Source organism: Brevirhabdus pacifica (genome assembly GCF_002797755.1).
In the GTDB taxonomy this organism is placed as follows: Bacteria; Pseudomonadota; Alphaproteobacteria; order Rhodobacterales; family Rhodobacteraceae; genus Brevirhabdus; species Brevirhabdus pacifica.
Map to the genome: position 1 here is coordinate 1 of NZ_PGFI01000012.1, position 57,018 is coordinate 57,018.

The window sequence follows — 57,018 nt, forward strand, 5'->3', positions numbered from 1 at the left end:
GAGGCATAGCCGCTGTCGTAGGAGTAGGTGTAGTCGGCCGACCCGGTCTCGCCGTCGTAATAGTAGTAGGACCAGGTCTCGCCCGAACTGCCCGACGAGCCGGCGTCATAGGCATCGTAGATGTAGTAGGTCCAGGTCCCGCCCGTCTCCGAGCCGACCGACGCCGACCAGCCGTTGTAATAGCCGTAGCTGCCGTCGTCATAGACCCAGCCGTAGTAGTAGTCACCCGACGTGCTCTCCACCGCGTAGTAGTAGTAGATCGTGTCGTTGGTGCTGGTCGCCGACACGTCGGCCTCGTAATAGCCGTAGCCGAAATAGTCGTAGTTGGAGCCGTCGTAGATATAGTCGAACTCGGTACCTAGCCCCGAGCTGCCCGAGGCGTAGCCGGCGTCATAGTAATAGGGCGTGTAGTTCGTACCGGTCTCACCGTCGTAGTAATAATAGACGTAGTTCTGACCGACGAGGCCGGTTGAATAGCCGTAATCGTAGCTGTCGTAGACGTAATAATCCCAGGTCCCGCCGGTCTCGGACGACGAGGACATGGTGTATCCGTTGTAATATCCGTAGGTGCCGTCGTCGTAGACATACCCGTAGTAGTAATCTCCGCTCACGGTATCTATGGCGTAATAATAATAGATTGAATCACTCATTTTCTCTCTCCAGTAATTGAAGAACGCGCTGTTTCAGAAAAGCGGCGGAAGCCCCGGGTACGGACCGGGGCCCCCGGAAATGTCAGTTTGCGATTTCGGGCACCGGCTGTCGGCCGGGTGCCGTCGCTTTCTTGAGCACGCCCTGTTTCTCGAGATCCGCAAAGGCACCGCCCAGTTTCTGCAGAAACTCGCTGGCCGCGTTCATCGGGATCACCAGCCGGGCAACGGGGTGCACGGTGCTCTGACGGCTGCCGCCCTCGCCGCTCATGCGGCCGACGGCAAGCTCGATGCGAAAGTTGGCGCCATCGAAGCCGACCGAGGTCACACTGTCTGTGAAGGTTTCGCCCAAGCCGGTGTCGGCGATGTAGGTGGCTTTCTGGTTGCGGTTGTCGTTGTTCACGGAAGTTTCTCCTTGTTGAAAAGTCTTGGCTTATTTTTCCCGCAGGCTGCGGCGGAAGCCGAGCCAGAGGGGTTCGAACAGATATTGCGCGAATGTGCGGGAGCCGGTCTCGATGAAGGCTTCGACCTGCATGCCCGGATAGATGCGGCTGTCGTCCACGTCGTCGGGCAGGGCCACGTCCGAGATCCGCACGATGTAATATTCCTTGTCCTTGGCCTCATCGATGGTGCGGTCGGCCGAGACATATTCGACCGTGCCCGGCATCATCGGGGCATAGGGAATGTCGAGCGCGGCGACCTGGACGGCGGCCTTCTGGCCGGGGTGAACCCGGTCGATGTCTGCCGGCATGACCTCGACCTCGATCACCAAGTCGGCCGGTTGGGGCAGAAGCTCCACCACCTCGCCACCCGGCGCCAGCACCGACCCCAGCGTGTTGACGTGGCGCGTGACCACGATGCCGTCCGTGGGGGCCGTCACCTCGCTACGGCGGATGATGTCCTGGGCGGTCTCGATCTCAGCTGCGGTCTTGCCCAGTTGCAGGCGCAGGTCCACGACCTCGATCGCCGCCTCCTCGACCCCTTCCTTGTGAAGCTTGGCGATCTGGCCCCGGTTTTCCTGGATCGTCAGCTCGGTGGTGCCGATCACGGCCGCGATCTGGCCCTGCCGTCCGTGGTTCTCGACCAGCTCGCGGCGGGTGCGGAAGATGCGTTCACTGCCCATCAACCCCTTGCCTTGGAGGGTGTCGAGCGCCGCCATCTCCTCGTCCAGAAGGGCCTGGCTTTCCTGGAGCGATCGGGCCTGGGCGCGGTAGCCTTCGATCTCGGCCTCGGCGGCCTTGATCTTCTGTTCGAGGATACTGATCTGAGTGGCGCGGGATTCCTGCCTTGCGGCGAATTCCATGTCCTGGTCCGCCATCAGCAGGGCGATCCCCCGGTCCCGGCGCGCCCGCTCCAGCAGCCAGTCGGGATAGGCGATCCGCGCCTTGCGCTCACGCTCGGCCAGAAGCCGGGCGAGCCTTGCCGAGCCGCTGTTGAACTCGTTCGTCAGCCGCCGCAACTCGGCCTGGGCCTGGGTGATGTCCAGACGGATCAGCACGTCATCCCGGCGCACGAGGTCGCCCTCGTTGACCAGGATCTCGGCGACGATCCCCCCTTCGAGGTGCTGGATCTTCTGGTTCTGCCCGCGGGCCACGAAATTGCCCGCCGCCACCGCCGCCCCCTCGATCGGCGCGTAGGCCGCGCCGCCCCCGAAGACGAGGCCGAAGGCGATGAGCAGCACGCCGCCCGCCATGATCGGGCGGGTGTAGCTGGTCACGTCGAGCAGCTTGCGCCTGAGTGCGGGGATGTCGCGGTCGCTCATGTCCTTCTCCTATTCGCCGATCAGGCGCATGCCTCCGGCCGGGGCCGTGGGTTGCGGGTTGGCCGCCGCCGGTGCGGGGTGCACCATGGTCGGGCGGGCCGCCTGTCGGGGGTTCTGGGCCGGTTCGTTCAGGTCGCGGATCGGCTCCATCATGCCGCCATGCAGGACAAGCAGCCGGTCGGCCTGGGGCAGCAGGCTTTGCCGCGGCGAGATCAGGATGACCGTGCAACCGGCGGCCTTCAGTTCGCCGACCAACTCGCAAAGCATCGCGTCGCCCGCCTGGTCCAGGTAGACGCAGGGATCGTCCAGCACGATCAGCTTGGGCGCGCCGTAGATCGCGCGCGCCAGCAGCAGCCGGCGGTAGACCCCGGGCGAGAAGCTCTGGCTGGCCAGCCGCATCGGGCTGTCCATGCCCTTGGGCAGGGTCCCGATCTCGGCCTCGAGGCCGACGCGGCGCACGGCGGCCCACAGCTGTTCGGGGTCGATATGGCCATAGCGGGCGATGTTCTCGGCGATGGTGCCCGGCAGCACGTCCGAGATCTGCGGCAGGTAGCCGATGGCGTCGGCCAGGCTTTCGCGATGACAGTTCTTCAGGTCGATCCCGGCCAGGCGCACGGTTCCGGTCGTCGGCTCGATCGCGCCGGTCAGAAGCTGGCCCAGCACCGACTTGCCGCCGCCTGCGGGTCCGGCCACGGCCAGCACCTCGCCCGGGCTGACCCGGAAGGTGGCCCCGCGCAGCACCGGCTGGCGCACGTGGGAAAGGGGCGGGATGTAGACCAGCGCCGTCGCCTCCAGCGCGCCGCTTTCGGGAAGATGCTCCAGCCGGGGACTGGAGGATGCGGCGCCCAGAAGCCGCTTGAGCCGGGCGTAGCTTTCGCGAGCGAGGCCCATGCGGCGGAACCCGCCCGCCAGCCCCTCGACCGGGGTCAGCGCCCGCACCGACAGGATCGAGCAGGCAAAGATCATCCCCGGGTTGATGACGCCCAGCACCGCGTAATAGGCCGCGGTGCCCATCACGATGATCTGGGTGGTCATCCGCAGGATCTGGGTGAAGCCGCCGAGCATGGTCGTCGCGGTGTTGGCACGGCGCAGCTCCTCGGCGAAGGCCAGCTGACCCTCGAGCCAGTTGATCGCGACCGAGCGGGACATGCCCATGCTGCGGATCGTGGTGCCGTTCTCGGAGAAGGCGGCGAAACGCTCGCCAGCCTCGCGCATCTGGTCGCTGGTCCGCCGGGAGGCGTTCGACGACAGCATGTTGCTGGAGATCGTCAGCATCAGCATCAGCAGGATCATCGTCAGCGCGACCGCCCCCACCATCGGGTGGATCATGAACAGGATCAGCACGAAAAGCGGCACGAAAGGCAGGTCCATCAGGCTCAGCAGCTCGCGGCTGGCGAAGAACTGCCGCAGGCCGTCCACGTCGCGCATGGGCCGGGCCCGGTCCGGCAGGTCGACCGCGCTGTCGAGAGTGGCCGAGACCACCCGTTCGCCGATATCGGAATAGACGTGATGGCTGAGCCGCTGCATCACCGTGCGCCGCACCGTGTCGAAGCCGACAGCGAAGGCCAGCGCCAGGATCGCCGCGGCGGTGATGACCGCCAGGGTCGCCGTGCTTTGGCTGGTCAGCACGCGCTGGTAGATCTGGATGATGTAAAGCGGCGTCGTCAGCAACAGCAGGTTGAAAAGCGTCGAGAAGACGAAAACCGGAAGTGCCGCCCGCAGCATGGGGCGGCGCAGGGCCGATGTCAGATTGCGGTTGAGACGCTGGTGCGGATCATCGAAGGCCGCACTTGGGACAGCCTTCTCGCCAGACAATGGGAGTCGCGAAACACTGGTGGATACACCCGCCATGAACAACAAACCAAACTTTTGCCGACGCCAGAAAACGGCGTCTGAATAAAATGTTGGACCTCACCGGAAAATCGGCGCCGGTCCTCGAAAGGAATGCTCAAATGCCTCAAGGCAATCGTCAGGACGCCATCCTTGCAAATTGGATGGTCCCCCACTGAATACATCAGAAGGCCCAAGATTCCCAGTTTTTTTGTGGTCAGATTATGTCCCAGCGCGCAGTATCCGGGGGCCGGAAAGGAGGGGCGATGTCGGGATCCAACCTTGTTTCAAAGGCCATCCTCGCGACCTTGGCGGTTTGGCGCCTTTCGTCGAATGATGGCAAATGCATGAAATTTGTGCGAAAGCGCGCCGCGCCATCCGGTCCCGCCCGCGATTTTCCGCGCCAATTCAAGGCACAGGCGGGACTGTTGCGATTTGCAGCGGCGATTGCGATCTGCACGGTTCTCCCGCTTCAGCCCGCCCGCGCCACGGGCCCCGCGATGCCCCCGCCAGAGGCCTTCCGGGCGCTGATGGACGAGGTGCTGGCGCTCTCGGCTAGGGTCTGTGCGCGGGGCCCAGGCGCGCCCCCCGTCGCGGGGGCGCGGACGGCGGGCGCGCTGCGCTACTCGGCCGGCGGCGCCGATGAGGCGGTGCAGGACTGGCGCCTGCCTGACGGCAGCTTGCTGAGGCTGCGCCGGACCGCCCGCCCGGGCCGCCCGGTGCTTCTTTTCACCTCCGCCTATGGCGGCCCTGACGGGGAGCTGCCCATCCTGCGCCTTGTGCGCGACGGCGGCTGCACCCTGCGGGGGGGCGAGCATGTGCTCTACGATGCCGACTGGCGTCCGCTGGCGCTTCTGCCGCTGGGCCGCGACCTGCGCCCGCGCGCCGCCGCCACCCCCTTCAACCCGCCCCTGCCCGGGGGGCTGGAGGCGGGGTCTGACGCGGCCCCCCCGCGCCCCACTCCGCCCGCCGCCGTGACCGATGCCAAAGGCGCCTGCGTCCCGGTCGCGATCATGGATAACGGTCTGAACTACCTTGTGCCGGGCTTCGCCGAGCGGCTGGCGCGCCGGGAGGACGGGACGCTGCTGGGCGCCGATTTCTGGGAAGACGACGCCCTGCCCTTCGACTTCGGCGTGCCGCCGGGGGATCTGGACATGCGCATCAGCGCCTTCGCCCCGCCCCGCCACGGCACCGCCGTTGCCAGCGTCCTGATGGCCGATGCGGCGCCGGGCACCTGCATCGCGCCCTATCGCTACAGCCCCCGCGACCCCGGCAACGAGGTGGGCCGCTGGATCGACCGGATCGTCGCGGACGGGGTGCGGGTAGTGGTGCTGTCCTCGGGGCGGGAGCGCCCCTGGCCGGCCTTTCGCGACGCGATGAGGCGGCATCCCGGCGTGCTGTTCATCACCGCCGCCGGAAACGAGGGGCGCGACCTGGCGCGCGCGCCGGTCTACCCGATGGCCTATGCCCTGCCCAACCATCTGGTGGTCGCGGCCGCCACGCGCGACGGGGCCGTCTGGCCCCGCTCGAACCGGGGCGCGGGGCTGGTCGAGCTGGCGGTGCCGGCAGTCGAGATCTCGGGACGCGGCTTTGAAGGAACGGCGCGCAGGCTGACGGGAACCTCCTTCGCCTCGCCTCGGGTGGGGGCGCTGGCGGGGCTGTTGCTGTCACGACAGGACGCGGGGCAGAAGGCCGACGGTGCCGCGCTGAAGCGACGAATACTGGAGATTCTGGCGGAGGCGTCGGGCAAGGACGCAGGCACCGGCCCCGTCACCGTGTCCGAGCAGCAGCTGCGCCGGGTGCTGGCACGGCTTAGCGGCTGATCTCGCCCTGCCAGCCGGCCGCTTTCAGCGCGGGCACGAAGCGCTGTTCGAAATCCGATCCGATCAGCGCGCCCCGGAAGGCCGCCGCGACCCGTCCCTCGGCGTCGATGATGAAGCTTTGCGGCGGTGCCGTCACGCCCCAGCCCGCCGCGACCCGCAGCTTGGGGTCGAAGACGATGGCGGCAAAGGGATTGCCCGCCCCGTCGATATAGTCGCGGGCGGCGCCCGGCTCATCATCGATGTTGACGCCGATCACCCGCACACCGGATTCCGCAAGGCGCAGCAGGGTCGGATGCTCTGCCCGGCAGGGCGGGCACCAGCTGGCCCAGAAATTGACTACCGTGACGCCCTGGGCGCCAGCCAGCTCGATCATCGGGTTGCCGAAGGGGCTGGCGGCGGTGGCGTCCGTGTCGGGCATCAGGGGGGGCGCGACCTGCCCCAGAAGCGGCGACGGCGCGATGGCGGTGCCCGGTGCCGGCGGCACCCCGGGCTCGGGGCGCATCAGCACCATCAACAGCAGCAACCCCGAGATCGCCAGCGCCACGATCGGCACCAGGGTCCGCATGATCGGGCGGCGCGGTCTAGACACGGCTGGCGGTGCCTTTGGCGGCGGGCGCTGTATCCGCGGGGGTGGCAGGGGCCTGGGCCGCGCTCCGGGCCTGGGCGCGGCGCGCCTCGGCGGCCTCCAACCGGCGGCGCACCACGGCCGATCGGCGCAGGGACAGCAGCACAAGAAGGACGATCAGCACGATCGAGGCGGCATAGGCCGACAGCACCGTGTCGGCGTATTTTCCAAGGTCGGGCATCATGCCAGCCGCTCCCGTGCCTCAAGCGCGTCAAGCCGGCGCTGGCGGATCTCGGTCCGCGTTCTCAGGAACACCAGCGTCACGAACAGCAACACGAACCCCGCGATACAGACCAGCAGCGGGAAGAAGAACACGTCCGAGACATTCTCCTCCTTGTCCAGCGACAGCGAGGCGCCCTGATGCAGGCCCTGGTTCCAGAAGTTGACGGCATAGCGGCTGAGCACCGCGAAGACCGAACCCACGATGCACAGAACGCTGGTCAGATCGGCGGCGGTATCGGGCGTCTCGATCGCCTCCCACAGGGCGATATAGCCCAGGTAGAAGAGGAAGAGGATCAGGAACGAGGTCAGGCGCGGATCCCAGGCCCACCAGGTGCCCCACATGGGCTGGCCCCAGATGGCACCGGTGGCCAGCGCGATCAGCGTCATGGTCAGGCCGATGGGGGCCGCGGCGCGGGCGGCCAGGGCCGATACATGGTGCCGCCGCACCAGCCAGATCAGCGAGGCGGCCAGCATCATCATCCAGGCGTTGATCGCCATCAGCGCCGCCGGCACGTGCAGGTAGATGATCTTGACGGTGGAGCCCTGGCGGTAATCGTCGCCGGTAAAGAAGAAGCCCCAGACCAGCCCGACGATGAGCGTGAGCAGAGTCAGCCCGACAAGCCAGGGGAGCAACGCGCCCGAGACCTGCATGAAACGTTTCGGATTCGCATATTCCCAAATCGACATATGTTCTCTCTACGCTGCAATGGAGGGTCGCTCAAGCCCGCAGCGACCCGGGCGGCAACGGGGGACTGCGCCGCTTATGGCCGCGAATTCATGGGGTTGCAGGCGAATGCGGGCGTGGTGCGTCACCCGGGCGCGGGCCCGGGGCGTCGCTCTCACCTCAAGTTGATGCGCAGGGCGGCCGCCGCCGCGAAGGGCAGAAGCGCCACGACCGCCAGCGATATGCCCGCCAGCATCGCAAGCGGGGTGCCCACCGGCAGCCCCTCGGCCCCGCGCCGGACCGTCTCGGCGCCGAAGATCAGCGTCGGCACGTAGAGCGGCAGCACCAGCAGCGACAGCAGCAGGCCGCCCCGCTTCAGCCCCACGGTCAGCGCCGCGCCGAAGGCCCCGATGAAGCTGAGCGCGGGCGTGCCGATCGCCAGCGACAGGATCATGTAGGAATAGGCCGGCCCCGGCAGGTTCAGCAGAACCCCCAGCAGCGGCGCGATCAGCACCAGCGGCAGGCCCGTCGTCACCCAGTGCGCCAGCGCCTTGGCGGCGGTCACCCCTTCCAGCGGCACCGGCGCCACCGCCAGCAGGTCCAGCGATCCGTCCTCGAAATCCAGCTGGAAGATGCGGTCGAGCGACAGCAGGCAGGCCAGCAGCGCCCCCACCCACAGGATGCCGGGCGCGATGCGCGACAGAAACTGCGGCTCGGGGCCGACGCCGAAGGGAACCAGCACTACCAGGATCAGGAAGAAGGCCAGCCCCAGGCCAAAGCCGCCGCCGGCGCGCACGCCCAGGGCCAGGTCGCGCAGGAACAGCCGGATCACAGGAAAGCCTCGTCGTCGAAGGGATCGGTGGGGGCGTCGGCGCGGGGGCGCGGCGACGCCTCGCCCGGGGCACCCTCGGCCCGGAAGGGGGTCAGGTCCAACACCTCGGCCTGGAGGCCGAGGTCGATGTGGGTCGCGATCAGGGCGCTGCCGCCGGCGGCGCAATGGGCGCGCACCGCGTCGGCGAAAAGCGCGACGCTGGCCCGGTCCAGCGAGACGGTCGGCTCGTCCAGGATCCAGACCGGGCGGCCTGTCACCAACAGCCGCGCCAAGCCCAGCCGCCGCTTCTGCCCGGCCGACAGGTTCTGGGCCAGCCGGCTGCGAAGGCCCACCAGGTCGAAGGCGCGCAGCGCCTCGTCGATCGGCGGACCACCGAAGATCGCGGACCAGAATTCCAGGTTCTCGACGACGGTCATCTGCGCCTTCAGCCCGTCGGCATGGGCGGCATAGGCCAGCCCCTCGGCCGGGGCGTCAATCCGTCCAGCGACGGGCGGCTGCAACCCGGCGACCGTGCGCAGCAATGTCGTCTTGCCGATGCCGTTGGGACCGCGCAGGATCAGCACCTCGCCCGGGTTCAGCACGAAGCCGACCCCGTGCAGGACCGCAAGCCCGCCGCGGGCACAGGAAAGGGCATCGACCGTCAGCATCGGTCTTGCTTAGCGCAGGGTCGCGCGGACAAAAAGCGGCAATCGCCCGGATGCGGCATCCTCACCGGGAGGCCACGCGCCGCCCGGGCCGGGGTTCCGATCATGCGCCGCGCCCTCGGCCCCTGCCCTTCAGACCGGCAGCAGTGCCGCGCCGACGCGCCGGCCCTCGGACAGCAGGATGTTGTAGGTCCGGCAGGCGGGCGGGCTGGCCATGACCTCGATGCCGACGCCGCGTGCCTCCAGCCGCTCGCGCAGGGGGGCGGGTGCATGGGCGATCTCGGCCCCCATGCCCAGGAAAAGCACGTCGATACTGTCGGCGGCGGCCTCCAGCCGCTCCAGATCCTCGAGGCCGCGCCAGGAATAGACCCCCTCGGGCAACAGCAAGACCGGCCCCTCGATCACCTGCGCGCCGACACGGAAGAAGCCGGGCCCATAGCCTGCGACGGGCTGGTTGTCCTCGAACCGGATCTCGTTGAGCTGCATGAGGGATCTCCTCGGTTGGTGGTGGGTGCGGGCGCGAGCGCCCGGCTCAGCCGTTCCAGATCGGCAGCCCCATGAGCGCCGACAGAACGATGATGGCATAGGCCACGGCACGGTATAGCCGCCCGTGGGCCGGGTTGAACATCCAGGCCCCCACCTGCACCGCGACCAGGAAGGGCACGGCCAGCATCAGGCCCAGCAGGATCGCCTTGAAGACCAGCAGGCCGCTGACAAGATAGGCGCCCAGGGTCAGCACGTCGAACACCATCAGATACATCAGGATGTTCGCGCGGATCCGTTCGGCGGGCAACGGGCTGGCCATGTAGAGCATGATGACCGGCGGGCCGCCCAGGCCAACCGCCCCGCCCACCACGCCCGCGACACCACCGGTGCCGTAGACCATGCGCCGGTCCATCTGACCGTTGTAGCGCACGCCGCCCGCAAGGGCCGCCACCAGCGCCAGGGTCAGGAACGAGACAACGTAGCGGAAGGTCTCCGGCGCCATCAGCACCAGCAGGGCGATCCCAAGTGGCAGGCCGACAAGCGTGCCCAGCCCCAGGCGCATGACGTCGCGCGGATCCCCCGCGCGCCAGGCCTTGGGCACCGAGGGGATCGGCCCCAGAAGATCCATCATGATGAGGGTGGTCAGCACCCAGATCGGTGGCAGCACCTGGGCCGCGATCGGCAGGTAGACCATGGCCGAGCCAAAGCCCGAAAAGCCGCGCAGCAGCCCTGCGATCAGGGCTGCCGCGACAAGCAGGTAGATGCCTTCGATCGCAGCAAGCTCGGTCACGGACTGAGCAAGCGCGGCCATGTCAGGCGTCTATGTCGGCGAATTGGTTGCCGGCGGTGTTGTCGGGCTTGGACCAGTCCCGCTTCACCCCGAGGTAGAGCAGGATCGCCGTGGCCACGAAGACCGACGAGTAGGTGCCGACGATCACGCCCCAGATCATCGCGAAGACGAAGCCGCGGATCACGTCGCCGCCCAGAACGAACAGCGAGATCAGCGCGATCAGCGTCGTGACCGAGGTCATCACCGTCCGGCTGAGGGTCTCGTTGACCGACAGGTTCAGAACCTCGCGGAGCGAGCGTTTCTTGTATTTCCGCAGGTTCTCGCGCATCCGGTCGAAGACCACGACCGTGTCGTTCAGCGAGTAGCCGACGATTGTCAGCAGGGCCGCGATGATCGCCAGGTCGAACTTGATCTGCAACAGGCTGAAGATGCCGATCGTCAGGGTGACGTCGTGGACAAGGGCCGCGACCGCCCCGACCGAGAACTGCCATTCGAACCGCAGCCAGATGTAGAACAGCACCGCCCCGATGGCCAAAAGCACCGCCAGCACCGCCGATTGCACCAGCTCGCCCGAGACCTTGGGGCCGACGGATTCGACCGACGGGAAGGTGATCGAGGGGTCCAGGGCCGTCAGCGCCTCCTCGATCCGGGAGATGGTTTCGGCGGTGACGCTTTCGTCGCCGTCCTGCGCCTCGATCCGGATCTGGGTGACGTTCTGGTCGGGCTTGGTGGGATCGAACACCTCGGTGATCGAGATGTCGCCCAGGTTCAGCGGTTGCAGCGCGTCGCGATAGGCGCCGACGTCGACCGACTGTTCGGCATGGGTGCGGATGGTGGTGCCGCCGCGGAAGTCGATGCCGAAGTTCAGCCCCATCACGAAGAACAGGATCACCGACAGGATCATCGCCAGCACCGAGGCACCGAAGGTCACCTTCCAGAAGCGGAAGAAGTTCCAGTCGGTCTCGGAGGGGACCAGTTTCAGACGCATGTTCTTGTTCCTCAGACTTCGATGGTCTTGGGGCGGCGACGCTCGAACCACAGCACCACAAGCAGGCGGGTGACGTAGATCGCGGTGAAGACCGACGTGATGATGCCGATGCCGAGGGTGACGGCAAAGCCGCGCACCGGACCGGACCCCATGGCGAAGAGGATCACGGCGGTGATGAAGGTGGTGATGTTGGCGTCAAGAATGGCCGACAGCGCGCGTTCATATCCCAGCTCGATCGCGCGGCTGGGACCGCGGGCGGTCTTCAGCTCTTCGCGGATGCGCTCGAAGATCAGCACGTTGGCATCCACCGCCATGCCGATGGTCAGCACGATCCCGGCGATGCCCGGCAGGGTCAGCGTGGCACCGATCACGGAAAGCAGGCCGAAGATCAGCCCGATGTTCAGCATCAGCGCGATGTTGGCGAAGATCCCGAAAAGGCCATAGCTGAGGGCCATGAAGACCAGCACCAGGACGAAAGCCACGAGGCTGGCCATGGCGCCGGCGTCGATGCTGTCCTGGCCAAGCTCGGGTCCGATCGTGCGCTCTTCAAGAAAGTCGATCTTGGCCGGCAGGGCGCCCGCGCGCAGCAGCACGGCAAGATGGGTCGATTCCTCGACCGAGAAGCTGCCGGTGATGATGCCCGAGCCGCCGGGAATATGGCTTTGGATGACGGGGGCCGAGATGACCTCGTTGTCCAGCACGATCGCGAAGGGAGAGCCGATGTTGGCAGCGGTGTAATCGCCGAACTTGCGCGCCCCGGTGGGGTTGAAGCGGAAGTTCACCGCCGGCCGTCCGTTCTGGTCGAAGGCGGGCTGGGCGTCGGTCAGCTCTTCGCCGGTGACGACCGGCGTGCTTTCCAGGATGTAGTAGACCCCCTGCTCGTCCAGCGAGGGCAGCAGCAGGTTGCGGCCGCCGGGGTTGGCCTCGGGGTCCTGGGTGCGGCCGACCACCGGGTGGAAGGTCAGCTGTGCCGTTGTGCCGATGATCGCCTTCAGCTCTTCAGCCGAACCGATGCCCGGCACCTGGATCAGGATGCGGTCGGCGCCCTGGCGCTGGATCGTGGGCTCGCGGGTGCCGACCTCGTCGACCCGGCGGCGGATGATCTCAAGCGACTGTTGCAGGGTGCGGTCGTCGGTGGCGGCACGCTCGGCCTCGGAAAGGGCGACGATGATCTCGCCGTTGCGGGCCGTGACCTCAAGGTCGGTCTCGCCCACGCCGGTCAGGGATGTGACGGGCTGGGCCAGCTTGCGCACCGCGGCGACCGCCGTCTGGATCGCCTCGGGCTTGGAGATGCGCACGCGCAGCGTGTCGCCTTCGGTTTCCTGCCGGCGCACGGTGCCGACCTCGGAGCGGACGTCGCGCAGGGCGTCGCGCACCTCGGGCCAGATCGCGTCCATGCGGGCGGCATACACGTCGTCCACCCGCACCTCGCCCAGCAGATGGGCGCCGCCCCTGAGGTCAAGCCCCAGGTTGACCAGCGTCGCCGGCATCCAGTCGGGCCACAGGGCCCTGTCCGCCGTCATCTCGGGGGTGACCGGAAGACCGGCCTCGATCGACTTGACCGCGTCGTTGTGGCGCTCGACCCGGTCGTAGAAGACATTCGGCAGGGCGAAGACCAGACCGACCAGGCAGATGGCCACGATCAGGACACGCCGGAACAGGGAGAAATGCATGATGAACTACCGCAACCTCAGGAAGCTGCAGGTTCGGTCTTGGACAGCACCTGGCCGACGGTGGAGCGCAGGACGCGCACCTTGACGCCCTCGGCGATCTCGACCTCGATCTCGTCGCCTTCCTTGACCTTGACCACCTTGCCGATGATGCCGCCCTGGGTGATGACGGTGTCGCCGCGGCGCAGGGCCTCGACCATGGCCTTGTGCTCTTTGACCTTCTTCTGCTGGGGACGGATCAGCAGGAAATACATGATCGCGAAGATCAGGATCAGGGGCACGAAGCTGGTGAAGGCACCGGCGGCGCCGCCAGCGGCAGCCTGGGCATAGGCGGGAGTTACGAACATCTGTGAATCCTTGGTCTGAGGCGGGGGGCCTTCGCCCCCATCCGAATTGCCGCGCACCCTATAACCGGCGCGGCGGATGCACAAGCTGTCGGGAGGACCGCGACGCGGCGCCCGGGCGCCGCGTGCCGCCGCCGCAACCCTTCCCGCCCCCGCCGCCCCCTGCCCGCGCGCTTTGGGCCGGCGGGGTGTAGCATGCCTGCCCGCCCCGGCACGGGTCTGACATCGCGAGCGGGAGCGGTGCTTTACACTGGCGCCGCGTGCTGCAACCCTGCGCCGAGCTTGCAAAATTCCGGCATCCCGCCGCCCTTCCCCGATGGCTTTTCCGGCACCTCGCGCCGGGCAGCAGACCGAGATCCCGAAAGGACGCTCCGAAAATGAGTGGAACGTTGGAACTGAAAGCCCTTGAAAACCTGATCGCCCGGGTCGCCCTCGGGGACCGTTCGGCCTTTTCCAGCCTTTATGATGCCACCGCGCCGAAACTTCTTGGCGTCTGCCTGCGTGTGTTGAAACAGCGATCGGTTGCGGAGGACGCCTTGCAGGACGCATATGTGAAGATATGGAAGGGCGCCGATCGCTACGTGTCGAACGGCCTCAGCCCGATGACCTGGCTGATCACGATTGCGCGAAACTGCGCCATCGACCGGCTGCGCGCCAGCCGGCGCGACGTCGGGTCCGAGATCGACACGGTGACCGAGACCCTGGCAGCCAGCGGCCCCTCGCCCGAACAGTCGGCGATCGCCGGCTCCGAGGCGCGGCGCATCACCTCCTGCCTCGACGAGCTGGAGGCCACCCGGGGCGAGGCGATCCGGGGCGCCTATCTGAAGGGCGAAAGCTATTCGGACTTGGCGGCGAAATTCGACGTGCCGCTCAACACGATGCGGACATGGCTGAGACGGGGCCTTATCAGCCTCAGGGAGTGTATGGAGCGATGAGCGATCCGACCGAAAAAGACGACGAGTCGGCCCGGGATTCGGCCCTGGCCGCGGAATACGCCCTGCGCCTTCTGGACGGGGACGAGCTGCGCATGGCCGAGGCCCGCGCTTCGGCCGACCCGGGCTTTGCCCGCGAGGTTGCCGCCTGGCACGAGGATCTCGTGACCCTGACCGACCCCGTGGCCCCCGTCAAACCGCGCCGCGCCACCAAGGGCGCGGTGATGACGCGGCTTTTCGGCGAGGCAAGCCGCCAGGGCATGTGGTCGGCGGTGGGCATCTGGCGCGGTCTGGCGCTGGCGTCGATGACGGCGACGGCGGGCCTTGCGTTGCTGATGGTGTCCCAACCCGGCACCTGGCTTGGGACCGGCACGGTCGAGCGGCCGGGCACCAGCGCCCCCGCCCCCCTGCAACTGGCCGAGATTGCGTCCGAGGACGGAAGCCTGCGCCTGCTGGCGGCCTATGTGCCCCAGACCGACACCGTCGAGATCCGCCGCGTCGCGGGCGAGGCCCGGCCGGGCCGGGCGCTGGAACTCTGGGCCATCGCGGGGGCCGACGCGCCCGTCTCGTTGGGTCTGATCGGCGAAGGTGCCCAAAGCGTCACCCTGCCCGCCGCCGTCGCGCGCCAGCTGGCCCAGACGCCGCTGGTCCTGGCCATCAGCGACGAGCCCGCCGGTGGCTCGCCGACCGGCCAGCCCACGGGCGCCGTCCTTGCCGCAGGTCCGGTCACCACGCTCTGAGCCGCCCCAAGGCCACCTCCATTGCCAGAGCGCCCCGCCGAAAACCGGCGGGGCGTTCTGCATTTGGGGCGGCGCCGGAGGTGGAGGGCAGCAGCGCACCGCTAAATACGCCACGCATCCATTTGATATAATTAAGGTTTCAAGAGTTTTTCGATTTTTTTCACCCCCAGCCGAAACTTCTGTCGCGCACCCGCCGTGGTTTTCAGCGAGATCGGGCAGCACGGTGTTGCCCATGCCAAGGGAGCCACTCATGAAACTTCTCGCCAAACTCTCCGCCGCTGCCGCAACCGCAGCCCTGCTCGCCACTGCCGCTCAGGCCGCGAACCCGATGGTCGGCGGTGCCGCCATGTTCGAGACCAAGAACATCGTCGAGAACGCCGTCAACTCGAAGGACCACACCACGCTGGTCGCCGCCGTCAAGGCCGCCGGCCTGGTCGACACGCTGATGGGCCCCGGCCCCTTCACCGTCTTCGCCCCCGTCAACTCGGCCTTCGAGGCCCTGCCCGCCGGCACGGTCGAGACCCTGCTCAAGCCCGAGATGAAGCCGATGCTGACCAAGGTGCTGACCGCACATGTGGTCCCCGGCAAGTGGACCGGCGCCGACATCGCTGCCAAGATCCGCGCCTCCAAGGACGGCTTCTTCCACTTCAAGGCCGTCTCGGGTGACTCGCTGTCGGCCCAGATGCGGGGCAACAACCTCTTCATCTACGACGAATCCGGCAATGCATCGCGCGTCACCATCGCCGATGTCGAGCAGTCCAACGGCGTGATCCACGTCGTCAACAAGGTGCTGCTGCCGAAATAAGACCAAGATCAACACGGCACGCAGGGCGCCGCCCCGGGAAACCTCCCCGGGGCGGCGTTTTACGTTGCAACGGGCCGGAGGGCCGCAGCCGGGCAAAGGGCCCGGAAATCCGCCCGTTACACCCGGCCGGAAACCGGCTAAAAGCGCGGCCAACACGAATCCAGACGCCCGAGGCCCCCAAATGCACGACATCCGCGCCATCCGCGAGAACCCGGACGCTTTCGACGCCGCCCTCTCCCGCCTGGGGCTGACCAACCCCTCGGCCGAGATCCTGCAGATCGACGCCGCCCGCCGCGAGGCCATCGCCCAGGCCGAGGAGGCGCAGGCCGCGCGCAACGCGGCCTCCAAGGAGGTCGGCGCCGCCAAGGCAAGCGGCAACGAGGACGAGTTCAACCGCCTGCGCGCGCTGGTAGCCGAGAAAAAGCAGCAGATTGCCGATCTGGAAGAAAAGGCCCGCGAGGGCGACGCCAAGCTGCGCGATCTTCTGATGCGCCTGCCCAACCTGCCCCTCGACGAAGTGCCCGACGGCACCGACGAGGAGGACAACGTCGAGCTGCACCGCCGCGGCACGCCCCCCGCCTTCGACTTCAAGCCGCTGGAGCATTACCAGATCCCCGCCGCCGTGCCGGGACTGGACTTCGAGAGCGCCGCGCGGCTTTCGGGATCGCGCTTCGTGGTGCTGCGCGGGGCGATGGCGCGGGTGCACCGGGCGCTGGCGCAATTCATGCTGGACGTACATGCCACCGAAAACGGCCTGGAAGAGACCTGGACCCCCGTGCTCGTGCGCGAAGAGATGATGTATGGCACCGGCCAGCTGCCCAAGTTCGGCGAAGACAGCTACCAGACCACCAATGGCTGGTGGCTGGTGCCCACCGCCGAGGTGACGCTGACCAACACCGTCAACGGCCAGACCGTGGACGAATCCGCCCTGCCCCTGCGCCTTTGCGCCCACACTCAGTGCTTCCGCTCGGAAGCGGGCAGCGCCGGGCGCGACACCTCGGGGATGCTGCGCCAGCATCAGTTCGAGAAGGTCGAGATGGTCTCGATCACCCATCCCGACACATCCCGCGACGAGCTGGACCGCATGACCCGCTGCGCCGAGGATATCCTGGACCGGCTGGGCCTGGCCTATCGCACGGTGGTCCTGTGCACCGGCGACATGGGGTTCGGCGCCCGCCGCACCCACGACATCGAGGTCTGGCTGCCCGGTCAGGACACCTACCGCGAGATCAGCTCGATCTCGCTGGTGGGGGATTTCCAGGCCCGGCGCATGAATGCCCGCTTCCGCCCCGAGGGCGGCGGCAAGCCCGAGTTCCTGCACACGCTGAACGGCTCGGGCCTGGCGGTGGGCCGGACGCTGATCGCCGTGCTCGAGAACGGCCAGCAGGAAGACGGCTCTGTCCTGCTGCCCGAGGTTCTGCACCCCTACCTGCGGGGCGCCACCCGCGTCACCCCCGAGGGCGCGTTGACCTGACAAGCGCCCCACGTTCAGGAAAGGCTTTCGCCATGACCGCGCGATCCCGCAAAGGGCTGCTGGCCACCGTCACGCTGATCGCGACCCTGGCCTTCGTGGCGGCGCCGTTCCTGACGCCGGGTTTCGGCGGGTTCGATCCCGATCTCTACCCTGTGCCGCAGGTTGACCCGCCGGTGCAGCCTGCCGGCTGGGCCTTCTCGATCTGGGGCGTGATCTACCTGTGGCTGCTGGTCTCGGCCGGGTTCGGCTGGTGGCGGCGCGGGGGCGACGCGCGCTGGAACGCGGCACGCCCGGCGCTTGCGCTGTCGCTGGGCCTGGGCAGCGCATGGCTGGTCGTGGCGCTGCAAAGCCCGTTGTGGGCGACGGTGCTGATCTGGTTGATGCTGGCGGCGGCGCTGGTGGCCCTCTGGCGCACCCCGCTCAAGGACAGGATCTGGCTGCGCGGGCCGGTGGCGCTTTATGCCGGCTGGCTGTCGGCGGCGAGCCTGGTATCGCTGGGCCTTCTGGGCGCGGGATACGGCGTGGCCCCCGACCTACTGGGCGAACGGGGCTGGGCCGCGCTGGTCATCCTGGCCGCGATCGTGCTGGGCGGCGCGGTCCAGGCAAGGCTGTCCCGGGCGCCCTTCTACGGGCTGGGGATTGCATGGGCGCTGATCGGGATCACCGCGCAGAACCTGGGCGATGCACCCATCCTGGCGGGGCTGGCCGCAATCGGCGCGGCGATCCTGCTGCTTCTGGCCGCGCGCTCCGCCCGGGGCTGAGCAGCCCGCGGCCTGAACGGCGCCCGCGGCGCGCCTTGTCACATGACACCCGACGATCGGGTACTAGGGACGCACCCGGCCCCCGGCAGGGGCCTAGCTCGCCTGGCGCTCCTCGACCTGCTCGGCCAGCGCCTCGGCGCGGGCCGCAAGCTCGGCCAGGCTGTCCTTGACCGAACCCGGGATGACCGGAACCTCGATCCGCTCGGGCTCGGGCGCGGGGGCCGATTCCAGCGCCGCGATGCGGGCGCGGGCCTCGTCCAACTCGGCGCGGGCGCGTTGCAGGTCCTCGTTCAGGCCGGCGGTCTTGTCGGCCAGCATCAGACCCGTCATCAACAGCATCCGCGCCTCGGGCAGGCGCCCGATCTGGCCCAGAAGGGCCTGGGCCTCTGCATCCAGCAGGGCGGCAGCGGCCTGGAGGTAATGCTCTTCCCCCTCCTGGCAGGCGACCTCGAATACCCGGCCACCGATCTCGATCGCGACTTCGGCCATGTCAGCCCTCCTCCAGCAGCGGTTTCATCTCGGTCAGGATCGCGTCCATCTCGGCCATCTCGGCGTCACGGGTGGCGCGCAGCGCATCAAGCTCGGTCATCATGGCGACGTTGATGAGATGCGGATCCCCGACCAGGGCGCCATTCTGCTCGCGCAGTTTCTGATTGTTCTCGCGCAGGCGGGCGTTGGCACCGCGCAGCCGGTGGCAGGTGATCTCGACATCTTCAAGCTGACGCTGGAGGCGCATGACCTCCTGCTCCATCTCGTCCTGGGCGCTCTTGTGCCGGTCGTTGACGGTTTTCAGCCGCTCTTCAAGCTGGGCGGCGGTTGCCCGCTCATCCTCGAGCGCCTGGCGCAATTCGGCCTCCGCCGCAGCGGCACCGCCGCTTGCGCCCAGACCGTCCAGGCCCTGGCCGATACGGTCCAAGGCCTCGCTCAGACGTCGTTCAAGATCGCCGATGTCACCCATCTGCTGCCCCCTATCTGCTGTCCGCGCGGCCCCGGTCGGCGGGACCCCGCCGTGATTCGCGCCGAATCGGCCGCCGGTGTCGTCGCGGATTCTATCCAATGCAATCAGCAATTGCGCCCCCATTTCAACCGGCAAGCCGACGGACCTCGGGTAGCGGGCGAAGCGGCCGGGCAAAGCTTGCACTTCGCACCGGGGCTGCTATCACCCGGCGCAACGCCCTCTGACCCCCTATAAAGGACGCGAGCCTTGGATATTGCCGATCTGCGCAAGACGCATCCCGACCACTGGAACAAAGCAGCCGCGATCCGCGCCCTGACGCTGGACGCCGTGAAAGAGGCCAACTCGGGCCACTCCGGCATGCCCATGGGCATGGCGGATGTCGCAACGGTCCTTTACGAGAAGCACCTCAAGTTCGACGCCAAGAACCCGACCTGGCCCGACCGCGACCGGTTCATCCTGTCGGCCGGCCACGGCTCGATGCTGATCTACAGCCTGCTCTACCTGACCGGCGATGCAGAGATCACGCTGGACCAGATCCGCAACTTCCGCCAGTGGGGCGCCAAGACCGCCGGCCACCCCGAGAACTTCCTGGTCACCGCGATCGAGACCACCACCGGCCCGCTGGGTCAGGGCATCGCCAACGCCGTGGGTTTCGCGCTGGCCGAAGAGGTGCTTCGCGCCCGCTGGGGCAAGAAGATCGTCGATCACCACACCTATGTCATCGCCGGCGACGGCTGCCTAATGGAGGGCGTCAGCCAGGAGGCCATCGCCCTGGCCGGCCGCCAGAAGCTGTCGAAGCTGATCGTCATGTGGGACAACAACGGCATCACCATCGACGGCAAGGTCGCACTGTCGGACATCACCGACCAGCAGGCGCGGTTCAAAGCCTCGGGCTGGTCCGTATTCGAATGCGACGGGCATGACCCCGAGGATATCGACCGCGCCATCACCGCCGCCAAGGCCGCCGACACGCCCTCGATGATCGACTGCCGCACCCATATCGCGCTGGGTTCCTCGGCGCAGGATACCTCAAAGGGTCACGGCGCGCTGACCGACGACCAGCTGATCGCCGACGCCAAGGAGGCGTATGGCTGGCCCTACGGACCGTTCGAGGTTCCGGGCGACGTGAAATCCCAGTGGGAAGCCATCGGCAGCCGCGGCGCCGAGGCCCGCGCCGACTGGCAGCAGCGCTTCGAGAAGCTGTCGGCCAGCAAGCAGGGCGAGTTCGAGCGCATGATGTCGGGCGACACGCCCAAGCGCCTGGCCTCGACCATCAAGGCGCTGAAGAAGCAGATGAGCGAGACCGCCCCCAAGGTCGCCACCCGCAAAAGCTCGGAGATGGTCCTGGAGGTCATCAACCCGATCATGCCCGAGACTTTCGGCGGCTCGGCCGACCTGACTGGTTCCAACAACACGCTGACCGGCGATCTGGGCGTTCACGACATCGACAACCGCGCCGGGCGCTACCTTTACTACGGTATCCGCGAACATGGCATGTCCTCGGCGATGAACGGCATGGCGCTGCACGGGGGCGTGCGTCCCTACGGCGGCACCTTCATGACCTTCGCCGATTATGCCCGCCCGGCAATGCGCCTGTCGGCGCTGATGCGCCAGCCGGTGACCTATGTGATGACCCACGATTCCATCGGCCTGGGCGAGGATGGCCCCACCCACCAGCCGGTGGAGCACTTGGCGATGCTGCGGGCCACGCCCAACATGAACGTCTTCCGCCCCGCCGACACGATCGAGACGGCCGAGGCCTGGGAACTGGCCCTGACCTCCAAGTCGACCCCGGCGGTCATGGCGCTGTCGCGTCAGGGCCTTCCGACCGTCCGCAAGGAGCACAAGACCAAGAACCTTACGGCCCAGGGCGCCTATGTCCTGGCCGATGCCGAAGGCAAGCGCATGGCGATCCTGATGGCCACCGGGTCCGAGGTCAGCGTCGCCCTCGAGGCGCGCGAGATGCTGCATGCCGAGGGCATCGGCACCCGCGTCGTCTCGATGCCGTGCTGGGAGCTTTTCGCCCAGCAGGACGAAAGCTATCGCAAGCGGGTCCTGCCCGCCGGTCCCGTCCGCGTCGCGGTCGAGGCCGGGGTGCGCTTCGGCTGGGATCAGTGGCTCTCGGGTGAGCGCGGTCGCGCCAACAAATCGGCCTTCGTCGGGATGGAGGGCTTTGGCGCCTCGGCCCCGGCCGAGACCCTGTTCGAGAAGTTCGGGATCACCGCCGAGGCTGTGGCCGACTCCGTGAAAGCCCTTCTGAGCTGATCACTTCGGCGCCCGGCCCACGCGTGGGGTCGGGCGCCCCCCCCCTGCCCGCCCATGGGCGAAGCGGCCCTACCGGCCCGGCCTTGCCCGGGCATCCAGGGCGAAGCGGCCCCCGCCATGGGCGTAAAGCGCCAGAAGCCCGCCCGCGATCGCCCAGTTCTTCACGAAGATCGTCATCTGCCAGGGATCCTCGGGCTTGAGATGGAAAATGCTGGTCGCCGCGCAATAGGCCGCCAGCAGCAGCGCCACCACCCGCACCCGCCAGCCCACGACCAGCGCAAGCCCCGTCACCAGGTTGAACGCCGTCGCCGGCCAGACCAGTGATTCCGGCAAGCCCCGCTCCGCCAGCAACAGCATGGCAGGCCCCGGGTCGCCCGTCTTCTGCAGGGCACCCCCCAGAAACAGCAGGCCCAGAAGGATCCGCCCCAACAGGACGGCCGCATCCGCGTAAGCGGCGCGTGGACCGGGCGTGGTCGCCTCCGGGCGGGAGAATGTCGCAGGATTTCCCATGGTAAGCCCTTTCGGCTTGTGTCAGAAGGCCCGGGCAACGGGCGCGGTGGCCCTTCTAACATCCAGCGGCCCCGCCGGCGATGGCGATCGCCGCGATCCGGTCGCGGACGCCGCCCCCCCACGTGAGGGGAGACCTGGCGCCCGGACCACCCTTCAACATTGACGCAAACCCGAACAGACGGTGTTTGCGCTAACCTGCGACCTGCTGCATCGGTTAACGCTAACACACTGAGTTTCGGTCTCTTTCGGCTTGGGGCAATGGGATTCGGCTGCTAGATGGTCTGCAACCTTCGGACATACCTGCCTAGGAGTGCCATTTCATGACGACCACTATCGGTATCAACGGGTTCGGCCGCATCGGCCGCTGCACCCTGGCCCACATCGCCGAGTCGGCCCGCAACGACGTGCAAGTCGTGAAGATCAACGCCACCGGCCCTGTCGAGACCAACGCCCACCTGCTGAAATACGACAGCGTTCACGGGCGCTTCGGCGGCGAGGTCCGGGTCAGCGGCAACACGATGGATCTGGGCCGCGGTCCGATGGAAATGTTCTCGACCTACGACCCGAACGAACTGGACTGGTCGGGTTGTGACATCGTTCTGGAATGCACCGGCAAGTTCAACGACGGCAAGAAATCGGCCGTCCATCTGGACCGGGGCGCCAAGGCGGTGCTGATCTCGGCCCCGGCAACGAACGTGGACCGCACCGTCGTCTACGGCGTCAACCACCGTGAGATGCAGCCCGGCGAGCGGATGATCTCGAACGGGTCCTGCACCACCAACTGTCTGGCCCCGCTGGCCAAGGTCCTGCACGAGGGCATCGGCATCGAGAACGGCCTGATGACCACGATCCACAGCTATACCGGCGACCAGCCCACCCTGGACCGCCGCCATGCCGACCTTTACCGCGCCCGCGCCGCCGCCCTTGCGATGATCCCCACCTCGACCGGCGCCGCCAAGGCACTGGGCGAGGTGCTGCCCGACCTCAAGGGCAAGCTGGACGGCACCGCCATCCGGGTCCCCACCCCCAATGTCTCGGCCGTGGACCTGACCTTCAACGCCAAGCGCGATGTCACCGTCGAAGAGGTCAACGCCCTGATGCAGGAGGCCGCCGCCGGCCACATGGGCGCGGTGCTGGCCTATGACGCAGAGCCGAAGGTCTCGATCGACTTCAACCACACCAGCCACTCGTCGATCTTCGCCCCCGACCAGACCAAGGTTCTGGGTGGCCGGCTGGTACGTGTTCTGGCATGGTACGACAACGAATGGGCCTTCTCGTGCCGCATGGCGGATACCGCCGCGGCGATGGGCCGGCTGCTGAACTGATCCCCCGGCCCGGGCGGAGAAACGACGGAAGACCAACCGCATGACGAATACCATCGCGATCGTGCTGGGTGTCCTGCTGGTCGGGCTGATCGCCGCGGATCTTCTGATCTACGAATGGGGCGCCGTCCTGTTCCTTGCCCGCAAGGCCGCCGCCCTGTCCGAATGGCTGGCCTTCTGGCGCTAAGCTGCGACGGAAATGAATGAAAAACGCCTCCCGGACCGGATCCGGGAGGCGTTTTCTTTTCGCGAATGGCGGGCAGCGATCAGTCGAGGAAGGTCACCGTGGTGCCTTCACGCACCATTTTCGACAGCTCCTCGGCGTCCCAGTTGGTCAGGCGCACGCAGCCGTTGCTGGCGTTGGCGAAAAGCCGGCTGGGGGTCGAGGTGCCGTGGATGCCGTAGGTCGGCTTCGACAGGTCGATCCAGGTGGAGCCGACGGGGCCGTTGGGACCGGGCGGCAGGATCAGCACTTCCTTGTTGTCGCCTTGGGTGAAGTTGATCTTCGGGTTGTAGGTATAGGTCGGCTCGGGCGCGACAGCGGTCACCGTGTGGGTGCCCGACGGCGACGGGGTCGAGGCCGAGCCGATGGTGACCGGATAGTTGGTGATCATGCGGCCGGCCTCGTCGAAGGCGCGCAGGCGGCGGGTTTTCTTGTCCAGCTCGATCCGCGCCACGGTGCTTTTCTGGTTCTGGCCCGGCTCGACGATGTTCAGGGTTTCGCCGGCGACGAAACGGGCGCCGGGGTTGAACCGCTTGAGAAAGCCCTCATCCATGTGGAACCGCTCGGCCAGGCGCTCGGAGACGCTGGTGAAGCCGATCTGGTCCAGCTTGGCCAGTTCCGCGTAATCGGTGGGAAGCGGCGCGCTCAGCCCTTCGGTGTCGGCTTGGGTGATGGTGTAGGTCGAGGTGATGCTGCCGGCAACATCGCCGCCCAGGGCGCGCCAGACTTCGGGGTCCATGCGCCCGTCCACGGGCAGGCCCTGCTGCTCTTCAAAGGCCATCAGCGCGCTTTCGGTCATGCCGCCCTTGACCCCGTCGACGACGCCGGGGGAGATCCCGGCGCGGTCCAGCAGCACCTGAACCTTGACGCCGAGGGGGCTGGCTCCATCGGGCAACGGGCCACCCTCGTAGCCGGCCGCCTCGATCGCGGCGGGGGTGATCTTGCCGCCAGATGCGCGGGCCTTGGGACGGCTGTCCACGGTGGCATTGGCGTTGGCATTGGCATTGGTATTGGCGCTGGCGGCGGGTGCCTCGGTCACGGGCTGCGCAGGCTCGGGCTGCTCGATCACCGGCTGCTCGGTTACGGGCTCCTGGGTGATCGTGGGCTCGGGCGCGGGCGTGGTGGTCGTGATGGTCGTGCCGCTCTCGGCGCCATAGCCACCCTCGGGCAGCGGGGCCTCGATGATGACCGGACCTTCTCCTGCGGCGGGATCGGAGATCACGGGAAACTGGCTGTTGGTGCCCGACCGGATCGTGCCGCGCGGGGCCTGCTGTGCACGCTCGGCCTGACGGGCCTTGAGTTCGCGCAGGGGGATCAATTGCTCACCCGTGCCTTGCGCCCAGACGGCGCCGGCGATGAGGGAGGCGGGAATTGCGGCCCCGAGGGCCAGTGAGGCGATCAAGGTGGATCGTGCCATGGTGTGCTGCTTCCTTTGGTCTGCTCAGGAAGGCAACACGGGCCGGAACCCTTGGTTCCCCCGTCACGCACGCTTCGCGCGGCTGTGATCGCAGGGAAGCAGTGACGGCCGACCGAACGACTTGGCCATGCCCCTGCCGCCGGGCGGCCTAGCCCTGGGCGTAACGATCGCGCAGGGCGGTATCCACTGGCTCGGTCACGAATTTCGACACGTCCCCGCCCAGCCGCGCAATCTCCTTGACCAGCTTGGAGGCAATGGCCTGGTGGCGCGCGTCGGCCATCAGGAAGACCGTCTCGATCGAACTGTCGAGCACCCGGTTCATGCCGACCATCTGGTACTCATATTCGAAATCGGCCACGGCGCGCAGGCCGCGCACGATGATCTGGGCGCCGACATCGCGGGCACAGTCGATCAGCAGATTCTCGAACGGATGCACGACGATCTCGGTGCCGCTCTCGGCGCTCAGCTCGGCGCATTCGGCCTCGATCATGGCGACACGCTCTTCCAGGGTGAACATCGGCCCCTTGTCGCGGTTGATCGCGACGCCGATCACAAGGCGGTCGACCAGCAGCGCCGCGCGGCGAATGATGTCAATATGCCCGAGCGTGATCGGGTCGAAGGTGCCGGGGTAAAGACCGATGCGCATGGAGCCTCCCTTGGTTGCGGCGCACGCAACCTTATTGCGCGGCCAAATGCAAGGGTGGCCGGGTCTAATGACCCATTATCATGCCTTCCAGTGCCGACTTCTCCATGGAAAGCTCGGACAGGCGGGCCTTGACCGCGTCACCGATGGTGACGATGCCGACCATCCGCCCGTCCTGCACCACCGGCAGGTGGCGGAAGCGCCTGTCGGTCATGGTCTGCATGATCTTCTCGACGCTGTCGTTGATCTGACAGGTGACCGGGTCGGCGGTCATCATCTGGGACACGCTGTCGGACATGCACGCCGGGCCGCGGTTGCCCAGTTCGCGCACGATGTCACGTTCGGACAGCATGCCCAGCGCCGTCTCGCCATCCTCGGACACCACCACCGACCCGATGCGCCGCGCCGCCAGCAGGGCGGCGGCCTCGCTGATTGTGGCCGAGGGCGCGATCGTGATCACGGTGTTGTCGGATTTGGACGACAGGATCTGCTTGACCAGCATGGCGGGTCTCCTTCCGGGTTTGTTGTGCCCAGCGTCGCCGCAGGTGCGACAATTTGTCAAGCAGGTTCAAGCTCAAGCATCTCGCGGCGCACCTCCTCGACCAACAGCTCGGCCAGTCGGTTGAGGCGGTTCACCTTGCGATCATCCTCGTGCCGGACAAGGTAGAAACTGCGGGTCAGGCTGAACTGGTCTTCCAGCAAAAGGCGCATGCGGGGCGCGTGGCGCAGGGCAAAGCCGTGCACGATGCCGATGCCCGATCCCATGCGCACCCACTGGAACTGCACCGCGACCGAATTCGAGGCGAGGTCGGGCTGGCTGATGCCCAGCCCGGACAGATAGTCGAGCTCGCGGTCGAAGATCATGTCGGGGATGTAGCCGATGATCCGGTGGTCCTTCAGATCCTCGATCGTTTCCACGGGCGGGCTGTTCTTGAGGTAGAAGGGCATCGCCGCGAGGTAGAGGTGATAATCGCAGATCTTCTGAACGGTCAGGCGGCCGCTGGCCGGCGGGCTGACGGCGATGGCCATGTCGACCTCGCGCTTGGACAGGTTCACGACCCGCGGCAGGGCAACGATCTGGATATCCAGCTCGGGGTGGGCCTCGCCGATGCGGGCACAGACCTGGGGCAGCAGGAAATTGGCGCACCCGTCCGGCGCGCCCAGCCGGATCGTGCCGCTGAGGGCGTCCCCCGGCCCGCGCACGGCGTCATCGGCCCCGATCAGCGCCTGCTCGGCCCGGTTTGCATGTTCCAGTATGCGCTGCCCCGTCTCGGTCAGGGCATAGCCCTGGGGCGACTTGACGAACAGCGTGGCCGCCATGCCTTCCTCCAGCCGCGCGATGCGACGGCCGACGGTGGCCGGATCCATTGTCAGCTGCTTGCCGGCGCCCGACAGGCTTTCGGCCCGTGCGACGGCCAAGAACACCCGCATGTCATCCCAGTTCAGCATCCCACACCCCCATTTACGCAAAGCCCTTTTGGGAAAATGCGTCTGTTGCCAGCGTTTATGCAATACTAGACTGTCACTCAACCAAGGATTGTGGAGGGTGCCATGACAGAATTGACACATTGGATTGACGGCAAGCACGTCAAGGGAACGTCGGGCCGCTTCGCGGATGTCTTCAACCCCGCGACCGGCGAAGTGCAGGCCAAGGTGCCGCTGGCCAGCAAGGCCGAGCTGGACGCCGCCGTCGAAAGCGCCGCCCGCGCCCAGCCCGCATGGGCCGCCACCAACCCCCAGCGCCGCGCGCGGGTGCTGATGAAATTCGTGGATCTGCTGAACCGCGACATGGACAAGCTGGCCGAGGCCCTGAGCCGTGAGCACGGCAAGACCCTGCCCGACGCCGCCGGCGACGTGCAGCGCGGTCTGGAAGTGGTCGAGTTCTGCATCGGCGCACCCCACCTGCTGAAGGGCGAATATACTGACAGCGCCGGCCCCGGCATCGACATGTATTCCATGCGTCAGGCTTTGGGCGTGGTGGCCGGCATCACGCCGTTCAACTTCCCGGCCATGATCCCGCTGTGGAAGATGGCCCCTGCCCTTGCCTGCGGCAACGCCTTCATCCTCAAGCCGTCCGAACGTGACCCCTCGGTTCCGCTGATGCTGGCAGAGCTGATGCAGGAGGCCGGTCTGCCCGACGGCGTGCTGCAGGTCATCAACGGCGACAAGGAGTCGGTCGACGCCATCCTCGACAACGAGACGGTGCAGGCGGTGGGCTTCGTCGGCTCGACCCCGATCGCGCAATACATCTATTCGCGCGGCACGGCGAACGGCAAGCGGGTGCAGTGCTTTGGCGGCGCCAAGAACCACATGATCATCATGCCCGACGCGGATCTGGAACAGGCCGCCGACGCGCTGGTCGGTGCGGGCTATGGCGCGGCGGGCGAACGCTGCATGGCGATCTCGGTCGCGGTGCCGGTGGGCGACGAGACCGCCGACCGCCTGATCGAAAAGCTGGTCCCCCGAATCGAGGCGCTGAAGGTCGGCCCCTACACGGCCGGCAAGGACGTGGATTACGGCCCCGTCGTCACCGCCGCCGCCAAGCAGAACATCGCCCGTCTGGTGCAGACCGGCATCGATCAGGGCGCGGAGCTGGTGGTCGATGGGCGCGACTTCAACCTTCAGGGCTATGAAGATGGCTTCTTCGTCGGTCCCCACCTCTTCGACCGGGTGACCAAGGACATGGACATCTACACCCAGGAAATCTTTGGCCCGGTCCTGTCGACCGTTCGGGCGAAGGACTACGAAGAGGCGCTGTCGCTGGCGATGGACCACGAATACGGCAACGGCACCGCGATCTACACCCGCGACGGCGATACGGCGCGTGACTTCGCCAACCGGATCAATATCGGCATGGTTGGCATCAACGTGCCGATCCCCGTGCCGCTGGCCTATCACACCTTCGGCGGCTGGAAGAAATCGGCTTTTGGTGACCTGAACCAGCACGGTCCCGACGCCTTCAAGTTCTACACCCGGACCAAGACCGTTACGGCCCGCTGGCCCTCGGGCATCCGTCAGGGTGGCGAGTTCTCGATCCCCGTCATGGAATGACGGCCCGGGCCGGGCGGGGTATCGACCCCTGCCCGGCCCCAGCTTTCGTGAGTACGGCCCGCGACCCTGCCCCGTGACTTGCCGGGTCGCTTGACCCCCATCGGCGCTGCTCCAACTTGTGCAACAACCCGGGTGCGGCACCACGACCTTTGCCTGCGCCCGCCAGGAACAGCATGTGAGGGCATAGAGAATGGCATCCAGCGAACCCGAATTTTCCATCGGCATCGAAGAGGAATATCTTCTTGTCGACCGCGACAGCCTGGCCCTGGCCGAGGCCCCCGATGCCTTGATGGAGGCCTGCCGCGAGGAGTTGCAGGACAAGGTCTCGCCCGAGTTCATGCAATGCCAGATCGAGATCGGCACAGGCGTCTGCCAGACCATCGCCGAGGCCCGCGAGGAGCTGCGCCACCTGCGGTCCTGCGTGGCGCGCAACGCCAAGCGCTTCAACCTGGCGCCGATTGCCGCTTCCTGCCACCCCTCGGCCGACTGGAAGGACCAGCACCACACCCCCAAGGAACGCTATGACCAGACCGAAAAGGACCTGGCGGCTGTGGCGCGGCGTATGCTGATCTGCGGGATGCATGTGCACGTGGGGCTGAACGACGACGAGACCCGGATCGCCCTGATGGAGCCGATGACCCAGTTCCTGCCACAACTTCTGGCGCTGTCGACCTCGTCACCCTACTGGCAGGGGGACGACACCGGGCTGTGCTGCTACCGGCTGAGCGTCTTCGACAACATGCCCCGCACCGGCCTGCCGCCGAAATTCCATTCCTGGGATCAGTATTGCCGCACCACCGGGGTGCTGGTCGATGTGGGCATCCTTGAGGACACGACCAAGATCTGGTGGGACCTGCGCCCCTCGGACAAGTATCCAACGCTGGAGACGCGGATCTTCGACGTGAACCCCAGGGTCGAGCATGCGCTTTCGCTGGCGGCGGCCAACCAGGCGCTGATGCGGATGCTCTGGCGCCTGCGGGCGCGCAACCTCAAATGGCGCGAGCATGACCGCTTTCTGGTCAACGAAAACCGTTGGCGCGCCCAGCGTTACGGCGTCAACGAGGGGCTGATCGATTTCGGCCGGGGCGAGATCGTGCCCCCCGCCGAGATGGTCGAGAACCTGCTGGAGCTGTTGGAACAGGACGCCGGCGTTCTGCAATCGGGCCCCGAGCTGGAGACCCTGCGCGAGATCGTGGAGCATGGCACCAGCGCCGACCGCCAGCGCGCCGTGGCCCAGAAGGCCCGCGACGGCGGCGCCGACGAGAAGGGCGCGATGGACGCCGTTGTCCGGCACCTGATGGAGGAGTTTTCCCAGGACCTGTGAGGCGCCGCCCGCCCCTCGCGGAGACTGCAAAAATGCTGCAATATTTTGCGGGCAAGCATGCCCGGGCCCCGCGGACGGAAGAGGTCCGCACCCGGGTAACGCGACAGAAAGAGGGACAGGATGGATTTCGCACTCAGCGAGGAACAGACGGCCATTTTCGACATGGCCCACGCCTTCGGGCAGGAACATATCGCCCCGCATGCCCGGGAGTGGGAGCGCGCGGGCGAGATCCCGAAGGATCTTTGGCCGAAGCTGGCCGAGCTGGGGTTCGGTGCCCTTTATGTGCGCGAGGAGGCCGGCGGCTCGGGGCTCAGCCGTACCGACGCCACCCTGGTGTTCGAGGCCCTGTCGGCCGCCTGCCCCTCGGTCGCGGCCTTCCTGTCGATCCACAACATGTGCGCCTGGATGATCGACCGTTTCGGCAGTGACGAGATGCGCGGGCGGCTGCTGCCCGGCGCCGCCGACATGAGCACGATCTACAGCTACTGTCTGACCGAACCCGGCTCGGGCTCGGACGCGGCGGCCCTGCGCAGCCGGGCCGAGCGCACGAACGAGGGCTATGCCCTGACCGGCACCAAGGCCTTCATCTCGGGCGGCGGCTACTCGGACGCCTATATCGTCATGGCCCGCACCGGCGACGACACGCCTGCCGGCGTCTCGGCCCTGATCGTCGAGGAGGGCAGCGCCGGCCTCAGCTTCGGCGGGCTTGAGGACAAGATGGGATGGCGCAGCCAGCCCACCCGCCAGGTCCAGATGGACGCCTGTCCGGTCCCCGCGGCCAACCTGCTGGGCGAGGAAGGAGCGGGCTTCCGCTATGCCATGATGGGCCTGGACGGTGGCCGCCTCAACATTGCCTCCTGCTCGCTGGGGGCGGCCCAGGCCGCCTTTGACGCCACCCGCGCCTACATGGCCGAGCGCCGCGCCTTCGGCAAACCCATCGACCAGTTCCAGGCCCTGCAATTCCGCCTGGCCGACATGGAGACCGAGCTTCAGGCCGCCCGCGTGTTCCTGCGCCAGGCCGCATGGAAACTGGACAGCGGCGCGCCCGATGCCACGCGCCATTGCGCCATGGCAAAGCGCTATGTCACCGACATCGGCTGGCAGGTCGCCAATGACTGCCTTCAGCTTCACGGCGGCTATGGCTACCTGGCCGATTACGGGATCGAGAAGATCGTCCGCGACCTGCGCGTGCATCAGATCCTCGAGGGCACGAACGAGATCATGCGACTGATCATCGCCCGTGGTCTGCTGGCCGAGGATGCCGCATGAGCGACGACGATATCCACATCCGCCGCCAGGGCCGCATCGGGCGGATTACCCTGAACCGTCCGAAGGCGCTGAACGCGCTGAGCTATGCCATGTGCCTGGCCATCGAGGAGGCGTTGCTGGCCTGGCGCGACGACCCGGAGGTTGCCCTGGTGGTGATCGACGCCGAGGGGGATCGCGCCTTCTGCGCCGGGGGCGACATCCAGCAGATGTACGAGACCGGCCGCGCCGGGGATTACGAATACGGCCGCCGCTTCTGGCGCGACGAATACCGCCTTAACGCGCTCATCCACCACTACCCCAAGCCCTATGTCGCGCTGATGCAGGGGTTCACCATGGGCGGCGGTGTCGGCGTGTCCTGCCACGGCTCGCACCGGGTCGTGTGCACAGGCAGCCGCATCGCCATGCCCGAATGCACCATTGGGCTGGTGCCGGATGTGGGCGGCTCTCTGCTGCTGGCGCAGGCGCCGGGGCACGCTGGTATCTACCTCGGCACCACGGGCACGCGGATGACGCCGGGCGACGCGATCTACGCGGGCTTTGCGGATTATTTCGTCCCGCGCGAGGCCTGGCCCGCCCTGATCGAGGAGCTGGCCGCGACGGGCGATCCCGAATGCGTCGACCGCGCCGCCCAGCCCGTCCCCGAGGGCGAGGAGGCCGGCACGCTCGAGGTCCGGCAAACCCTGATCGACGCCCATTTCGATGGCTTCGGTCTGGGGGATATCTGGCGCTCTCTCTCGGCGCCGGCGCGCACCGTGGCGGCGGGCGATCCGCGCGACGAGGAGTTTCGCGCCGAGACCCGCAAGGCGCTGTCGCGCGCCTCGCCCCTGGCCGCCGCATCGACGGTCGAGATCATTCATCGCCTCGCCGGGGTCGAGGATATCGCCCGCGCGCTGGAGCTTGAGTACCGCTTCACCTGGCGCTCGATGGAGCAGGGCGATTTCCTGGAAGGGATCCGCGCCGCGATCATCGAGAAGGACCGTAACCCGCAGTGGCGCCATCCCGGCCCCGACAAGGTGCCGACGGTCGATGTCAGCCGCATGCTGATGCCCCTCGGGGCGGAGAAATTGAGTTTCGAAAGGGAAGCAACATGAAGATCGGGTTCATCGGACTGGGAAACATGGGCGGGCACATGGCCCGCAACCTGGCCGCCGCCGGCCACGAGGTCACGGGTTTCGACCCGGTGGCCCCCTGCCCCGAGGGCGTGGCCACGGCCCCCGACGCCCCTGCCGCCGCGCAGAGCGCCGAGGTGGTGATTACCATGCTTCCCGACGGCGCGATCCTGTCCCGCGTCGCCGAAGAGGTGATCCCGGCGATGGAGAAGGGCGCGCTTCTGCTCGACTGTTCGACGGTCGATGTCGCCTCGGCCCGCGCGGTGGCCGAGAAGGCGCGCGCCGCCGGGCTGCTGGCGGTGGATGCCCCGGTCTCGGGCGGGACGGGTGGCGCCGACGCGGGCACGCTGACCTTCATGGCGGGCGGCAGCGACGAGGGGTTCGCCATCGCCAGGCCCCTGTTCGACATCATGGGCCAGAAGGCCGTCCATTGCGGCGAGTCGGGCGCCGGACAGGCCGCCAAGATCTGCAACAACATGATCCTGGGCATCACCATGATCGGCACCTGCGAGGCCTTCGCGCTGGCCGACAAGCTGGGGCTGGACCGGCAGAAGATGTTCGACGTGGTCTCGACCTCTTCGGGGTCGAGCTGGTCGATGAACACCTATTGTCCCGCCCCCGGCGTCGGCCCCGTCTCGCCGGCCGACAACGACTACCAGCCCGGCTTCGCGGCCGAGCTGATGCTCAAGGACCTGCGCCTCTCGCAGCAGGCCGCCGAACTGGCCGATGCCGACACCCCCCTGGGCCAGGCGGCGACCGCCCTCTATCAGCGTTTTGTCGAGGATGAGGACGGCCGCGGGCGCGATTTCTCGGCCATGCTGCCCCGGTTTGAAGAGCGGGGCCGCGACAGCTAGGCCCGGGGGCCCACGAACAGCACCATCAGGTGAACGGCAGGCGGGGCGATTGACGGGAACGGCAATCGCCCCGGCGCGTTGACGGGCAGATCCTATCAGGAGAAGCCAAAATGAAACGTCTGTTGATGTCCGCCGCCATTGCCGCGATCGCCGCCATGCCCATGGCCGGTGTCGCCACCATGGTCGAGGCCAAGTCCGACAAGGCCAAGGAACAGGGCAAGGGCAAGATCAAGATCAAGTCCAAGAGCAAGGCCCACGCCAAGGCGAAGGGAAAAGACAAGGACAAGGGTAAGGACAAGGCGAAGTACAAGCTGGAGTCCAAGTCCGACGGCATCGAGCGCAAGGTCAAGGTCGAGACCAAGGGCGATGACGTCAAGTACGAGGAAAAGATCAAGATCAAGGACGCAGGCGCGGCGATAGGGGCCGGTGCCGGGGTTGCCGCCGGGGCTGCCGCCCTGGGTGCGAGCCTGGCCACCGGTGCCGACGCGCTGCCGGCCGATGTCGCCGCCCGCCTCAATTGCCCGCCGGGCCTGGCCAAGCGCAACCCGCCCTGCGTGCCCCCCGGGCAGGCCAAGAAGGGTGTCACCACCGAGGAATGGACCGGCTATGACCGCGACGAGCTACGCCGTATCCTGCGCGAGAATGACGACGTGGTCGCCGAGGTCGAGGTTGAGGTCGAGGAAGACCGCTATCTGACCGAGGCCGAGATCATCGACATCTTCGAGCTGGAGCCGCTTCAGGATGGCTACCACTACGCCGTGATCGACGGACAGATCGTGCGCATGGACGAGGAGGATTACCTGCTTCTGCAACAGCTGCGCACCATCGCCCAGCTTCCCGGCGTCGATGCCGACCTGGTGGTCGAACCGACGGTCTCGCTTTCGCAGGAAGAGCTGATCTCGATCTACAAGCTGCCCGAGCCGCCCGCCGACACCCATTACGCGGTTGTCGACGGCACGGTCGTCACCCTGGGCACCGAGGCCTATGACCTGCTTCAGTTGATCCGCCTGACCTCGGCGGTGCTCTGACGAAACCCTCCGGGCGGCGCCGATCTGCGGCGCCGCCCGGGCAAACGCGAAATTTTCTTTTCTTTGACCACGCCCCCTTACCCGATGATCGGGCTAGGGGCGCCGCCCTTTCCGGAACAGCAGCGGCCCAGCCTGTGTTAGGCCGTATTGATTGCTTTATCAGAAAGGACCTTTTCACGATGATCCGCCGATATTTGATCCTTGGCGTCTCGGCCGCGATGCTTTCAAGCGTGCCACCCGCCGCCTTCGCCGCCCCCGACTGCCCCCCCGGACTGGCCAAGAAATCCCCGCCCTGCGTGCCCCCCGGTCAGGCCAAGAAAATGCCGATGCCGGGCGCCACGGCGCCGCTGCCCCCCGGCGCCAAGATGCCGCCGCCGGGTGCTGCAAGAATACCCCCTCCGCCGCCCCTCAGCGGCCCTGACGCCCAGGCCCGCACCAAGGCCGCGCCGACCGCGCGACCCGCCGGCGCCATGCCGCCTCCGCCCGCGCGTCTAGCCCGCCCCCTGCCCTCCGAAGCCGAACGTGCCCGCCTGCTGGCGCGCGCCCGCGCCCAGCTTGGCGGCCGCCCGGCCTCCGATCTGGAAGATCTGCGCATCCGCATGCCCGACGGACGGCCGATGGGGCCCATGCCCCTGCGCGGCCCCGCCGAGGCCATGGCCCTCGCCCGCATCGCCCCCGGCGACCCGATCGACCCCGCAGCCGCGCGGCTGGTCGAGGATCCGCTGTCGCTAGGCCTGATCCCGCCGGGCACCGCCAGCTGGCGCTATTACCATGTCGATAATGTCATCGTCCGCGCCGAGCCGGTCGACCTGAAGGTCCTCCAGATTATCGCGGCAGAACCCGAACGCTAAGGCGCGGCACCCGCCTTGTGCCCGGCCGGGTGCCGGGTGCAAGGCGGGTAAGCCCCTTTGAACCTGACCCTGTCGGGTGGCCCTATTCCGCGGCCATCTTGCGGGGTTTCAGCATTGGCGCCAGGTACTGGCCCGTATGCGATCCCTCGACGCCCGCGATCTTCTCGGGTGTGCCGGTGGCCACAACCTGGCCGCCGCCGTCGCCCCCCTCGGGGCCGATGTCGACCACCCAGTCGGCAGTCTTCACCACGTCGAGGTTATGTTCGATCACAACCACCGTATTTCCCTGCTCGACCAGCTCGTGCAGCACCTCGAGCAGCTTGCGCACATCCTCGAAATGCAGACCCGTCGTCGGCTCGTCCAGGATGTAAAGCGTGCGGCCCGTGGACCGCCGCGCAAGCTCTTTCGACAGCTTCACCCGCTGCGCCTCACCGCCCGAAAGGGTGGTCGCCTGCTGGCCCACCTTGATGTAGCCCAGCCCGACCCGGCAAAGCGCATCCATCTTCTCGCGGATCGACGGGACGGCCTTGAAGAACTCCTGCGCGTCCTCGACCGTCATGTCGAGGACATCGGCGATGCTCTTGCCCTTGAAGCGGATTTCCAGCGTCTCGCGGTTGTAGCGTGCGCCGTTGCACGTCTCGCAAGTGACATAGACGTCGGGCAGGAAATGCATCTCGATCTTGATGACGCCGTCGCCCTGACAGGCCTCGCAACGGCCGCCTTTGACGTTGAAGGAAAAGCGTCCGGGCTTGTAGCCGCGGGCCTTGGCCTCGGGCAGCCCGGCGAACCAGTCGCGGATCGGGGTGAAGGCACCGGTATAGGTGGCCGGGTTCGACCGGGGCGTGCGCCCGATGGGGCGCTGGTCGATGTCGATCACCTTGTCCAGATGCTCGAGCCCCTTGATCGTCTCGCAGGGGGCCGGGGTCTGGCGGGCGCCGTTGAGCCGCATAGAGGCCGTCTTGAACAGCGTCTCGATGGTCAGGGTCGACTTGCCCCCGCCCGACACGCCCGTCACACAGACGAAGCGGCCCAGCGGGAAATCCACCGTGACATCGCGCAGGTTGTTGCCGCTGGCCTTGACCACCGTCACCTTCTTGCCGTTGCCCTTGCGCCGGCTGCCCGGCACTTCGATCGCGCGCCGCCCGGCCAGGTAGTCGCCGGTGACCGAGTCGGGGTTGGCGATGATCTCGGCCGGGGTGCCATGGGCCACCACCTGGCCGCCGTGCACGCCGGCGCCCGGACCGATATCGAAGACGTAATCGGCCTCGCGGATCGCCTCCTCGTCATGCTCGACCACGATCACCGTGTTGCCCTGGTCGCGCAGGTTCTTGAGGGTCAGCAGAAGACGGTCGTTGTCGCGCTGGTGCAGACCGATCGACGGCTCGTCCAGAACGTAAAGAACCCCCGTGAGACCCGAGCCGATCTGGCTGGCAAGCCTGATCCGCTGGCTCTCGCCGCCCGACAGCGTGCCCGCCGCCCGGCTCAGGGTCAGGTATTCCAGCCCGACGTTGTTCAAAAAACCCAACCGCTCGCGGATCTCCTTGAGGATGGCGCGCGCGATCTCGTTCTTCTGCTTGCTGAGATGGGCCGGCACGTCCTCGCACCAGGCGTGGGCCTCGCGGATGGACATCTCGACCACCTGGCCGATGTGACAGCCCGCAATTCGCACGGCCAGCGCCTCGGGGCGCAGGCGATAGCCCTCGCAGACATGGCATGGACGGTTGTTCTGATAACGCTCGAACTCCTCCCGGACCCAGGCGCTGTCAGTCTCGCGGTAGCGGCGCTCCATGTTGGGGATCACCCCCTCGAAGGGGCGCGAGACCTCGTAGACGCGGCCGCCCTCGTCATATCGAAACCGGATCTCCTCCTCGCCCGAGCCATGCAGGAACACCTGCTGCACATGGGCCGGCAGGTCCTTCCACGGGGTGGCGCGATCAAACTCGTAATGGCGCGCGATGGCTTCGATGGTCTGGGTAAAATAGGGCGACTTGCCCTTGCGCCAGGGCGCCAGCGCCCCGTCGCCGATCTGCAGCGCCGCGTCGGGCACCACCAGCCGCTCGTCGAAAAACAACTCCACCCCCAGCCCGTCGCATTCGGGACAGGCACCGAAGGGCGCGTTGAACGAAAAGAGGCGCGGCTCGATCTCGGGAATGGTGAAGCCGCTTACCGGACAGGCGAATTTCTCCGAGAAGGTGATCCGCTCGGGCTCGGCCCCCTCCTCGCGCGGGGCGGTCTCGAGGATGGCGATGCCGTCGGCCAGGTCCAGCGCCGTGCGCAGACTGTCGGCCAGTCGCGTCTCCAGCCCCTTGCGCACCACGATGCGGTCGACCACCACGTCGATGTCATGGCGGAACTTCTTGTCGAGCTTGGGCGCCTCGTCCAGCTCGTGGAAGGCGCCGTCGATCTTGACCCGCTGGAAGCCCTGCTTGCGCAGCTCCAGCAGCTCCTTGCGATACTCGCCCTTGCGGTCGCGCACGATGGGCGCCAGCAGGTAGGCCCGCGACCCTTCCTCCATGGCCATCACCCGGTCGACCATGTCTTGCACCTGCTGGGCCTCGATCGGCTGGCCGGTGGCGGGGCTGTAGGGGGTGCCGGCGCGGGCGAACAGAAGCCGCATGTAGTCGTAGATCTCGGTCACCGTCCCCACGGTCGAACGCGGGTTCTTCGAGGTGGTCTTCTGTTCGATCGAGATTGCCGGGCTCAGCCCGCTGATGTGATCCACATCGGGCTTTTCCATCATGTCGAGGAACTGGCGCGCATAGGCCGACAGCGACTCGACATAGCGGCGCTGCCCCTCGGCGTAGATCGTGTCGAAGGCCAGGCTGGATTTGCCCGAGCCTGAAAGCCCGGTGATCACCACCAGCTCGTCGCGCGGAATGTCCACGTCGATCGACTTCAGGTTGTGCTCGCGCGCGCCGCGCACCTCGATCTTCTTCTGCTCAGCCATGATGCCCTCGTACCCGTTGCCTTACAGATAGGGGATCACCCGCCGGACTCCAAATCAAAAAAGCGAACAAAATGTGAACAACGCCCCGGGCCGCGGCGTCCCGCCCATGCGCGCGGCCCCAAACCGGCCGACGGCAGGGGCAGAACGCCCCCGCCCCCCTCATTGTCGGACAAATATCCCCGCCGGAGGCCCCGGCCGGCCAGCGGGCGCGCCCTCAGATGTGGATTGCACGGCCGTAGGCCGCCAGAACGCTTTCGTGCATCATCTCGCTAAGGGTCGGATGGGGGAAGACCGTGTGCATCAACTCGGCCTCCGTCGTCTCCAGCTCCCGGCCCACCACGTAGCCCTGGATCAGCTCGGTCACCTCGGCGCCGACCATATGCGCGCCCAGAAGCTCGCCGGTCTTGGCATCGAAGATGGTCTTCACCATACCCTCGGCCTCGCCCAGGGCGATGGCCTTGCCGTTGCCGATGAACGGGAAGCGGCCGACACGGATCTCGCGGCCCTGCTCCTTGGCGCGGGCCTCGGTCAGGCCGACGCTGGCGATCTGCGGCTGGCAATAGGTGCAGCCGGCGATGCTTTCGGGCCGGACGGGGTGGACATCTTTCTGCCCTGCGATCAGCTCGGCCACCATGACGCCTTCGTGGCTGGCCTTGTGGGCGAGCCACGGTGCCCCGGCCAGATCGCCGATGGCATAGACCCCGTCGACGCCGGTGCGGCAGAAGGGATCGGTCACCACATGGGTGCGCTCGACCTTGATGCCGGCCTTCTCCAGCCCCAGCCCCTCGGTGTTGCCGACGATGCCCACGGCCGAGATCACAGTGTCGAATTCTTGCGTCGTGGTCTTGCCGCCGGCTTCCAGATGGGCCGTGACCTTGCCCTTGGCGCGGTCCAGCTTCTTGACGGTGGTCTTCTCGAGGATGGTCATGCCCTGCTTGACGAACTGCTTGCGGGCAAACTCCGAGATCTCCGCGTCCTCGACGGGCAGGATCCGGTCCATCACCTCGACCACCGTCGTCTCGGCGCCCAGGGTGTTGTAGAAGCTGGCGAATTCGATGCCGATGGCGCCCGATCCGATGACCAGAAGCTTCTTGGGCATGCGCGGCGGCTGGAGGGCGTGGCGGTAGGTCCAGACCAGATCGCCGTCGGCCTCGAGACCCGGCAGTTCGCGGGCCCGGGCACCGGTGGCCAGGATGATGTTCTTGGCGGCAATCTCCTCGGTGCCGGCATCGGTGCGCACGCTCAGCCGGCCCTTGCCGGCAAGGCTCGCGTCGCCCATCACCACGGTGACCTTGTTCTTCTTCATCAGGTGGCCCACGCCCGAGTTGAGCTGCTTGGCGACCTTGCGCGACCGTCCGACCACCGCCTCGAGGTCGAAAGAGACCTTCTCAGCGCCCAGGCCGAATTCCTTGGCGCGCTGCATCAGGTGAAACACCTCGGACGAGCGCAGGAGCGCCTTGGTCGGGATGCAGCCCCAATTGAGGCAGATGCCGCCCATGTGCTCGCGCTCGACGATGGCGGTGGAAAGACCCAGCTGTGCGGCGCGGATCGCGGCCACGTAACCCCCGGGGCCCGCCCCGACCACGACAACGTCAAAGGATTTTCCGGCCATGCTGATGCCCTCCGCTGATACAATGGTTCACCATTAAACTATCTGGGCGAAAGCCGCAATCTGGCTTGCCGCCCCGAAGCTGATTGCAGTCAGCCAGAGGCCCCGCGCAGGACCGCAGGCCGCGCGAAGAGGCGTCAGAGCGGGGCAAAGTAGGTGAAATCGGGCGCGTTGGCGTCCCGGGTCAGCCGGCGGCGGCGACACCCTGCGGGGCGGAACGCTCGCGCATTTCCTGCAACAGCTCGGCATAGCCGTGATCGTCCAGGAACTGCTTTTCCTCGGAAGAGGAGCGGCGGCCCAGCGCCTCGTTGCGACCAGGGAAGCGGCCGAAGCGGCGGATGATCTCGCGGTGCACGCGCGCGTGCAGCAGGTTCGACTCTCCGGTCTCGGGCATGCGGCTGCAGAACAGCCGGACACAGCGTTCCTGGTCGTCGATCGTCTCGCGGTGCATCAAGGGCATGTAGAAGAACTGGCGCGCGGGTTCGTCGATGGTGCGGTCCCAGTTCTTGTGAATCGCGACCTTCGCGGCAGCCAGCGCAAGCGGGTCGGAACTGAAGGCCCGGGCATCGCCGCGGAACATGTTGCGGGAGAATTGATCCAGCAGGATGACATAGGCCAGAACGCCGCTGGGATAGGTCAGCCACATCCCGCAGGAGCCTTCCATCGCCCCCTCCCAGGTTCGAAGGAACCGGTCGCGGATCCGGGCATCAAGATCGCTGTCGGACGAATACCAGTCGGACGGGGCAATCTCGTCCAGCCAGAACGAGAGAATCTGATCGGGTCTCTGCATGGGTTCCTCTTCTCACGAACGCCTGTCGTGCCGTCCCCAGACAGGTTCAGCCTTTCACGCCAAGTCCTGCGGCGCAAGGCATTTTAAGGTGTTCCGGCGGGGTGATGCCGGCCTGTTGCCGCAACGCCCGGTTGCGCGCGCGGTGGCGCCCCGGTTGACACGGCCGGGATGTGTCACCACGCCCCCGGTTCCAGGGCGGTCCTGCGGGTGGATGAGGGGACGAAATCGGGTACAAAAAAGCCCCCGCGCGGTGGCCGCGCGGGGGCACTGACGACCCTCTGAGATGCGAGGGGTGGCGCAGATCAGCTGCGGTCGTCAATCACGAGCATCACTTCGCCCTCTTCTTCCACGAAGGCGGCGACGACGCTGTCGATCTCGATCTCGTCGGCGTCCAGCTGGCTCTTGATGGCGGCGTTGCCTTCAAGCTGTGCGCGGACCGAGGCGACAAGCTCGGCATTGGCTTCCAGCGCCTTGTCCAGCGCCTGGGCGTTGCCGGCGGCCTTGCCGCGCAGCTCGGACAGGGTCACGGTTTCGACCTCGACCTCTTCGCCCATGGCGGACAGGTCAAGCTCGGCCTCGGAGTTCGACCGCAGCTTCGAGATCACCTGGCCATAGTTCAGCTTCTTGCCGTTGACCTCGATCTCGGTTTCCATCTCTCCCTCGACGCTGGCGAGGTCGTTCGCCTCGGCCTCGGGGTTCAGGATCTCGGTGTCGCCATCGGCGACGGTCGAGGTGGCGGAAAGATCGCCTTCGCCTTCGATCTCGGTTTCCATCTCGGCAGAGACGGTGCCGTCATCGCTCTCGAAGTCGGTCTTCACGTTCGACAGGCCCGGCTCGGGCGTGACCGAGGAGGTGGCGCTCAGCCGGGTGTCGTCATCGGTCTCGATTTCGGACTCGATTTCGGCCTCGGCGCTCAGTTCTGTGTCGTCGTCGAGATCGTTCACGCGGTCGGTCGCATCCGCCAGCGTGTCGCTGTCGGGGCCTTCCACGTCGACCGAAGTCTCGGCGTCACCGCGCGCGGCCAGCTGGGCCTCGGCGTTGGCATCCTGGTCGGCGGCCTTCTCGGCCTCTTCCATGGCGGCGTTGTTGATGGTGCCGCTGGACTTGGCTTTCAGCTTGGCCTTGTAGCTTTCAAGGTCCGACTTGATCTTGGTCTTGGACTTCAGCATCAGCTTGCCGTCGGCGGACGCGCCGTCGGTGCCGGCGCTCATCCCGGCCTGGGCCTGGCCCGATGTGTCAAATTCGGCAGCGCTGTCACCGGCATAGGCGGTGGTGGCCGTGGTGGCCAGAAGGGCGGCTGCTGCGATCTTCATTGCACTGGTACGCATTGTTGTTTCTCCTCCAGTTATGGATGTTGCGAAGCGGCGTATGTGTGCTGCTCGGGGAAGAAACGGATCGCCAGCGGTCGCGTTCCCGGCCCCGGTCGGGGGAGCGGGTTTCCGCGAAGCCTTGCCGAAACGGGTGAGTTTCGTCGGCGGGGATCGGCCCCCTGCCCCGCATCACACGGGAGCGTGAGGCGTGGGCCCTTGATCGGGGAAGCCAGGGCCAGGTTGCCGCTAGGGATCCCGGCGCGAGAGCGCGCCGGGATGGCCTCCGGCGGGGATATTTTCACGACAATGAGGGGAGTGCCCGCGCAGCCGGGGCGGGTCAGTCGTTTTGGGGCGCCGGTCTCACGGGGCTTTGGGGCGCGGGGGTGGCGGACAGCCCCTCGTCGCTTGCGGCGGCGCGTTCCTCGGCATCCGCTTCGGCCTCGGCCACCTCGATCGCGGTGTCGATGGCGTATTCCTGCGCCACCTCGGCCGCGACGGCCGTCGCGGTTGGCAGGATCGGGGTATAGACGCCCGTATCCTCGACCGTGGGCGCGGGACGCTGGGTCATCCGGTAGAGGGCATAGGCCGCCAGCAGCGCCATCAGCACCCCCTGGAAGACGAAAAAGCCCGATGGGCCGAAAAGCGACATGATCCAGCCTGTTGCCAGCGGGCCGGTGATCGCCCCGATGCCGTTGATGAAGACCAGCCCGCCCGAGGCGGCCGCCATCTCTTCGTATTCAAGGTAGTCGTTAGTGTAGGCGATCAGCAGGGCATAGAGTGGGTTGGCCATGCCGCCGATCACGAAACTGACGATCAGCAGCACCGGGAAATAGCTTTCGAACATCACCGCCACGACCGAGGTCAGCGCCGCCAGGGCCGCCGAGCCCAGGATCAGCCGCCGCCGGTCCATCCGGTCCGACAGCCAGCCGATGGGAAATTGCAGCATCAGCCCGCCGACGTATATCGCCGCCACGAAAAGCGAGATCTGGTTCACGGTCATCCCCGCCTGCGAGCCATAGACCGCGGACATGCCGAACAGCCCCGAGAAGACACCGCCCAGAAGGAAGACGCCGACGCAGCCAAGGGGCGAGACGTTGAAGAGGCGCCGGATGCTCAGGGGCTTGGCCGTTTCGAAAGGCGGGACCGGCGAGACCGACAGCAGAATGGGCGCGAAGGCCACCGACACCAGCACCGAAGGCACGATGAACAGCACGAAGCCCGACGGATCGCCCAGCGTCAGGATGCCCTGCGCGGCCACGATGCCGGTCATCTGCACCACCATGTAGAGCGACAGCGCCTTGCCCCGGTTCTCGTTGGTGGAGGCATTGTTGAGCCAGCTTTCGGCGGTCACGTAGACCCCCGAGAAGCAGAAACCGATCAGCACGCGCAGCAGCGTCCAGGCGATCGGGTTTGCGACCAGCGGATACATGATCAGCACGGCAGAAATGAACGAGGCCAGGGCCGCGAAGACCCGCACGTGCCCGACCCGGCGGATCAGCTCGGGGGTGAGTTGCGAGCCACCAAGGAAGCCAAGGAAATAGCCGGCCATGACAAGCGACATCTGGAAGGTGGAAAACCCTTCCAGGCTGCCGCGCACGCCCAGAAGCGTGCCCTGAAGGCCGTTTCCGACCATGAGCAGGCCCAGACCGAGTAGCAGTGCCCAGGAACTGCGAATGACCGAAAGCATGGTGATCTCCTTGGTGATCGGCTTCGCTTAACAGCCCCCGCCGTCGCCCGAAAGCACCGTCACGACCTTTGGGCGACCTTTCGCGCCCCCGCGCCCGTTTCCGGCAGCAGAAGCGACGAATCCCCGTAGGAGAAGAAGCGATAGCCCGTGTCGATCGCGTGGCGGTAGATGTTTCGGATCGTGTCCGCCCCCATCAGCGCCGAGACCAGCATCATCAGCGTCGACTTGGGCAGGTGGAAATTGGTCATCAACCCGTCCGTCACGCGGAAGCGGTAGCCGGGGGTGATGAAGATGTCGGTGCTGCCCTGCCAGGCGGCCAGCGTGCCGTCCTCGTTGGCGGCGGATTCGATCAGCCGCAGGGCCGTGGTGCCCACGGGGATCACCCGCCGCCCCTCGGCCCGGGCGCGGTTCAGCCGCTCGGCCGCCTCGGCGGTGATCTCGCCGCGCTCGGAATGCATCCGGTGCTGGGTGATGTCGTCGACCTTCACCGGCAGGAAGGTGCCCGCCCCCACATGCAGGGTGACGTGCACGAATTCGACCCCAGCCGCTTCCAGCCGGTCCAGCAGCGCGCGGTCGAAATGCAGCGAGGCTGTGGGTGCTGCCACCGCGCCGCGCTGGCGGGCGAAGACGGTCTGGTAATCGGTCATGTCCTGGGCGTCGGGCGCGCGCCGGGCCGCGATATAGGGGGGCAGCGGCATGGCGCCGGCAGTCTCGAGAGCGGTATCGAAATCCTCGCCCTCCAGGTCGAAATGCAGGATCGCGTGATCGCCCTCGACCCCTTCGAACCGGGCAGCAAACCCCGGAGCGAAGACAATCTCCTCACCCTCGCGCAGCTTGCGTAGGGGCTTGAGCAGCGCGGTCCACCGCCCGTCGGGCAGCGGCTCCAGCAGGTTGACGCGGATGCGGGCGGTGACCGGGCCCTGGGCGCTGTCGCGGTGGCGCGCGCCGTCCAGGTGGACCGGCATCACCTTGGTGTCGTTCAGCACCAGCACGTCGCCCGGGCGCAGGATGTCGGGCAGGTCGGCAACCTGCCGATCCTCGATCCCCGGCCCTTCGGCCAGCAGAAGGCGCGCGGCGGTGCGCGGCACGGCCGGCCGGGTGGCGATCAGCGTCTCGGGAAGGTCGAAGTCGAAATCGGATAGTTTCATCGGGCCTGCGGTCTCATTCTGCGGGGCGGGGCGGTTTGCGCCGGAAGATATCGCGGAAGAAGCCGGGCGCCAGGATCGACAGCGGATTGACCGAGGTGACCGGCGCCGCGGCGGTTCCGGTCAGCCGATAGTTGAATCCGAACAGCCCCTCGCGGTTGCGGGTCAGGATCTGGCCCAGCCCGTTGAGCAGATAGACCGGCGAGACGACACCCGCAAGGTCCATGCGCTTGCTGGCCAGATCATAGACCCCTTCCAGCGAGATCCCCATCGAGGCGCCGACCGCGCTGCCCCGGTTCACCACCAGCGAGCGTGGCGTGAGGCGGAAGCTGGCTTCGACATCGCCGAAATGAATGCCGTTGCCGCCAAGCTGTTCCAGCAGACCCACGACGCTGATCGCCGACAGAAGCGAGGCCAGCGCCGGCGCGTTCACCACGCGGATATCGCCGCCCTTGAGGGTGCCGTCGAACGTGCCCTTCTTGCCGGTGGGTTGCAGCACCAGTTCCATGTTGCCGCCGCGCGCCGTCCGGAACGTGCCCGAAGCCGCCAGCACCGCGCCCGCATCCTCCGACCGGATGCGGAAGGCCGGGCCGTTGGTGGTGGGCACCATGGTGCCCTTGATCCGGGCGGCGCCGTTGAGCTGGCTGGTAAAGGTGCCGCTGGCGCCGCCGCCGCTGCTGAAATCCCCCGCGAAGGAGGTCAGCGCAATGCTGTCGCTGATGGTCAACCGGTCCAGCGCGATCTTCAGCGGCCCGCCCCTTGGCGCCGAGGGGTCCCGGGGCGGCAGGGCACGCAGGTCCAGCCGCCCGCCGCGCACGGTGACCGCCGGCGGCACGCCGCGCCCGCGACCGGTCAGGTCCACCGCCACGTCCAGCCCCGGGCCGGTCCGCACCTGGGTGAACCGCGCCACCGCAAGCCCGCCGTCGGGCTTCAGCGTGACCTTGCCCGCGGCCTTCAGCCCCGGCGCATCAAGGCTCAGCCGGTCGATCCGCGCGGGCTTGCCCAGCGCGCCCTCCACCCGCAGGGCTGCGCGCGCGGCGCGGGGTTTGGACCAGCCCAGCGCCGGCAGGGACAGCCCCACCCCCTCCAGGCGGGACTCAAGCCGCAGCGTCGGCGCCTGGCCCCGGCGCAGCCCGATCGCGAAACGCCCCCGCCCTGAGCCGCTGACCGATCCCTCGGGCAGGCCGATGCGGAAGGCGCGCACGGCGCGCGGCGACAGCTCGACCGTGCCGTCAAGCTGGCTGCGGCCCTGGTGCTCGGGGCCCATGCGCTGGACCCACTCGGCATCGAAGGGCACGCCGTCCAGCGTGCCCGCCCCGGCGATGCGCACCCGGGTGTTGTCGGCCTCGACCCGCATGGAAACGGCCCGCATGCTGCGATCGGGCACCAACTTGTCCGAGCGCACCGCCAGCAGGGTGCCGGTCGCCCGATAGCGCACGTCCTTCGGATCGACCTTGGGCACAATGTCGTAGTTGAGGTCGATCGCCAGCTCGGCCCGTCCCTCGGCAAGGTCGGGATCTCGCCCGGCCTTGCGGAAGATCTCAAACGGGGGGCGGTCCAGCAGGTGCATCGCCGCCGACAGGGGCGCGCGGGCGCGGACCTGGATGCGCGCCTCGGCCGGCTTGGCCTTGATCTCGGGGATCTGCATGGTGGTGCCGGCGATGTCGACGAGACCGCCCGCGCCGCTGTCCACCCCGCCCCCCGAGATGAAGACCGCGAAGGCGCCGTCGGCGACGCTGGCGTGGCCGCGGGCGCCGGTGGCGTGGGGCATGCTGCGCATGAAGCGCACGTCGGCATTCTCGAAGTCGAAGTTCAGGCCCGCGCGCGGCGGCGCCCCAGGCTCCTGCCGGACGGAGGCGACGGCGTTGCGCACGATCCCTGCGGCGACGTTCTCTTCGACCCACTTGCGGCTGCGGGGGGCAAGCGCACGGGGCCAGGATTGCAGCAGCCGTTCAAGATCAAGGCGGCCGGCGCGCGCGTCCAGCGCGGCACTCCACCCCTCGGGGTGGGCGGCCATGCGCCCGTTGGCATGCAGCTCGATCCCCTCGCCGACCAGGGCAAGCTGTCCCAGGTCGAAGCGGAAGGGTTCGGCCATAAGGCGGAAATCGACGGCCCCGGTGGTGAAGGCAAGCGGCTTCGGCAACAGGCCCTCGGGGTCGAGGACAAGCTGGTCCAGCCGAAGCTGGCCCAGAAAGGACGGCGTGCCGCCCTGGTCCAGGCCGTCGACATAGGCATGCCCGGTGCCGGCGATCTTCAGCATCGGCGAGTCGAAGGAGAGGGCCGAGAATTCCAGCCGCTGCCGGGCCGGGCGATAGCCGAAGTAGACCTTGCCGCTGTCGAAGGCGACCGGCGACACCCCGTCCGAGGGGCGGAAGGCACCGCGCCCGATCTCGAGCGCGCCGTTGAGATCCGTGAAATGCCCGCCCGCGTCCAGTCCAACCCGCAACGCGCCCGAAATGGGTGCATCCAGCACGCCCAGCCAATCCAGCGCCGGGGACTGGGCCGCGATGTCGCGCGCGTCCACCCCGGTGAACCGCGCCGAAAGTCGCGCCGCATCGGTGGTCTTGACGGTTTCCAGCGTCAGTTCCAGCTGCGCCGTGCCGCCGCTGTCCGAGGCCACGGGCGCGTTGAGCCGCAGCCGCACGCTGTCGCCCGACTGCTCCAGCACCAGCAGCCCGCTTTCCAGCGTCCAGTTCCGGCCATTGCGCCGATCGATATAGATGACCGAGGTGTCGACCAGCGCGACCCGGTCCAGCAGTTGCAATGCGGGCCGCTGCAAGCCGCCCTCGATCGCGTCGAGCACATCTGCGATGGAGCCGATGGCCGCGTCATTGCCCGCGCCGCCGGTCAGGTCCAGATCAAAGCCCCCGTCCTCATCGCGGATGACCGTCAGACTGGCCCCCGAGATCCGCAGCCGCCTGGGCTGAACCCGCCCGCGCAACAGCTCGTCGCCCCGCAAGGTCAGGCGCACATCGGGAAGTGCCGCCTGCTCACGCCCGTCGGCGTTCAGGGCGACCACATCGCGCAGGCGCACCACCGGCACCAGCCCGTCGGCGATCTGCACCCGCACCGAGCCGATGTCGATCCGCCCGCCGGCCGAGGCCGCGGCGGCCGTCACCTCCAGCCGCTCGATCAGCCAGGCCGGGGCGCTGACCCCCTCGGACCGCAGCATCCCCCACAGCAACATGCCGACGGCGGCCGCCAGAACCAGCCCGGTCACCACCGACCACATGGCCAGGTGGCCGACCCCCAGCAGGCCGCGCCACCCCGCGCGCACCAGCCGCCCGGCCCGACCCAGCGGGCGCGGATCGTGGCGGCGGCGGGCGCTGCGGACGCGGGTGCGCCTGCCTTGGATCTTGGGTGAAGGGCTCATCAGCGGTGGCTCGGTTCCTGCCTCGGCGGCCGGGGCGGCGCGATCTTCGCCTCGTGGCCTTTTCCCATCTTTATCTCAGCCGGCGCGCGACTAGTATAGCGTTGCGCGCCACGGCGCCCGATTGCCTTTCAAGCCTGCCCCGAGCGGCCCCAACCCGAAGGAGACCGTTCATGCCGGAAACCGGCCAGACCGCCCCCGATTTCGCCCTGCCCCAGGTCGGCCCCGAACAGACGGGCGACAACGCGGAGACATTGCGCCTTTCCGACCTGCGTCCGGCGCCGGTGGTCCTTTACTTCTATCCGCGCGACGACACACCGGGGTGCACGCGCGAGGCGCGGGAATTCAGCGAAATGCTGCCGAAGTTCGCGGCCCTTGGTGCGCGGGTGGTCGGCATCTCCCGCGACACCCCCGCCAAGCATGAGCGTTTTCGCGACAAGCACGACCTGTCGGTGACCCTGCTGTCGGACGAGGATGGCGCCGTCTGCGAGGCCTATGGCGTCTGGGTCGAGAAGAACATGTACGGCCGCCGCTCGATGGGGATCGAGCGGGCGACCTTCCTGATCGATGGCGAGGGCATCGTGCGCCGGGTCTGGCGCAAGGTGAAGGTGGCCGGCCACGCCGAAGAGGTTCTGGACGCCGTGGCCGCGCTGTGAGCGACAGCGCGCCGCAAAGCCTGGTCGAGATGGCGGTCGAGGTTCTGACAACCGCCGACGGCCGGGCCAAGACCGCCCTGTCGCGCGCCCACGCGGCACGCTGGTTCGCCGGGGTGGCGGGTGATGCCGCCCCCCTGCCCGTCGTGCCGCCCAGTGGTGATGCGCCCGTCCCGCCCCTTCGCCCCGCGCGCCCGGACCGGCCCCGCCTTCTGGCCCCCCGCGACGTGCCCCGCCGCGGCCCCGGCAGCCCCGAGGGGCGCGCCGCCCTGCTGCACGCGGTGGCGCATATCGAGTTGAACGCCGTCGACCTGCACTGGGACATCATCGCCCGGTTCGCCCACGTGCCCATGCCCCCCGGCTTCTACGACGACTGGGTGCGCGCGGCGGACGAGGAATCCAAGCATTTCAACCTGATGTGCGACTGCCTTGAGGCCCGCGACAGTCATTACGGCGCCCTGGATGCCCATGCGGGTATGTGGCGCGCGGCCGAGGATACGGCCGGCGATCTGATGGCGCGGCTGGCTGTGGTGCCGATGGTTCTGGAGGCGCGCGGCCTCGACGTCACCCCCGGCATGATCGAGGTATTTCGCAAAGCAAAGGACAGCGACGCGGTCGAGGCCCTGTCGACCATCTATGCCGAGGAGGTCGGACACGTCGCCTACGGCTCAAAATGGTTTCATTTTCTTTGCGGGCGCGAGAATTCGGACCCCAAGGTGGTCTTCCACGGGCTGGTGCGCCGCTATTTCCCCTCGCCCCTGAAGCCACCCTTCAACGATGAGAAACGGGCCGAGGCTGGGCTGCCGCTGGATTTCTACTGGCCGCTTGCGGGCGAGGCCCGGCGCTAGCGCGGACCCGAACATACCGAGCCGGGGCCCCGAAAGCCCCCCGGAAAAGCCGCGAAAAAGCCCGTGCGCGCGCCCGCGCAGCGCGCGTGATCCATCCCAAGAGCGCCCCGCGCAGGCCCTTGCGCCGCTTGGCGCGGGGCGGCAAAGGCCGCTCGCCAGTCCCCGGGATTGGATCAATCGCGACGCATAATCGGCAAGAAACCGCCTGAATTGGGTGAGTTGCGGGAACTGCGGGCGCGTCGGACTCAATTTTGTTGCCAGCCCGGAACTCACCGCTTACCCAAGTTCCACGCCATGGGTTGGGGGAACATCCCTTGGCGGGAAATACGGGGACGCTAAGTGGGGCGAAGAAGTTGAAAACAGGTTTCCTGACCAAAGCATCGCATCATCTGGATCGCTATCTGCCCGAACAGCGGCTTTTTCTCAGATCCGACACGGAAACACGGTTCATTCGACTGACCCCCCTGACGCAGGCCAGCGTTCTGTTCTCGGGTGCGCTGATCGTCGGCTGGACCATCCTCGCCACCTCGGTTCTTCTGATCGACAGCATCGGCGCCGGCTCTGCCCGCGACGAGGCACTGCGCGAACAACAGATCTACGCGGATCGCCTGAACGAGCTGTCGCGCGAACGCGACATGCGCGCCAAGGAAGCCCGCATGGCCCAGGAACGCTTCAACGCCGCCCTCGCCCAGGTTTCGGAGATGCAGTCGCGGCTGCTGGCCTCGGAAGACCGCCGGCGCGAGTTCGAGACAGGCATCGAGGTTATCCAGACCACCCTGCGCCGGACCATGAAGGAGCGCGACAACGCCCTGGCCCGCGCCAGCGAGATCGTCGACAAATACGCCGACGTCTCGGTCGCCATCAAGGCAGACGGCTCTCAGCGCCGCGAGGCCGAGGATACGGTCGAGTTCCTGACCGCCACCCTTTCCCAGACCTCGGGCGAGCGTGACTCGATGGCGCTTGTCGCCGCCAGCGCCGAGCAGCGCCTGGACGAGATGCGCAAGCAGGTGCGCCTGGAGCGTGAAAAGAACGACCGTGTCTTCTCGCAGCTTGAAGACGCGGTCAGCGTCTCGCTGGAGCCCCTGGACGAGATGTTCAACAGTGTCGGAATGCCCCCGGCGCGCATCCTCGAGACGGTGCGGCGTGGCTATTCCGGCCAGGGCGGCCCGCTGACGCCGCTGTCGATCTCGACCAAGGGCGAGCCTGCGGATGCCACCTCGGCCCGTGCAAACAACGTTCTGGACCGGCTTGATACGCTGAACCTTTACCGTATCGCCGCCCAGAAGGCCCCCTTCGGCATGCCCGTGAAGTCCGGTTTCCGCTATACCAGCGGCTTCGGACCCCGCTGGGGCCGGATGCACAAGGGCACCGATTTCGCCGCCGCCACCGGCACGCCCGTCTACGCCACCGCCGACGGCGAGGTGATCTGGGCCAGCCGTCAGTCCGCCTATGGCAAGCTGATCAAGATCCGGCACGAGTTCGGAATCGAGACGCGCTTTGCCCACCTGAACAAAATACACGTGAAGGTCGGGCAAAGGGTATCGCGCGGCGACCGTATCGGTGATATTGGGAATACCGGTCGTTCGACCGGCCCCCATCTGCATTATGAAGTGCGTATCGGCTCCAAGGCCGTGAACCCCATGACCTACATCAAGGCTGCGAAAAATGTTTTCTAAAAGCAGGATCAACGAACCCGGACCCAAGCAGGCCGAAGGCGAGAAGCCTGTCATGCAAGACTCCTCCCCTTCCTCCGCGTCGTCCAACCCGGCACCCAGCATGCCCGAGCCGCGCTCGGGCGCGCCCAAGCCCAAGGCCAGCCCGTCGGTGCTGTCGTCGGATCTGATGATCCGCGGCAACGTGAAGACCACCGGCGACGTCCAGGTCGAGGGCCAGGTCGAGGGCGACATCCGCGCCCACCTGCTGACCGTCGGCGAAGGCGCCACCGTGAAGGGCGAGGTCGTCGCCGATGACGTCGTCATCAACGGCCGCATCATCGGTTGCGTGCGTGGCCTCAAGGTCCGCCTGACCGCGACCGCCCGGGTCGAGGGTGACATCATCCACAAGACCATCGCGATCGAATCCGGCGCCCATTTCGAAGGCTCCGTCCAGCGTCAGGAAGACCCCCTGACCAAGGGCAAGCCCGGCGCGCCCGCCAAGCCTGCCGCAGCAGCAGCGCCCGCCCCCGCCAAGGGCTGAGCATCGCCTGGCGATCCGCAACGGACCGGCGGGGGCCGCGCGCCCCGGCCGGTTGCCCGGACCGCCCGGCCAACTTGCGGCCGACCCTGCGCGCCCCCCGGGCGCGTACCGCACCCGCCACGGGAATCCCGGTCGCCCCCTCCCCGATTTTTATGAACTGAGCTCGCCTGGCGTCGATCTGCGCATCGCTGTCCCGTGTCGAGGGCTTTGATGCCCGGCCCCGGAACGCAAACGGGCCCGCAAGCGGGCCCGAATGTCAGTCTTTGGATTATTGATCTGCCTCGCGTGGCTGCGGCTTACTCTTCGCCGCGGGCCTCGGCGCGGCTCTTGCCGGCGACGTCCAGCGCCAGGGTCGCGGCCATGAAGCGATCAAGGTCGCCGTCCAGCACGCCTTGCGTGTCCGAGGTCTCGACGTTGGTGCGCAGGTCCTTCACCATCTGGTAGGGCTGAAGCACGTAGGAACGGATCTGGTTGCCCCAGCCCGCGTCACCCTTGTTCTCATGGGCCTCGTTGATGGCGGCGGTGCGCTTGTCCAGCTCCATCTGGTAAAGCCGCGATTTCAGGGCCTTCATGGCGATCTCGCGGTTCTGGTGCTGGGATTTCTCCGAGCTGGTGACGACGATGCCCGTCGGCGCGTGGGTGATCCGCACGGCCGAGTCGGTCGTGTTGACGTGCTGGCCGCCCGCGCCCGACGAACGGTAGGTGTCGATGCGGATGTCGGCGGGGTTCACCTCGATCTCGATATTGTCGTCGACCACGGGATAGACCCAGACCGAGCTGAACGAGGTGTGGCGCCGCGCGGCGCTGTCATAGGGCGAGATGCGCACCAGCCGGTGCACGCCCGATTCCGATTTCAGCCAGCCGTAGGCGTTGGGGCCGCTGATCTTGTAGGAGGCGGACTTGATCCCGGCCTCTTCCCCGGCGCTTTCGGACTGAAGCTCGACCTTGTAGCCCTTGCGCTCGGCCCAGCGGACATACATCCGCGCCAGCATAGAGGCCCAGTCGCAGGACTCGGTCCCGCCGGCGCCCGAGTTGATCTCGAGGAAGGTGTCATTGCCGTCGGCCTCGCCGTTCAGAAGCGCCTCCAGCTCCTTCTCGCGGGCGCGCCCGACCAACGCCTTCAGGGCCTCCTCGGCCTCCTTGACGACATCGGTGTCGCCCTCGGCCTCGCCCATCTCGATCAGCTCGATGCTGTCTTCCAGCTCCTGCTGGATGGCGTTGTGGGTGTCGATGGCGTCCGACAGGCTCTGGCGGTCGCGCATGAGTTTCTGGGCCTTGTCGGGATCGTTCCACAGGTCCGGATCCTCGGTCATGGCGTTGAACTCTTCCAGCCGATGGGGCGCGGTTTCCCAGTCCATGCGCTGACGCAGCAGGGCAAGGGATTTCCGGACAGCTTCGGCATGGTTCTGCGCTTCGGCTCGCATCGTCTGACCTTTCGAGGGGGTTGTGACCGGGGGGTGATACCCAAGCCCGCCGGGCGGAGCAAGGGTTGCGGCGAAAGTGGTCCGGAAGCCCAAGCGGTCGCTTTCAACCGCGGACCGGTCAGCCACCCGCTTTTAAGGTGTCAAAATCCGCTCAGATCCCCTGCGCGCTGGCTAATCCCTTGTGGCCCCCGGTCAATCGGGTATGCCGGGCGGGCGCCGCCCAGTCACGCCGTGTTGCTTTTGACCCTGCGCGACCCGCGGCCTATAAGTCGAAACGCGTATCTGCATAAAGGGGTGAGTCCCGTGATCAGGGCATTCTTCTCGTTCTTCGGCGGGATCTTCAGTTGGCTGACCAACGGCACCATCATGGTGGCGCTGTCCATCGGTGCGATCTTCTGGATGTATGGCCGCGACCTGCCAAACCACGAGCAGCTGGCCCAATACGCGCCGCCGACGATCAGCCGGATCTATTCCGGCGAAGGCCGCCTGATGGACGAATTCGCCAAGGAACGCCGGATCTTCGCCCCCTCGAACGAGATCCCGGATCTGGTCAAGAACGCCTTCATTTCGGCCGAGGACAAGAATTTCTACACCCACAAGGGCTATGACCCGATGGGCATGGCCTCGGCCGCGATCGACGCGGCGCGCGGTGGCCGCCTGCGGGGCGCCTCGACCATCACCCAGCAGGTGATGAAGAACTTCCTGCTCAGCGCCGACCGTTCGGCCGAGCGGAAGATCAAGGAACTGATCCTTGCCAGCCGTCTGGAAGAGACGCTGGACAAGGAACAGATCCTGGAGCTCTACCTGAACGAGATTTTCCTCGGGCAGAACAGCTTTGGCGTGGCAGCTGCGGCCCAGACCTATTTCAACAAGACCCTGGGCGAGCTTCGCGCCGAGGAGGCCGCCTACCTGGCCTCGCTGCCCAAGGCCCCCTCGACCTACCATCCCGTGCGCCATACCGAACGCGCGATCACGCGGCGCAACTTCGTGCTGCGCGAGATGAACCAGAACGGCTATATCTCGGACGCCGAGTACAACCGCGCCCGGGTGGCACCGCTGGAAACCGTGCAGGGCGGGCGCCTTGCCTCGTTCCGCGAAAGCCTGCCGGCGCGCGACTATTTCACCGACGAGATCCGCCGCCAGCTGTCCGGCCGCTTCGGCGGCGAGGAATTCTTCACCGGCGGCCTGTCGATCCGCGCCACCGTCGACAACGAAATGCAGCAGGAGGCCGCCAGAGCCCTGCGCGACGGCCTTGAGAAATACGACCGGGGCCGCGGCGTCTGGCGCAAGTCCAAGGTCACCCTGCCCCCCGAGGCGCTGGAGACCGAGGAGAAATGGCGCGCAGCCCTTGCCGAGGCCGATTTCCCCCGCGACATCGAAGGCTGGCTACCGGCCGTTGTCCTGGCCGAGGAAGGCAGCGCAGTCCGCATCGGCATCGAGGGTGTCGAGAATACCGCCGAGGGTCATTTCATCCCCGCCGAGGACGTGACCTGGGCCCGTCCCCGCCTTGAGAACGGCAAGCTGGGCGGCAAGGCCAGCAAGGCCTCGGACCTGGTCTCGGTGGGCGACGTGGTGCATGTCCGCGCCGTCACCGGCGACGACGGTACCTTCCGCCGCTGGTCGCTGCGCCAGGTGCCCGAGGTACAGGGCGGTTTCATGGCGATGGATGTCCATACCGGCCGCGTGATCGCGATGCAGGGCGGCTTTTCCTACCAGCATTCGGTCTTCAACCGCGCCACCCAGGCGACGCGGCAGCCCGGTTCGTCCTTCAAGCCCTTCGTCTATGCCGCAGCACTGGACAGCGGCTACACCCCCGCCACGATCGTCATCGACGCCCCGATCGAGATCAAGACCGGCGCCGGCATCTGGCGGCCCAAGAACGCCTCGAACAAGTTCTACGGCCCTGCCCCCTTGCGCACGGGGATCGAACGGTCGCGAAACCTGATGACCGTCCGCCTGGCCCAGGAAGTGGGCATGCAGACCGTCGCCAGCTACGCGGAGCGTTTCGGCGTCTACGACCGGATGAAGCCCTATCTGTCCAACGCCCTCGGCTCGCAGGAGACCACGCTGTTCAAGATGGTCGCGGCCTATGCCATGTTCGCCAATGGCGGCGAACGGGTTGAGCCGACGCTTGTCGACCGGGTCCAGGACCGCTGGGGCAAGACCATCTATCGCCACGATCAGCGCATCTGCGAGGATTGCCGGGAGCCGAGCCTCGCCCCCGGCAAGGCGCCCTCGATCTTCTCGAACCGGGCGCGGGTGATGGATCCGATCACGGCCTATCAGCTCACCTCGATGATGCGCGGCGTGGTCGAGCGGGGCACCGCCTCGCGCACCGTCAAGCTGCCGATCCCGATCGCGGGCAAGACCGGCACCACCAACGACGCAAAGGACGTGTGGTTCATCGGCTTTTCCTCGAACATCGTGGCAGGCTGTTTCATCGGTTACGACACGCCCCGCCCGCTGGGGCGCGGCGCCTCGGGTGGCGGCATGTGCGGCCCGGTGTTCAATCAGTTCATGAACAAGGCGATCGACAGCTACGGCGGCGGCAAGTTCAAGGTCCCCGAGAACGGCACCTTCGTGAAGATCGACCGCTATTCCGGTGAGCGCCTGTCCGACAGCGCCAGCGGCCCCCATGTCGTGGCCGAGCTTTTCCGCCAGGGCGAGGAGCCGACCTACGGCCTGCTGAGCATCGTCGACGGCGGCTTTGCCATGGGCAACGACCTTCCGATCTACAGCCGTGGCGAGGATGACACCGGCGAACAGGCCACCACGACCGTCATCACCTCCACCGGCAAGAAGAAGGAAATCGGCGGCAAGGCGTCCTTCGGCTCGCTCAGCTCGGGCGGCCTCTACTGACAGGGGTTCTCGCGCTGCGTCCTGCGCGGGCCCGGATCGCTTCCGGGCTTGGCGCGCCCACCATCAGCGCCTTATCAATGCCGCCTTGGCCGCGTCTTCCGCCGCCCACAGCTTGAGGGCGCTGACGATGGCGCCCGACAGGCTGTCGCGCCATTCGGGGCTGAGGATCCGGCGCAGGTCCCGCTCGTCCGACATGAAGCCAAGCTCCAGCAGGACCGAGGGGATGTCAGGCGCCTTCAGCACCGAGAAGCCGGCCTTGAGATGGGGCTTTTTGTAGAGCTTTCCGTCCGAGGCGCCTATCTCGCTTACCAGATAGCCCGCCAGCATCTCGCTGCGGGGTGCGGTCTCGCGGCGGACCATGTCCATCAGGATCCCCGCCAGCGCGTCGTCCTGATCCTCCAGATCGACGCCGGCCAGAAGGTCGGCCCGGTCCAGCCGCTTTGCCAACAGCTCGGATGCGCGGTCCGAGGCGGTGTCGGACAGGGTATAGATCGTGGTCCCGGTCGCCTTGCCCTGCGCCAGCGCATCGGCATGGAGGGAAACGAACACGTCCGCACCCGCGCTGCGGGCCTGGCTGACCCGGGCCTGAAGCGGGACGAAGATGTCGTCCTCGCGCGTCAGGTGGACCTTCATGCCCTCGCGGATCAGCGCCTCCTTCAGGTCCCGGGCGAAGGAAAGCATCAGGTCGGCCTCGTTCCAGCCGCCCTGCTGGGCGCCGGGATCCAGACCGCCGTGCCCCGGGTCCAGCGCCACCATCAGCGGGCGGTCGCCGCGCTGACGGCGCACGGGCTCGGGCACCTCGGCCCTGGGCGGCAGCGCCCAAAGACCGCCGGCCGCGTCGGGGACGCGGGCGGAAAACTCCTGCTCGGCCACGGCCGACAGGGCGATGCGGACGCTGGCGCCGCCGGTGACCGGGTCGGTGCGCATCTCGGCCGTTTCAATGGCCAAGGGCGCGGGAAGGCGCAGCACCAGGCGCGACCAGCCGGGCCGGAAGGTGCCGGCGCGAAGCGCCTCGCCCTCGACGCCGAGTGCGCGGGCCAGCACGTCGCCGCCCGAACCTTCCCAAGCGACTTCGCGGAAATCCAGGATCAGTCGCCGGGGGGCGTCGAGAGTGAAGGCGCGCCACGGAACGGCCTGGGTCAGCGCAAGGACAAGCACCCCCTCCTCGGCATCAAGCCGCAGGGAGGAGGCCGCGCGGTCCACCCGCGCCAGCGCATGAAACTCCTGCGCCATCGCGGCGCCGCTACCTGTCAGGGGCACAGATACAGGAATCCCGACCGGCGCCACCAGCGCGGTGGCCGCCAGAAGACAGGCCCC

At 67.4% G+C, this 57,018-nt stretch carries 51 protein-coding genes (1 of these 51 only partly in view); 21 read left to right on the top strand and 30 right to left on the bottom strand.

The genetic code is table 11. The features are described from left to right. From CLV77_RS09555 to CLV77_RS09570, 4 genes are all read right to left on the bottom strand, one after another. On the bottom strand, positions 1 to 650 hold a 650-nt coding region (locus tag CLV77_RS09555), incomplete at its 3' end, for a hypothetical protein (protein WP_211285980.1). An 82-nt stretch (positions 651 to 732) separates the two neighbouring features. Next, a complete protein-coding gene (locus tag CLV77_RS09560) occupies positions 733 to 1,050 on the bottom strand; it encodes a hypothetical protein (protein WP_076980758.1) in 318 nt (105 codons plus the stop codon). A gap of 30 nt (positions 1,051 to 1,080) precedes the next feature. Then, on the bottom strand, positions 1,081 to 2,409 hold the full coding sequence (locus CLV77_RS09565) for an HlyD family type I secretion periplasmic adaptor subunit (protein ID WP_076980757.1): 1,329 nt from the start codon (positions 2,407 to 2,409) through the stop codon (positions 1,081 to 1,083). 9 nt (positions 2,410 to 2,418) lie between these two features. After that, on the bottom strand, positions 2,419 to 4,224 hold the full coding sequence (locus CLV77_RS09570) for an ATP-binding cassette domain-containing protein (protein ID WP_076980756.1): 1,806 nt from the start codon (positions 4,222 to 4,224) through the stop codon (positions 2,419 to 2,421). 515 nt (positions 4,225 to 4,739) lie between these two features. Between CLV77_RS09570 and CLV77_RS09575 the strand changes: the two genes are divergently transcribed. Continuing rightward, positions 4,740 to 6,062, top strand: a complete 1,323-nt coding sequence (locus CLV77_RS09575) for a S8 family serine peptidase (protein WP_157802044.1) — start codon at positions 4,740 to 4,742, stop codon at positions 6,060 to 6,062. Here the strand turns inward: CLV77_RS09575 and CLV77_RS09580 are convergent. The 10 genes from CLV77_RS09580 to yajC form a co-directional block, all read right to left on the bottom strand. Continuing rightward, complete coding sequence (locus tag CLV77_RS09580; RefSeq protein WP_076980754.1) at positions 6,052 to 6,627, bottom strand: redoxin family protein; 576 nt, start codon at positions 6,625 to 6,627, stop codon at positions 6,052 to 6,054. The genes CLV77_RS09575 and CLV77_RS09580 overlap by 11 nt on opposite strands. A gap of 16 nt (positions 6,628 to 6,643) precedes the next feature. Beyond that, positions 6,644 to 6,871: a heme exporter protein CcmD gene (gene ccmD / locus CLV77_RS16945; protein WP_197685747.1), complete on the bottom strand. Its 228-nt coding sequence runs from the start codon at positions 6,869 to 6,871 to the stop codon at positions 6,644 to 6,646. Continuing rightward, positions 6,868 to 7,596, bottom strand: coding sequence for a heme ABC transporter permease (locus tag CLV77_RS09590; protein WP_076980753.1), 729 nt, complete (start codon positions 7,594 to 7,596; stop codon positions 6,868 to 6,870). The genes ccmD and CLV77_RS09590 overlap by 4 nt, the downstream gene beginning before the upstream one ends. 152 nt (positions 7,597 to 7,748) lie before the next feature. Further along, entirely contained in the window at positions 7,749 to 8,405 is a 657-nt protein-coding gene (ccmB, locus tag CLV77_RS09595) for a heme exporter protein CcmB (protein WP_076980752.1), read from the bottom strand. Next, on the bottom strand, positions 8,402 to 9,052 hold the full coding sequence (gene ccmA / locus CLV77_RS09600) for a heme ABC exporter ATP-binding protein CcmA (protein WP_076980751.1): 651 nt from the start codon (positions 9,050 to 9,052) through the stop codon (positions 8,402 to 8,404). The genes ccmB and ccmA overlap by 4 nt, the downstream gene beginning before the upstream one ends. Before the next feature lie 129 nt (positions 9,053 to 9,181). Continuing rightward, positions 9,182 to 9,535 carry an Mth938-like domain-containing protein gene (locus tag CLV77_RS09605; protein ID WP_076980750.1) on the bottom strand — a complete coding sequence of 118 codons (354 nt, stop codon included), beginning with the start codon at positions 9,533 to 9,535 and terminating at the stop codon, positions 9,182 to 9,184. 46 nt (positions 9,536 to 9,581) lie between these two features. After that, entirely contained in the window at positions 9,582 to 10,346 is a 765-nt protein-coding gene (locus tag CLV77_RS09610; protein ID WP_076980749.1) for a sulfite exporter TauE/SafE family protein, read from the bottom strand. A 1-nt stretch (position 10,347) separates the two neighbouring features. Then, positions 10,348 to 11,313, bottom strand: a complete 966-nt coding sequence (gene secF / locus CLV77_RS09615; protein ID WP_076980748.1) for a protein translocase subunit SecF — start codon at positions 11,311 to 11,313, stop codon at positions 10,348 to 10,350. A gap of 11 nt (positions 11,314 to 11,324) precedes the next feature. Further along, positions 11,325 to 12,986 carry a protein translocase subunit SecD gene (gene secD / locus CLV77_RS09620; RefSeq protein WP_076980747.1) on the bottom strand — a complete coding sequence of 554 codons (1,662 nt, stop codon included), beginning with the start codon at positions 12,984 to 12,986 and terminating at the stop codon, positions 11,325 to 11,327. Positions 12,987 to 13,003: 17 nt separating this feature from the next. Next, positions 13,004 to 13,330: a preprotein translocase subunit YajC gene (yajC, locus tag CLV77_RS09625; RefSeq protein WP_076980746.1), complete on the bottom strand. Its 327-nt coding sequence runs from the start codon at positions 13,328 to 13,330 to the stop codon at positions 13,004 to 13,006. A gap of 374 nt (positions 13,331 to 13,704) precedes the next feature. Between yajC and CLV77_RS09630 the strand changes: the two genes are divergently transcribed. The 5 genes from CLV77_RS09630 (at position 13,705) to CLV77_RS09650 (ending at position 18,039) form a co-directional block, all read left to right on the top strand. Then, on the top strand, positions 13,705 to 14,262 hold the full coding sequence (locus CLV77_RS09630) for a sigma-70 family RNA polymerase sigma factor (protein WP_197685746.1): 558 nt from the start codon (positions 13,705 to 13,707) through the stop codon (positions 14,260 to 14,262). Beyond that, positions 14,259 to 14,999 (top strand): anti-sigma factor, encoded by a 741-nt coding sequence (locus CLV77_RS09635; RefSeq protein WP_076980744.1) that lies wholly within the window; start codon positions 14,259 to 14,261, stop codon positions 14,997 to 14,999. The genes CLV77_RS09630 and CLV77_RS09635 overlap by 4 nt, the downstream gene beginning before the upstream one ends. 250 nt (positions 15,000 to 15,249) lie before the next feature. After that, positions 15,250 to 15,804, top strand: coding sequence for a fasciclin domain-containing protein (locus CLV77_RS09640; RefSeq protein ID WP_100053070.1), 555 nt, complete (start codon positions 15,250 to 15,252; stop codon positions 15,802 to 15,804). A 181-nt stretch (positions 15,805 to 15,985) separates the two neighbouring features. Then, positions 15,986 to 17,278, top strand: a complete 1,293-nt coding sequence (gene serS, locus CLV77_RS09645) for a serine--tRNA ligase (RefSeq protein WP_076980742.1) — start codon at positions 15,986 to 15,988, stop codon at positions 17,276 to 17,278. Between the two features lie 32 nt (positions 17,279 to 17,310). Beyond that, positions 17,311 to 18,039, top strand: coding sequence for a tryptophan-rich sensory protein (locus tag CLV77_RS09650; RefSeq protein WP_076980741.1), 729 nt, complete (start codon positions 17,311 to 17,313; stop codon positions 18,037 to 18,039). Between the two features lie 93 nt (positions 18,040 to 18,132). Here the strand turns inward: CLV77_RS09650 and CLV77_RS09655 are convergent, their stop codons facing one another. Continuing rightward, the gene (locus CLV77_RS09655; RefSeq protein ID WP_076980740.1) at positions 18,133 to 18,528 is read right to left on the bottom strand and encodes a cell division protein ZapA; all 396 of its coding nucleotides are present in this window, start codon (positions 18,526 to 18,528) and stop codon (positions 18,133 to 18,135) included. Between the two features lies 1 nt (position 18,529). Further along, complete coding sequence (locus CLV77_RS09660) at positions 18,530 to 18,997, bottom strand: hypothetical protein (RefSeq protein WP_076980739.1); 468 nt, start codon at positions 18,995 to 18,997, stop codon at positions 18,530 to 18,532. A gap of 246 nt (positions 18,998 to 19,243) precedes the next feature. Between CLV77_RS09660 and tkt the strand changes: the two genes are divergently transcribed. Further along, entirely contained in the window at positions 19,244 to 21,262 is a 2,019-nt protein-coding gene (tkt, locus tag CLV77_RS09665; RefSeq protein ID WP_076980738.1) for a transketolase, read from the top strand. Between the two features lie 69 nt (positions 21,263 to 21,331). Here tkt and CLV77_RS09670 read toward each other — a convergent pair whose 3' ends face one another. Continuing rightward, positions 21,332 to 21,772 (bottom strand): DoxX family protein, encoded by a 441-nt coding sequence (locus tag CLV77_RS09670; protein ID WP_083707851.1) that lies wholly within the window; start codon positions 21,770 to 21,772, stop codon positions 21,332 to 21,334. A 320-nt stretch (positions 21,773 to 22,092) separates the two neighbouring features. Here CLV77_RS09670 and gap point away from each other — a divergent pair, with 320 nt between their 5' ends. Continuing rightward, positions 22,093 to 23,097 carry a type I glyceraldehyde-3-phosphate dehydrogenase gene (gene gap / locus CLV77_RS09675; RefSeq protein WP_076980737.1) on the top strand — a complete coding sequence of 335 codons (1,005 nt, stop codon included), beginning with the start codon at positions 22,093 to 22,095 and terminating at the stop codon, positions 23,095 to 23,097. Between the two features lie 40 nt (positions 23,098 to 23,137). Next, the gene (locus CLV77_RS16530) at positions 23,138 to 23,281 is read left to right on the top strand and encodes a hypothetical protein (RefSeq protein ID WP_170043956.1); all 144 of its coding nucleotides are present in this window, start codon (positions 23,138 to 23,140) and stop codon (positions 23,279 to 23,281) included. A 79-nt stretch (positions 23,282 to 23,360) separates the two neighbouring features. On the opposite strand, the gene CLV77_RS09680 is transcribed toward CLV77_RS16530, so the two are convergent. The 4 genes from CLV77_RS09680 to CLV77_RS09695 form a co-directional block, all read right to left on the bottom strand. After that, positions 23,361 to 24,734 (bottom strand): L,D-transpeptidase family protein, encoded by a 1,374-nt coding sequence (locus tag CLV77_RS09680; RefSeq protein ID WP_083707850.1) that lies wholly within the window; start codon positions 24,732 to 24,734, stop codon positions 23,361 to 23,363. A 148-nt stretch (positions 24,735 to 24,882) separates the two neighbouring features. After that, positions 24,883 to 25,380 carry a pantetheine-phosphate adenylyltransferase gene (gene coaD, locus CLV77_RS09685; RefSeq protein ID WP_076980736.1) on the bottom strand — a complete coding sequence of 166 codons (498 nt, stop codon included), beginning with the start codon at positions 25,378 to 25,380 and terminating at the stop codon, positions 24,883 to 24,885. Between the two features lie 64 nt (positions 25,381 to 25,444). Further along, complete coding sequence (locus tag CLV77_RS09690; RefSeq protein ID WP_076980735.1) at positions 25,445 to 25,879, bottom strand: CBS domain-containing protein; 435 nt, start codon at positions 25,877 to 25,879, stop codon at positions 25,445 to 25,447. 56 nt (positions 25,880 to 25,935) lie between these two features. Further along, a complete protein-coding gene (locus tag CLV77_RS09695; RefSeq protein WP_076980734.1) occupies positions 25,936 to 26,826 on the bottom strand; it encodes a LysR family transcriptional regulator in 891 nt (296 codons plus the stop codon). Positions 26,827 to 26,928: 102 nt separating this feature from the next. Between CLV77_RS09695 and CLV77_RS09700 the strand changes: the two genes are divergently transcribed. The 7 genes from CLV77_RS09700 to CLV77_RS09735 all read left to right on the top strand — a co-directional run bounded on the left by CLV77_RS09700 (position 26,929) and on the right by CLV77_RS09735 (position 34,863). Next, positions 26,929 to 28,428, top strand: coding sequence for a CoA-acylating methylmalonate-semialdehyde dehydrogenase (locus CLV77_RS09700; RefSeq protein ID WP_076980733.1), 1,500 nt, complete (start codon positions 26,929 to 26,931; stop codon positions 28,426 to 28,428). Between the two features lie 190 nt (positions 28,429 to 28,618). Then, on the top strand, positions 28,619 to 29,752 hold the full coding sequence (locus tag CLV77_RS09705) for a carboxylate-amine ligase (protein ID WP_076980732.1): 1,134 nt from the start codon (positions 28,619 to 28,621) through the stop codon (positions 29,750 to 29,752). A gap of 120 nt (positions 29,753 to 29,872) precedes the next feature. After that, positions 29,873 to 31,021 (top strand): acyl-CoA dehydrogenase family protein, encoded by a 1,149-nt coding sequence (locus tag CLV77_RS09710; protein ID WP_076980731.1) that lies wholly within the window; start codon positions 29,873 to 29,875, stop codon positions 31,019 to 31,021. After that, positions 31,018 to 32,112, top strand: coding sequence for an enoyl-CoA hydratase/isomerase family protein (locus CLV77_RS09715; protein ID WP_076980730.1), 1,095 nt, complete (start codon positions 31,018 to 31,020; stop codon positions 32,110 to 32,112). Before CLV77_RS09710 ends, CLV77_RS09715 begins: the two co-directional genes overlap by 4 nt. Beyond that, a complete protein-coding gene (mmsB, locus tag CLV77_RS09720; protein WP_076980729.1) occupies positions 32,109 to 32,984 on the top strand; it encodes a 3-hydroxyisobutyrate dehydrogenase in 876 nt (291 codons plus the stop codon). The genes CLV77_RS09715 and mmsB overlap by 4 nt, the downstream gene beginning before the upstream one ends. 110 nt (positions 32,985 to 33,094) lie before the next feature. After that, positions 33,095 to 34,012, top strand: coding sequence for a hypothetical protein (locus tag CLV77_RS16360; RefSeq protein WP_076980728.1), 918 nt, complete (start codon positions 33,095 to 33,097; stop codon positions 34,010 to 34,012). 179 nt (positions 34,013 to 34,191) lie between these two features. Further along, positions 34,192 to 34,863: a hypothetical protein gene (locus CLV77_RS09735; protein ID WP_076980727.1), complete on the top strand. Its 672-nt coding sequence runs from the start codon at positions 34,192 to 34,194 to the stop codon at positions 34,861 to 34,863. An 82-nt stretch (positions 34,864 to 34,945) separates the two neighbouring features. Here the strand turns inward: CLV77_RS09735 and uvrA are convergent, their stop codons facing one another. The 7 genes from uvrA to CLV77_RS09770 all read right to left on the bottom strand — a co-directional run bounded on the left by uvrA (position 34,946) and on the right by CLV77_RS09770 (position 47,724). Beyond that, positions 34,946 to 37,810: an excinuclease ABC subunit UvrA gene (uvrA, locus tag CLV77_RS09740; protein WP_076980726.1), complete on the bottom strand. Its 2,865-nt coding sequence runs from the start codon at positions 37,808 to 37,810 to the stop codon at positions 34,946 to 34,948. Between the two features lie 214 nt (positions 37,811 to 38,024). After that, the gene (lpdA, locus tag CLV77_RS09745) at positions 38,025 to 39,422 is read right to left on the bottom strand and encodes a dihydrolipoyl dehydrogenase (RefSeq protein WP_076980725.1); all 1,398 of its coding nucleotides are present in this window, start codon (positions 39,420 to 39,422) and stop codon (positions 38,025 to 38,027) included. Between the two features lie 181 nt (positions 39,423 to 39,603). Next, the gene (locus CLV77_RS09750) at positions 39,604 to 40,209 is read right to left on the bottom strand and encodes a DUF924 family protein (RefSeq protein ID WP_076980724.1); all 606 of its coding nucleotides are present in this window, start codon (positions 40,207 to 40,209) and stop codon (positions 39,604 to 39,606) included. Positions 40,210 to 40,511: 302 nt separating this feature from the next. Further along, a complete protein-coding gene (locus CLV77_RS09755; protein WP_143815105.1) occupies positions 40,512 to 41,537 on the bottom strand; it encodes a hypothetical protein in 1,026 nt (341 codons plus the stop codon). Positions 41,538 to 41,856: 319 nt separating this feature from the next. Beyond that, entirely contained in the window at positions 41,857 to 43,206 is a 1,350-nt protein-coding gene (locus tag CLV77_RS09760) for an MFS transporter (protein WP_076980722.1), read from the bottom strand. A gap of 59 nt (positions 43,207 to 43,265) precedes the next feature. Beyond that, positions 43,266 to 44,354, bottom strand: a complete 1,089-nt coding sequence (gene queA, locus CLV77_RS09765) for a tRNA preQ1(34) S-adenosylmethionine ribosyltransferase-isomerase QueA (RefSeq protein WP_076980721.1) — start codon at positions 44,352 to 44,354, stop codon at positions 43,266 to 43,268. 13 nt (positions 44,355 to 44,367) lie between these two features. Continuing rightward, positions 44,368 to 47,724 carry an AsmA-like C-terminal region-containing protein gene (locus CLV77_RS09770; RefSeq protein ID WP_076980720.1) on the bottom strand — a complete coding sequence of 1,119 codons (3,357 nt, stop codon included), beginning with the start codon at positions 47,722 to 47,724 and terminating at the stop codon, positions 44,368 to 44,370. A gap of 170 nt (positions 47,725 to 47,894) precedes the next feature. On the opposite strand from CLV77_RS09770, the gene CLV77_RS09775 reads away from it, so the two are divergent. The 4 genes from CLV77_RS09775 to CLV77_RS09790 all read left to right on the top strand — a co-directional run bounded on the left by CLV77_RS09775 (position 47,895) and on the right by CLV77_RS09790 (position 51,418). Continuing rightward, positions 47,895 to 48,377: a peroxiredoxin gene (locus CLV77_RS09775; protein WP_076980719.1), complete on the top strand. Its 483-nt coding sequence runs from the start codon at positions 47,895 to 47,897 to the stop codon at positions 48,375 to 48,377. Positions 48,378 to 48,406: 29 nt separating this feature from the next. After that, positions 48,407 to 49,222, top strand: coding sequence for a ferritin-like domain-containing protein (locus tag CLV77_RS09780; protein WP_076981208.1), 816 nt, complete (start codon positions 48,407 to 48,409; stop codon positions 49,220 to 49,222). A gap of 353 nt (positions 49,223 to 49,575) precedes the next feature. Next, positions 49,576 to 50,898, top strand: a complete 1,323-nt coding sequence (locus tag CLV77_RS09785; RefSeq protein ID WP_083707849.1) for a M23 family metallopeptidase — start codon at positions 49,576 to 49,578, stop codon at positions 50,896 to 50,898. Next, positions 50,888 to 51,418 carry a bactofilin family protein gene (locus CLV77_RS09790; RefSeq protein ID WP_076980718.1) on the top strand — a complete coding sequence of 177 codons (531 nt, stop codon included), beginning with the start codon at positions 50,888 to 50,890 and terminating at the stop codon, positions 51,416 to 51,418. The genes CLV77_RS09785 and CLV77_RS09790 overlap by 11 nt, the downstream gene beginning before the upstream one ends. A gap of 296 nt (positions 51,419 to 51,714) precedes the next feature. Here CLV77_RS09790 and prfB read toward each other — a convergent pair whose 3' ends face one another. After that, positions 51,715 to 52,842, bottom strand: coding sequence for a peptide chain release factor 2 (gene prfB, locus CLV77_RS09795; RefSeq protein ID WP_076980717.1), 1,128 nt, complete (start codon positions 52,840 to 52,842; stop codon positions 51,715 to 51,717). 303 nt (positions 52,843 to 53,145) lie between these two features. Here prfB and CLV77_RS09800 point away from each other — a divergent pair, with 303 nt between their 5' ends. Beyond that, entirely contained in the window at positions 53,146 to 55,701 is a 2,556-nt protein-coding gene (locus CLV77_RS09800; protein ID WP_076980716.1) for a penicillin-binding protein 1A, read from the top strand. A gap of 63 nt (positions 55,702 to 55,764) precedes the next feature. Here CLV77_RS09800 and CLV77_RS09805 read toward each other — a convergent pair whose 3' ends face one another. Next, a protein-coding gene (locus CLV77_RS09805) for an N-acetylmuramoyl-L-alanine amidase (RefSeq protein WP_083707848.1) crosses the window boundary here: on the bottom strand, positions 55,765 to 57,018 show its 3' portion. It continues 84 nt past the right edge of the window; the window shows 1,254 of its 1,338 coding nt (coding positions 85–1,338); its start codon lies off the right edge, out of view; it ends in the stop codon at positions 55,765 to 55,767.

Coding starts and splice junctions, on each gene's coding strand:
- CLV77_RS09705 (WP_076980732.1), top strand. CDS start 28,619: ATGGCATCCAGCGAACCCGAATTTTCCATCGGCATCGAAGAGGAATAT.
- CLV77_RS09695 (WP_076980734.1), bottom strand. CDS start 26,826: ATGCTGAACTGGGATGACATGCGGGTGTTCTTGGCCGTCGCACGGGCC.
- CLV77_RS09660 (WP_076980739.1), bottom strand. CDS start 18,997: ATGGGTGACATCGGCGATCTTGAACGACGTCTGAGCGAGGCCTTGGAC.
- CLV77_RS09680 (WP_083707850.1), bottom strand. CDS start 24,734: ATGGCACGATCCACCTTGATCGCCTCACTGGCCCTCGGGGCCGCAATT.
- yajC (WP_076980746.1), bottom strand. CDS start 13,330: ATGTTCGTAACTCCCGCCTATGCCCAGGCTGCCGCTGGCGGCGCCGCC.
- CLV77_RS16530 (WP_170043956.1), top strand. CDS start 23,138: ATGACGAATACCATCGCGATCGTGCTGGGTGTCCTGCTGGTCGGGCTG.
- CLV77_RS09640 (WP_100053070.1), top strand. CDS start 15,250: ATGAAACTTCTCGCCAAACTCTCCGCCGCTGCCGCAACCGCAGCCCTG.
- ccmD (WP_197685747.1), bottom strand. CDS start 6,871: ATGATGCCCGACCTTGGAAAATACGCCGACACGGTGCTGTCGGCCTAT.
- coaD (WP_076980736.1), bottom strand. CDS start 25,380: ATGCGCATCGGTCTTTACCCCGGCACCTTCGACCCGATCACGCTCGGG.
- CLV77_RS09775 (WP_076980719.1), top strand. CDS start 47,895: ATGCCGGAAACCGGCCAGACCGCCCCCGATTTCGCCCTGCCCCAGGTC.
- CLV77_RS09650 (WP_076980741.1), top strand. CDS start 17,311: ATGACCGCGCGATCCCGCAAAGGGCTGCTGGCCACCGTCACGCTGATC.
- prfB (WP_076980717.1), bottom strand. CDS start 52,842: ATGCGAGCCGAAGCGCAGAACCATGCCGAAGCTGTCCGGAAATCCCTT.
- serS (WP_076980742.1), top strand. CDS start 15,986: ATGCACGACATCCGCGCCATCCGCGAGAACCCGGACGCTTTCGACGCC.
- CLV77_RS09710 (WP_076980731.1), top strand. CDS start 29,873: ATGGATTTCGCACTCAGCGAGGAACAGACGGCCATTTTCGACATGGCC.
- CLV77_RS09655 (WP_076980740.1), bottom strand. CDS start 18,528: ATGGCCGAAGTCGCGATCGAGATCGGTGGCCGGGTATTCGAGGTCGCC.
- queA (WP_076980721.1), bottom strand. CDS start 44,354: ATGAAACTATCCGATTTCGACTTCGACCTTCCCGAGACGCTGATCGCC.
- CLV77_RS09700 (WP_076980733.1), top strand. CDS start 26,929: ATGACAGAATTGACACATTGGATTGACGGCAAGCACGTCAAGGGAACG.
- mmsB (WP_076980729.1), top strand. CDS start 32,109: ATGAAGATCGGGTTCATCGGACTGGGAAACATGGGCGGGCACATGGCC.
- CLV77_RS09780 (WP_076981208.1), top strand. CDS start 48,407: ATGGCGGTCGAGGTTCTGACAACCGCCGACGGCCGGGCCAAGACCGCC.
- CLV77_RS09590 (WP_076980753.1), bottom strand. CDS start 7,596: ATGTCGATTTGGGAATATGCGAATCCGAAACGTTTCATGCAGGTCTCG.
- lpdA (WP_076980725.1), bottom strand. CDS start 39,422: ATGGCCGGAAAATCCTTTGACGTTGTCGTGGTCGGGGCGGGCCCCGGG.
- CLV77_RS09735 (WP_076980727.1), top strand. CDS start 34,192: ATGATCCGCCGATATTTGATCCTTGGCGTCTCGGCCGCGATGCTTTCA.
- CLV77_RS09750 (WP_076980724.1), bottom strand. CDS start 40,209: ATGCAGAGACCCGATCAGATTCTCTCGTTCTGGCTGGACGAGATTGCC.
- CLV77_RS09715 (WP_076980730.1), top strand. CDS start 31,018: ATGAGCGACGACGATATCCACATCCGCCGCCAGGGCCGCATCGGGCGG.
- uvrA (WP_076980726.1), bottom strand. CDS start 37,810: ATGGCTGAGCAGAAGAAGATCGAGGTGCGCGGCGCGCGCGAGCACAAC.
- ccmA (WP_076980751.1), bottom strand. CDS start 9,052: ATGCTGACGGTCGATGCCCTTTCCTGTGCCCGCGGCGGGCTTGCGGTC.
- CLV77_RS09635 (WP_076980744.1), top strand. CDS start 14,259: ATGAGCGATCCGACCGAAAAAGACGACGAGTCGGCCCGGGATTCGGCC.
- CLV77_RS09575 (WP_157802044.1), top strand. CDS start 4,740: ATGCCCCCGCCAGAGGCCTTCCGGGCGCTGATGGACGAGGTGCTGGCG.
- CLV77_RS09630 (WP_197685746.1), top strand. CDS start 13,705: ATGAGTGGAACGTTGGAACTGAAAGCCCTTGAAAACCTGATCGCCCGG.
- CLV77_RS09565 (WP_076980757.1), bottom strand. CDS start 2,409: ATGAGCGACCGCGACATCCCCGCACTCAGGCGCAAGCTGCTCGACGTG.
- CLV77_RS09580 (WP_076980754.1), bottom strand. CDS start 6,627: ATGCGGACCCTGGTGCCGATCGTGGCGCTGGCGATCTCGGGGTTGCTG.
- CLV77_RS09670 (WP_083707851.1), bottom strand. CDS start 21,772: ATGGGAAATCCTGCGACATTCTCCCGCCCGGAGGCGACCACGCCCGGT.
- CLV77_RS09690 (WP_076980735.1), bottom strand. CDS start 25,879: ATGCTGGTCAAGCAGATCCTGTCGTCCAAATCCGACAACACCGTGATC.
- CLV77_RS09770 (WP_076980720.1), bottom strand. CDS start 47,724: ATGAGCCCTTCACCCAAGATCCAAGGCAGGCGCACCCGCGTCCGCAGC.
- gap (WP_076980737.1), top strand. CDS start 22,093: ATGACGACCACTATCGGTATCAACGGGTTCGGCCGCATCGGCCGCTGC.
- CLV77_RS09760 (WP_076980722.1), bottom strand. CDS start 43,206: ATGCTTTCGGTCATTCGCAGTTCCTGGGCACTGCTACTCGGTCTGGGC.
- secF (WP_076980748.1), bottom strand. CDS start 11,313: ATGCGTCTGAAACTGGTCCCCTCCGAGACCGACTGGAACTTCTTCCGC.
- CLV77_RS09610 (WP_076980749.1), bottom strand. CDS start 10,346: ATGGCCGCGCTTGCTCAGTCCGTGACCGAGCTTGCTGCGATCGAAGGC.
- CLV77_RS09605 (WP_076980750.1), bottom strand. CDS start 9,535: ATGCAGCTCAACGAGATCCGGTTCGAGGACAACCAGCCCGTCGCAGGC.
- CLV77_RS09790 (WP_076980718.1), top strand. CDS start 50,888: ATGTTTTCTAAAAGCAGGATCAACGAACCCGGACCCAAGCAGGCCGAA.
- CLV77_RS16360 (WP_076980728.1), top strand. CDS start 33,095: ATGAAACGTCTGTTGATGTCCGCCGCCATTGCCGCGATCGCCGCCATG.
- CLV77_RS09755 (WP_143815105.1), bottom strand. CDS start 41,537: ATGCGTACCAGTGCAATGAAGATCGCAGCAGCCGCCCTTCTGGCCACC.
- secD (WP_076980747.1), bottom strand. CDS start 12,986: ATGCATTTCTCCCTGTTCCGGCGTGTCCTGATCGTGGCCATCTGCCTG.